The following is a 44,516-nucleotide window of genomic DNA, read 5'->3' as shown; positions in this document are numbered from 1 at the left end:
GTGGTATGTGGCGTCGGTGGTGGAGCGGTGTGGGGTGTCGGTGTGTCATTTTGTGCCGTCGATGTTGTCGGTGTTTGTTGATGCCCTGAAGGATTCGGTACTGGGGGATTCGGGTGTGGCGGGGTTGGGGTCGTTGCGTCAGGTGTTTTGTTCGGGTGAGGCGTTGGGTGTGGGTTCGGTGGTGGGGTTGCGGGGTTTGGTGCCGTCGGTGCGGGTGGTGAATTTGTATGGGCCGACTGAGGCTGCGGTGGATGTGACGTCGTATGTGGTGGGTGGTGGTGAGGTGGTGGTGCCGATTGGTCGTGCGGTGCCGAATGTGTCGGTGTGGGTGTTGGATTCGCGGTTGCGGCCGGTGCCGGTGGGTGTGGTGGGTGAGTTGTATGTGGGTGGTGTGCAGGTGGCGCGGGGGTATGCGTCGCGGTCGGGGTTGTCGGCGGAGCGGTTTGTGGCTGATCCGTTTGGTGTGGTGGGTGGGCGGTTGTATCGGACGGGTGATCGGGTGCGGTGGTCGGGTGTGGGTGAGTTGGAGTATGTGGGGCGTGTTGATTTTCAGGTGAAGTTGCGGGGGCAGCGGATCGAGTTGGGCGAAATCGAAACCGTGCTGGCCACAACGCCCGGGGTCGCCCAGGTCGTCGTGTCGGTGATGGCGCTCCCGGCGGGGGACCAGCTCGTCGCACATGTCACCGGCGCCGAGGTCGACGTCGACGAGCTGCGTGCCACGGCTGAACAACTGCCGGCCTACATGCGCCCGACGTCGTGGATGGTCCTGGATGCGTTGCCGCTGAACACGGCAGGCAAGGTCGACCGGAAGGCGCTGCCCGCACCGGATTTCGCCTCCTCGGGCCGGGTCGAGCCACAGACCGCCGTCGAATCCGCGCTGGTCGAGGTGTTCGCGGAGGTGCTGGGTCTCACTTCAGACGAACCTGCGCCGGTGTCGACGACCGACAGCTTCTTCGACCTCGGCGGCAATTCGCTCGCGGCCACCCGCCTGGCGGCGCGGGCGGGGCGGGTGCTCGGAGCCGATGTCGGCGTGCGCGACGTGTTCGATGCCCCGACCGTCCGAGACCTGGCCTCGCGCATCGAGACGATGCCGGGATACGCGGATGCCGCGTTCCATGCCCCGGCCGTCCCGACACGTCCGCCGGTGTTGCCGCTGTCGAGCGCGCAACGCCGTATGTGGTTCATCAACCAGTACGAGCCGACGGTGGCGTCGTACATCATCCCGTTCGCGTTCCGCATCCGCGGTGACGTCGACGCCGAGCATCTGCGCTTGTCGCTCGGCGATGTCGTTGCGCGGCATGAGGTCCTTCGCACCATGTATCCCCTCGACTCGCAGGGGCGGCCGCACCAGCTCATCATAGACGGGGGCGAGGTATTCGACTGGCGGGTGGCCGAGTCGGTCGGAGAGGCGCTCGCGGTCGCCGCCGCGCCGTACGACCTCACCCGAGACCTGCCGTTGCGGGCGCGGTTGCACACCGAGGCCCTGCCCTCCACCGGGACGACGGGCGCCCTGCTCGTGATCGCCATCCACCACATCGCCGCAGACGGCGAATCAGGGGCCGTCCTGGCCCGAGACCTGTTGACCGCCTACATGGCACGCCGGGAGGGTGTCGCACCGGATTGGCCACCGCTGGGCATCCAGTACGCCGATCACGTGCTGATGACGGGTGACCGAGCAGACCTGATCGAGAGCCATCGTCGCTGGTGGGCCGATCGACTCGCGGGTGCCCCCGTGCTGCTCGACCTGCCCACCACCCACATCCGTCCGGCGAGTCCCACCGGCCGGGGGGCGACGGTCGACTTCGTCATTCCGGGCCGAACCGCGCAGGCGATCCGCGCCGTCGCCCGTGGCGCGGACGCCACCGACTTCATGGTCCTCCACGCCGCGCTGGCCACGCTTCTCGGCAGACTGTCGGGCACCGGTGACGTGGTCATCGGCACCGCGACGGCCGGGCGGGACGGCAACACCGACGATCTGATCGGCATGTTCGTCAACACCGTGGCCCTCCGCACGCCACTCGCCCCCGCCCGGCCGTTCTCCGAGTTGGTGGCGGACGTGCGCGAGTTGGACCTCGATGCGCTGAGCCACGCCGACGTGCCGTTCGACGATGTCGTCGATGCCGTGGGCATCGCCCGGACCGCCGCGTACGCCCCGTTGGTGCAGGTGCTGCTCACCACCCTCGAACGCGGTTCGCTCCCGGCCGACGAATCCCGAGACCTCGGTCTCGAGATCGAACCCGTGGCCGTCGACGACCACTCGGCAAAACTGGATCTCACCTTCGCCATCGCGACCGACCCGGTGGAGGGTGCCGCATGGCAGGGCACGCTCACCTACGCGACAGACCTCTACGACGATGCCGACGCCCGGCGCCTGACCGATCGCTTCACCGGGTTGCTCGCGGAGGCGGTCGCCGATCCCGCCCACGCGATCGGGGACCTGCGGCTGCTCGCGGCCGACGAGGACATGCTGCCGCTGGTCTCCGGAGACCCGGACCCCCGGCCGGCACTGCTGGGGGACCTGCTTCGGAACGCCGCCCGGGCGAGGCCCGAACATGTCGCGGTCGTCGACGCCGACCGGACGTGGACCTACGCCCAACTCGACAACGCCAGTTCGCATCTCGCCGCAGAACTGATCGAGCGGGGCGTCGGACCCGAGGACGTCGTCCTGTGCGTCTTCCCGCGCTCGGCGTCGGCCCAGCTCGCTCTGTGGGCCGTCGCGAAGGCCGGTGCCGTCTACTGCCCCGTCGACCCCCGATACCCGGCCGAGCGGATCGCGCGCGTGGTCGAGGCGAGCGGCGCACGGATCGGCATCACCGACGGGAGTGTCGCCGCACTGGGGTCCGGCACGACGACCGACGGCCCGGAATGGTTGCTCGTCGACGCCGGGCGCGCCGATGACCTGGCTGCTCGCGAACCGGGCGACTCGCCGGAGCCGACCCGGCCCTCGCACGTCGACCAGGGCGCCTACATGATCTTCACGTCGGGATCGACCGGAACCCCCAAGGGAGTGCTCGTTCCACATCGTGGCCTGGCCGGTGTCGCCGCCGTACTGCGGGATCGGCACGGTTCGGGGCCCCATGCTCGCTGGCTGGGGATCAGCTCGCCTGCCTTCGATGCCGCCATGCTGGAAGTCCTCGGCGTCTACGGTAATGCGGCGACACTCGCCATCGTCCCGCCGGACATCTTCGGGGGGCGCGACCTCGCCGAGTTCATCGCCGAGCATCGCACCACCCACGCCTTCCTGGTGACCTCGGTGGCTGCGTCGCTGCCGGAACCGGCACGGCTGCCGCTGACCGACGTGCTCCTGGGCGGCGAGGCGGTGCCCGACGCCGAGAAGGACCGGTGGGCGCGGCATCTCGCCGTGTACAACGGCTACGGACCGACCGAGACGACGATCATCAGCGTCACGTCACCCGCGATCAGTGTCGGTAGTCCGGTCCGGCTGGGACATCCGGTGCCCGGCGTCGTCGCGCATGTGCTCGACGATCGGCTGCACCCGGTACCACCCGGAGTGGTCGGCGAGCTGCACCTCGTCGGCCCGGCACTGGCGCGGGGTTATCACGGCCGGGCCGCGCTCACCGCGGGACGGTTCGTCGCGTCGCCGATGGGCATTCCGGGCACGCGGATGTATCGCACCGGCGACCTCGTCGTGCGTTCGGCCACCGGGGATCTCACGTACGTCGGCCGTTCCGACTTCCAGGTGAAGCTGCGGGGACAACGTCTCGAACTCGGGGAGATCGAGGCGGTGCTGACCACACACGAGGGTGTGCGGACGGCGGCGGTCATCGGTGTCGGCGATCCCGTCACGGCACTCGCCGGGTATGTCGAACCGGTGAGCCCGGATCGCCCCGTGACCGTGGGTGAGCTGCGCGAACACCTCGCGACCGTCCTTCCCCCGCACATGATCCCGGGCGCGCTGGCGGTCCTGGACTCATTGCCCCGCAGCCCGATCGGCAAGATCGACCGGAGCGCCCTCCCGGACATCGGCGCCGACCAGGTCGACGATCACGTGCCGGCGTCCACGCTCACCGAGCGGACACTGGCCGCGATCGTGGCGGACGTGCTCGACATCGACGACGTGTCGGTGACCGCGGACTTCTTCGCGATCGGGGGGAACTCGCTCTCGGCGACGCGCCTCAGCGCCCGCGCCGGTGACGCGTTCGGGTTACGTGTGGGCGTCCGCGACGTGTTCGAGGCACCCACCGTCCGCGGGCTCGGGCGTCGCATCGACTCCGCGCACCAGACCGGCATCGTGCCACCGCCGTTGCGCCGAGCAGACCCCAGGCCGGAACGGGTCCCGCTGTCGTATGCGCAGCAACGGATCTGGTTCCTGAACCGGCTGGAGCCCGAGTCCGCGACCTACACCATCCCGGTGGCGGTCCGCCTCCGTGGGGCACTGGACATCGCGCACCTGCGCGAGGCGGTGGTCGACGTCATCGGTCGTCACGAGATCCTCCGGACCGTTTTTCCCGCGGACGCCGGTGAGCCACACCAGCACATTCTCTCCGTGGAGGAGGCCCGTACCCGGCTGATCTGGGAGACCATCACCGCGACGCCGGACGACGGAACCGGAATGGGCCTCGACCCCGCGACGATGATCGGCACCGCGACCTTCGATGTGACCGTAGAGATCCCGATCCGGGTCCGACTCGTGACGGTGGGTGATCGGGACCACGTGGTCGTCGTGCTGCTGCACCACATCGCGGCCGACGGAGAGTCGATGCGGCCGCTCGTCGCCGACCTGTGGTCGGCATACCTGGCGCGCACCGCCGGGCACCCGCCGCACCGGGACGAGCTGCCGATCCAGTTCGCCGACCACGCCGTGTGGCAACGGAACACGCTGGGCGACATCGATTCCCCGGATTCGATCCTGGGCGGACAGGTCGCGTACTGGCTGACCCGGTTGTCAGGCGTGGGTGAACTGCTCGCAGTGCCCACCGACCGGCCCCGGCCCCCGGTCGCTTCGCAGCGCGGGTCGCGCGTGATCGCCGCGATCCCCGCCGAACTGACCGACCGGATCGGCTCGGCGGCAAGAAGATACGGCGCAACCGAGTTCATGGTGGTCCACGCCGCATTGTCACTGCTCCTGGCACGGTTGTCGGCGAGCCGGGACATCGTCATCAGCACACCGGTGGCCGGGCGCGGTCACGCACACCTCGACGACCTCGTCGGGATGTTCGTGAACACCGTCGTGCTGCGCACCGAGGTCGATCCGTCGATCCCGATCGGGGACTTCCTCGAGCGCGTGCGCATCGACGATGTCAACGCGCTGTCCCGGGCGGACGTCCCCTTCGAATATCTCGTGGATCGGCTGGCTCCGGTACGTTCGGAGGCCTTCGCGCCCATCAGCCAGGTGATGTTGTCCGTGCTCCACGCCGATTCCGCCGGTTCTGACCCGACCGGTGGATCCGACGAAGTCGACGGCACCGGCCTCATTCTGGAGCCGATCGCGGCGTCGACCGGCACCACCCAACTCGACATGACCTTCGCGGTCGAGATCGCGTCCGACGGCCCGTGGACCGTCGAGATCACCTACGCCACCGACCTGTTCGACGAGGACACGGTCGCCGGCGTGGCAACCAGGCTGACCCGGGTGCTCGAAGCACTCACCGGGCCCCCGGAGCGGGCCATCGGTGCGATCGAGCTGACGGACGCTGCCGAGCGCGCCCGCATCGCCGACCTGGTCTGCGGACCGGATCTGGACGTACCGTGGTCGACGGTCACCGACGCCGTCGAGCGGGCCGCGCGTCGATCACCGGAGGCCGTCGCACTCGTCGCGGGAGACCGGGTCGTGACATACCGGGAGTTCACCGCGCGCACCGGTCGGATCGCCGCCCGGCTGGCGGCACTGGGTGTGGGCCCCGATGTGGCTGTGGGCGTCTGCATTCCGCGCTCCATCGAATTGGTTCTCGCGATTCACGGCGTGGTCGCCGCAGGCGGCAGCTACGTCGCCATCGACCCGGCGACCCCGCCCGAGCGCGCCGCCGCGATGATCGACACAGCGGGCATCGTGGCGATCCTCGTCGACGGTGCGCGCCCGCCTGCCGTGTCGGGTCTGACGACACCGGTCGTCCTGGTGGACGGTCGCGCCCCGCTGGGCGCGTCGCAGGCGTCGGACGCGGTGCCTCGCAGACCCCGCCCGGGCAACGCGCTCTACACCCTGTTCACCTCCGGCTCGACCGGTACTCCCAAGGGGGTCACGGTCAGTCACGGCGCGGTGTTGAACCGGCTCGCGTGGATGGCGGTGCGCTCGCCGCTGCGGCGCGACGACGTGGTGATGCTCAAGACGCCGGTGACGTTCGACGTCTCGGTGCCCGAACTGTTCGAACCGTTGATGGCCGGTGCCCGACTCGTCATCGCCGAGGACGGACGGCACGTCGACCCGGCCTACATCCTCGCCGAGATCGGGCAGCGCAGAGTCACGTCGATCCACTTCGTGCCGTCGATGATGGCCGCCTTCGTGGAGTACGTCGGAGGGCACGCCGAGCGGCGCCGTGCGCTCGGGTCGCTGCGTCGTGTCAACGCCTCCGGGGAGGCGCTCCCGGCCGCGACGGCCGCCGCCATGGCGGATCTCGTACCGACCGCGGAGATCGACAACCTCTACGGTCCGACGGAGGCGGCCGTCGAGGTGACCGCGCACCGCGTCCGCCCGGACGACGAGGTCGTCCCCATCGGGCGCCCGGACGCCAACACGAGCACCTGGGTCCTCGACGACCGGTTGCAACCGTCGCCGATCGGGGTGGTCGGCGAACTGTACGTGGGCGGCGACCAACTGGCCCGCGGCTATTCGGCCCGACCGGATCTGACCGCCGAGCGGTTCATCGCCGATCCCACGGGCCGGCGTGGTGCCCGCCTGTACCGGACGGGTGACCTGGTCCGCTGGAATGCGGCCGGTGAACTGGAATATCTCGGCCGCGCGGACTTCCAGGTCAAGCTGCGCGGTCAGCGCATCGAACTGGGGGAGATCGAGACGGTCCTGGCCCGGGTGGACGGGGTGACGCACGCGGCCGTCGCAGTGCGCACCGGTCCCGCGGGCGACGTGCTCGTGGGGTACCTCGCCGGCGACATCGACCTCGATGCGGTGCGCGACCATCTGGAAACAGCTCTGCCGCAGTACATGCGACCCACTCGATGGGTTGTCCTCGACGCGGTGCCGATCACCGCGACGGGCAAACTCGACCGTCGGGCGCTTCCCGAACCGGCAGCAGTCGCGAACGAGGTGGTGCGGCCCGCCGACCCGGTCGAACGCGCGGTGGCCGCGGTGTTCGCCGACGTCCTCGGCCTCGACGAGGTGTCGGTCACCGTGCCGTTCTTCGACCTCGGCGGCAACTCGCTGGCGGCCATGAGGGTGGTGGCCCGGATCGGCGACCGGCTCGGCACCGACGTGGATGTCCGTGACCTGTTCCGGACCCCGACGGTCCGCGGACTCGCGCAGGCGCTCGGCATTCGTCGGATCAGCGCTCATCCGCTGGTGCCGCGACCCCGCCCGGCCCGAATCCCGTTGTCGTATGCGCAACAACGGATGTGGTTCCTCAATCAGTTCGACGTCACCTCGCCGGTCTACAACATGCCCGTCGCCTTCGACATCGTCGGGGATCTGGACGCGAGCGCCCTGCGGACGGCGATCGTCGCGGTCATGACACGGCACGAGCCGTTGCGGACGATCTACCCGGTCGGCGCCGACGGGATCCCCGAACAGCGCATCCTCGATGCGCAGGCGGCCGCCGCCCAGCTGCGCTGGGATGCGATGACCTCGGTCGACGATGCCATGGCAGTCGGCGCCGAGGGCTTCGACGTCACCGCCGAGTTGCCGATCAGGGGCGCCGTCGCCGAGATCGATCCCGGGCGCCACCGGGTGGTCGTGGTCCTGCACCACATCGCCGCCGACGCGGTGTCGCTGCAGATCCTGTTCGCAGAGATCCTCGCCGCTTACCGGAGGGGCGACGCGCTCGAGGCGCCTGCGGTCGCCTACGCCGACCACACCCTGTGGCAGCGGGAAGTGCTCGGAGACGTCGACGATCCCACGTCCCTCATGGCGACGCAGTTCTCGTTCTGGGCGTCGACGCTGGCCGGTGTTCCCGCGGCGCTCGAGGTCCCCGGTGATCGGCCGCGGCCCGCCGTCACCGATCACAGCGGTGGACGTCTCGGCGTCGAACTCGGAGAGCGGCGTAGCGCCGCGGTGATGGCGACGGCCCGCCGGCGGGGCATCACGCCCTTCATGGTCTGCCACGCAGCTCTGGCCGCCACACTGGCGCGTGTCGCCGACGTCGCGGACGTCAGCGTCGGAGCGGCGGTCTCCGGCCGGGGACAGCAGGCCACCGCCGCGCTCATCGGTATGTTCATCAACACCGTGGTGCTGCGCACCCGTCTGCACGAACACGACACCGTCGCCGATCTTCTCGACCTCGTCCGCGACGTCGACCTCGCGGCCTTCGCACACGCCGACATCCCGTTCGAGACGCTCGTCGAGCACCTGACGCCGGTCCGATCCACCGCGCACGCGCCGCTCGTCCAGGTGATGATCAACTACCTCGGCGAGCCGTCGGCGGACTCGCTCGTCGACGCCGCCGACGGTCCGGTCGACATGGACGGGCTCGCCGTCACGCCCGTCGAGGCCGGAGCGCCACCGGCCAAGGTCGACCTCACGCTCGGCCTCGCCGAACACCCCGGCGTCGACGGCACCGCGATCGTCGGCGAGATCGACTACGCCGCAGCGATCTTCGACGACGAAACGATCGCGGCCATCCGCGACGTCTTCCTCCGGATGGTCGACGCCGTCACCGGCGACCCCGACCGCGTCCTGGACGACATCGACCTGGCACCGGTCCAGAACTCGCCGTCGACCATCGTGGACACCGCCGGACGGCCCGTGCCGCTCCGCATCCCCGGTGAACTGCACGACATCGGTGACGACGGTTCGAGGTCGCCGACGGGGACACTCGCACGGTGGGTCCACACCCCCGACGTCGGGCTCGAGATCCTCGGTCCGATCGAGCGTCATCCACGAATCGACGGCCGTCGCGTCGATCTCGACGTTCTGGAACAGATCGTGGCGGCGATGGACGGCGTCGCCGAGGCCGTCGCCCTCCCGCTCGACGGCGACGACGGAACGCGCATCGGGGTCTGGGCGGCCGCAGATGGTGACGAACTCACCGGCGGTGTAAATCGGCCCGCTCGCTCCGCTCCCGGCGCCGGTGTAAATCGGCCCGCTCGCTCCGCTCCCGGCGCCGGTGCCGATCGGCCCGCTCGCTCCGCTCCCGGCGCCGGTGCCGATCGGCCCGCTCGCTCCGCTCCCGGCGCCGGTGACCTGCGCCGCGCCCTCGGGGAAATGGTGCCCCTCCACTGGGTTCCGGACGTCATCGAGGTGTCGGACACGATCCCGGGGACCGCGGACGGTCGGCCGGATCGCCATCGGATCGCCGCGCTGCTGAGCGCCGGCGGGGCGGTACCCGGGGAAGTCGCGTCCCGACCACCCGCGGATGGTTGGGAATCGGTTGTCGCCGAAGCGATGTCGGAGGTCACCGGGTCGGTGGTCGCCACCGCCGGACAGAGTTTCTTCGATCTCGGCGGTACCTCGCTGTCGGCGGTCCGCCTCGTGTCGATCCTCCGCCGCCACACCGGGATGCCCGTCGACGTCGCTTGGGTGTTCGCCGGACCGACGCCACGAGACCTCGGTGCGAGACTGGCCGAGCACGCCGACACAGAGAAGCGACAGAGCGAGTCTCATACGACCCGCCCGGCATCGTCGGTGAATGCGGTCGTCGTACCGCTGCGGCCCGACGGTTCACGCCCCCCGGTCTTCTGCATCCATCCCGCCGACGGGCTGGCGTGGCTGTTCGCCGGGTTGACGCCGTACCTCGACGACCGGCCGGTCTACGGCCTCCAGGACCCGTTCGTGGTGGCGGGCGAACTCGCGGACGCATCGATCCGGGACCTGGCGGCGCGATACGTCGACGAGGTCCGGCGCATCGTCCCGCAAGGGCCGATACACCTCGTCGGATGGTCCATCGGTGGACTCATCGCCCAGGACATGGCAGCCGAACTGCGCGAGCAGGGCGTGGAAGTTGGGTTCCTCGGATTGCTGGACAGCTATCCGGTCGATCAGGACGAGTCCACGGCCGACCGGGCGGGGCCCGTCACGGATCCTCCCGACGGCGACGGTGACGCTCGCGACGTGCTCGCCGAACTCCTCGGTGGGTGGCGGGCAGTCATCGACGTCGACGACGTCACCGCGTCATCGGAGCCGGACGCGATCGCCGGTGCGGTGCGCGACAAGGTCACCGAGCTCGGCCTCCTGGTCGGCGACGCATTCGACCGGATGCTCCAGCGGATGGCGAGTTCGGAGAGTCGCACCGTCGATCACCGCCCGCGTCCCTTCGACGGCGACACCACCCTCGTCCTCGCGGCGGGCGGGGACGCCGATCCGGATAAGACAGCAGCACGGTGGACGCCGTACCTGAGCGGCACGGTGACCAGGATCGACGTCGACGCCGACCACCTCGGAGTAGTCGGCAGCGAGGCGCTGGAACAGATCGGACCGAGGATCGACGCCGGGATCGCTGCCGCCGAACGCACGGCCCCGCCGGCGTGAACCCGGCCGAATCGGCTCAGATCTGCGGGAGGTCGGCCAGCGCCGCGGGCAGTGCGTCCCGGTGGACCACGACGAGCCGCTGGGTGGCGCGGGTCAACGCGACATACAGATCGCTGAGACCCCGGGGGGACTGATCGACGATCGCGGTCGGTTCCACGACGATCGTGGTGTCGAACTCGAGCCCCTTGCAGCTCCGCACCGTGTACACCTTCGGTGGTTCCGCGGACCCGGCCTCCTCCTGGAGCCGGTCTGGATTGAATCGATCTGACTCCACCGCGCCACGCACGGCGTCGAGGAGGTCGTCGGGCACGATGACCGCCGTCAGACCCTGCGGCTCGGCCAGCGCGACGGCCCGCAACACCCCGTCGACGACGCCGCTATCGTTCGGACTCGGGTGTACGGCGATCGCCACCGGCTCGATCCCGTTGCTACGCAAGGATGTCGGTGCCTTCTCGCCGTTGCCGATCTCCTCGAGTACACGTGCCGCGTACTCCATGATCTCGCTCGGGGTCCGGTAGTTGACCGAGAGTTCCTTGAACTGCCAGCGCTTGGCGACATAGGGCTCGAGAACATCGGCCCACGACCGGGTTCCCGCCTCGTCGGACGTCTGGGCGGTGTCGCCGATGATGGTCATCCATCGATTCGGGATGCGCCGCATCACCATTCGCCACGCCATCGCCGACAGCTCCTGGGCCTCGTCGACGATCACATGTCCGTACGTCCAGGTGCGATCGCCGTAGGCCCGTTCGGCTGTGGTGGCCCGACGGGTCTCGGTCTGGCGCGATGCGAGCTGTTCGGCATCGATGAGGTCGTAGGCCATCAAGATCTCGGGATCGAGCTCGTCCTCGAGATCCTGTGGGGCAGAGCCGGTCAGGATGTCGAGAGCGTCCTGCGCCTCGGCGAGCTGTCGCCGCCACCGCGCGCGTTCGGCTCGCTCGGCCTCGTCGGTGCCGTAACCGATCAGTTCGGCGAGCTCGTCGAGCAGCGGCACATCGGCGGGGGAGAAGTCTTCGCCCGTGGCCGACCGGGGTCGCGGCGATCGGAGCAGTGCATCGCGGTCGGCGTCCGACCACCCGGGTGTGGCCTTGCGGATCGCGCGTTCGTCGGACAGCAGATCGCGCAGCATGTCCTGCGGAGTCAGAGTCGGCCAGAACTGCAACAGCGCGGCCCGGATGTCCGGATCGCGACTCATGTCGTCGCGGATGTCGGAGATGTCGGCCGGACTGAGCAGCTGCGACCCGTCGAGCAGGCTCGAACCGATCGTCGAGGCGTGACGTGCCGCGAGTTCGGCCAGGCCCGCCTTCAGGAAGGTGTTCTGCGACAGGTTGTGGGCCCGGCGGGTGGCACGTGCCTTGGCGCGGGCGGTCTTGATCAACGCCGAGTCGATCTCCACCTGGTAGCTGTCGAAATCCACGGTCACCGGCCGCGACGGCAGGGACTGCTGCGCACGGACCGCCCGTTTGAGAGCGTCGACCATCCGCAGGCCACCCTTCACCGCGGTGGTCGCCCGCGGATCCTCGACGCCCGCCCGCACGCCGGGGAAGAGGTCACCGATGGTGGATAGCAAGACGCCGGACTCGCCGAGCGACGGCAGCACCTGACCGATGTAGTTCAGGAAGTCGTTGTTCGGACCGATGATGAGAATGCCGCTACGAGAAAGTATTTCGCGGTGGGTGTAGAGCAGGTAGGCGGCACGGTGCAGAGCGACGGCGGTCTTGCCGGTGCCCGGGCCACCCTGGATGACGGTCACGCCCCGATGCGTCGACCGGATGATCAGATCCTGCTCGCGCTGGATGGTCTCCACGATGTCGGTCATCTCGCCGGTACGTGCTGCGTTGAGCGCGGCGACGAGCGCGGACTCGTTGACGACGTCGCCGTGACCGAAATCGTCGAGCAGAGCCTCGCCGGACGTCAGGTACTCGTCGCTGACACCGCGCACCTTGCGACTGCGGGTGCGGACGTGACGACGCCGCGCGACGTCCTCGGGCGCGGCAGGCGTGGCGAGATAGAAGGGGCGGGCCAGGGGAGCTCGCCAGTCGAGCAGCAGGGTCGCATCGGTCGCGGCGTCGTCGAGTGCGCCATCGTCACCGAAGCCGTCGTCGAGCACGCCGATACGGCCGATGCGCCGGATCTCACCGTCGTCGAGATCGAGCCGTCCGAAGTACAGATTGTGTTCGGCGGCATCGAATTTCGCGAGGTCCTCGTTGTACATCCGTTCGTAGGACTCGCGTTCGGACCGGGCCTGAGGTGTACCGCCGCGCTCGCTCAGCGTGGACGACAGCCGACGACGCGTGGTCTGGCGCATCCGGTCGAGCCTGCCGTAGACCCGATCGAGGTGTCGTTGCTCCTCGTCGATGCGCGGATCGGCGTCGGGGGAGAGGGCGGTCACGCGCCACCCCCGGACCCCGCGCGATCGTCGGACACCGGGTGTCGAACGAGCCCGGCCGCACGGATGCGTGCCGTGACCGCCGAGGCGTCGGCGGCCAGTCGTGTGCAGACCCGTGCGGGCGGGCCGGCGAACATCGGATCGTCGAGATGGGTGCGCAGCCATTGGTGCACGCGGGTCTGCGACCCGAAGGCCAGGATCTGGCCGGTATCCGGGTCCGCGAGGACTCCGCGACGGGACACATAGATGTCGAATTCGTCCGCAAGGGCGGGGAGCAGGGGATGGTCGTGCGTGTTCACTGTCTGTCGATCGTAGTTGGGTTCGGTGGCGTCGAGCGCCTCGACGTGGTCGGGGCTCAACCACGCGGCCGCTGCGGTGAGTTGGTTCTGAGCTGCGAAGACCGGCGCGGCGGGCACGTATCCGCGGCGGGCGATGTGAGCGGAATGACCCACTGTGACGTTGGTGACGCTGACCTTGAACATACGCGGAACCGCGGCGCGGCCGAGTTCTGCGAATTTGCCACGCAACACCGAGGGGGCTGCGTTGGAGCCGACCGCGATCACGAGGCGCGATCCGACTGCCGGTGGCTCCCCGCCGTCTGTTGCGATGCCGCTGTCTGTTGCGATGCCGCCGTCTGTGTCGATGCCACCGTCTGTTGTCGAGCCCCCGTCGGTATTCACGCCGCTGACCACGACGGACGCGGGCACCCACGGATAATCCTCCGGTGGGTGCGCCGCGTCCGCGGTCGTGAGGTGGGTCGTGTTCAGCGTCGTACTCGCATCCCGCGACGGTGCGCGAGAACGTCCCGAGGGGTCAGCGGCGGGCCTTGCGCAGACGCTTGCGGCTCTCGTCGGCCGACTCCTCGGCGGCGGCCGCGAGCTGACGCGCGGTCTCGGCCAGCTCGGCCGATCGTGCGCGCGCGACGTCGGCCAGATCAGCCGAACGGTCCCGGGCGGCGTCGGCGATCTGCGGTCCGCGCTTGCGTGCGGTGTCGGCGAGGTCGGTGGCGCGGCCCACTGCGGTGTCGGCGATCTTCGGCGCCTTCTTCTTGGCCTGCTTCTGCGCCTTCTCGGCACGCTTCTGGGCCTTCTCGGCCCGCTTCTGTGCTTCCTTCACGAGCTTCGGGCCACGCTTACGCGCGGTGTCGGCGAGATCCGACGAGCGCGCGAGAGCCGTGTCGGCCAGATCCGAGGAACGGGCGAGTGCCGCGTCGGCCAGGACCGGAGCGCGATCACGGATGCGGTCGGCGACGTCGGATGCGGTGTCGGCAGCTTTCTCGGCGAACTGCAGCGAGCGCTTCTGTGCGGCTTCGGCGATCTCGGGAGCATGTTCGCGGAACTTCGCCGCAGCATCGGCGGACCGCTCGGAGACGATCTCCGCGCCGTCGTGGGTGCGCTCCACGATCGAATCCCACGTGGAGGAACCCGCTGCTGCGCCGATCGGCAGGGCAGCGGCAACCGCCGACGCCTTGTGCCGGCCGCGCCAGGCGAGTGACGGCTTGCCCTCGGTGTCGACCGCGGCCAGGAGGACGCCGCCGAGAAGACCGACGTTCTTGATGAACGCGTCCCGCTGAGCTTCCTTGCGTACCGGGTCGGCCTCGTTCCAGAAGTCGGTGCCGGCCGCGGTGGTGGGGATCAGGGTTCCGGCCAGGACCACGGAGGCGAGGCGGGGGAACTTGCCCGTCGCCAGCAGAATCCCGCCGCCGATCTGCGCGGCGGCATTGATCTGGACCAGCGTCTCGGTGTTCTCCGGGATTCGCCCGGCAACCTCGGGGGGAAGCGACGACCGGGCCTTGTCCACCACCGGTTCTGCGGACTGCGCGATCGGCTTGGGGCTTCGGATCGCCTCCACACCACTGGCGACGAACGCCGTGGCGAGAAGCGGACGGGCGATACGGCGGAGAATCATCGTTCACAACCTTCTTCAGTCGAGTTTCATTCGAGATCCGTCGGTGAAGCGCGTTTTACTGCTCGATCAACGCTACCCGCCCGCGGCGAACGTGCAGGTGAATCGACTCGTCGTGATCTGTTCGGAGACACGCGGCCCCGCTCGGACACGATTCGTCGAGGATCTGGGGAGTGAGGTATCCCCCAACCGTCCTCGTCAAACCCCGGTGTCGCTCATGCCACTGAGCGGGCTCCCTGACGCCGCAGCGGAGCGGCACTCACCACCGTCGCTCGCGCCACTCCGGGAGCGACGCACGTTCGGCGCCGAGAGTCGTGTCCTTACCATGGCCCGGGTAGACGACGGTCGAGTCGTCGAAACGGTCGAAGAGCTTCGTGGAGACGTCCTCGAGCAGGGTGTCGAAATCCTCCGGTTTCCAGGTCTTCCCGATCCCACCCGGGAAGAGACAGTCTCCGGTGAACAGGTGCACGGTGCGTTCGCCGTCATCGCTCACGTCGGTGAGGGCCAGGGCGATGGAACCGGGGGTGTGGCCGACCAGGTGGATCGCCTCGAAGGAGAGGTCGCCGACCTCGATGACGTCACCGTCGTCGACGAGCCGGTCCGGCGACACCGGCAGCTCGCCGGCGTCCAGGCGACCGGCCGCGGTCGGCACTCCGGTGTGCTCGGCGATCGCGGCGAGTGCCTGCCAGTGGTCGAAGTGCTGATGCGTCGTGAAGATCAGCTTCGGTGTCCCCTCGACGGCGGACAGGACTCCGGTGATGGTGTCGGCGTCGTTCGCGGCGTCGATGATCAGCTGGTCGCCGGTCGCGCGCGAGGTGATCACGTAGACGTTGTTGTCCATGGGGCCGACGGACAGTTTCACGATGGTCGCGGACGAGAGCGTTCGACGCTGAGGGGTCTTCGACTCGGACAGATCGCCGGTGTAGTCGTCGCTGATCGGTGTCGTTGCTGAGGTCATGCCGCCAGGCTATGACAACGACGTCGTGGAATGTGACGGTCGCGACCATCGTTACCGGTCACGGCACGCGTATCGTGGACCATTGGTTCGACGGTGTGAAGCTTGCCAACATGCCCGGACGGCGAGACCGATCGTCCGATCGTCGGGCCACGAAACTTCTGCGGGGCGACGATGCCGGACGGTTCCGGTCGGTGGTGACTTCTGTTGGTGGTGATTTCTGACGGCAGTGTTTTTGTCGGCAGCAACTTTGTCGGCACGAACTTTGTCGGGGGCCGTCGGTACTCTGCCCGTGCGCCACGTGTGCGCCCCGTGACTCGAGAATGTAAGGACTGTAGTGGTTGATCGTCTGATCGTCCGAGGTGCCCGCGAACACAATCTGCGTGGCATCGATGTCGACCTGCCCCGGGACAGCCTGATCGTGTTCACCGGGCTGTCGGGATCGGGCAAGTCGTCGCTCGCTTTCGACACGATCTTCGCGGAAGGGCAGCGTCGCTATGTCGAGTCGCTGTCCGCATACGCGCGGCAGTTCCTCGGACAGATGGACAAGCCGGACGTGGACTTCATCGAGGGGCTGTCACCCGCGGTGTCGATCGACCAGAAGTCGACCAACCGCAATCCGCGTTCGACGGTCGGCACGATCACCGAGGTCTACGACTATCTCCGCCTCCTGTACGCGCGCGCCGGCAAGGCGCACTGCCCGATCTGTGGCGAGCCCATCGCCAAGCAGACCCCGCAGCAGATCGTCGACCAGGTCCTCGCGATGGACGAGGGCACACGCTTCCAGGTCCTCGCGCCCGTGGTCCGAACCCGCAAGGGCGAGTTCGTCGACCTCTTCGCCGAGCTGCAGACACAGGGTTTCTCCCGTGCGCGGATCGACGGCGTCGTCCACTCGCTGGCCGATCCGCCGAAGCTCAAGAAGCAGGAGAAGCACGACATCGAGGTCGTCGTCGACCGCCTGGTGGTCAAGACGAGCGCCAAGCAGCGGCTGACCGACTCGGTCGAGACCGGCTTGCGCCTGGCCGACGGCATCATCGTGCTGGATTTCGTCGATCTGGAGGAAGACGATCCGGAGCGGGAGCGTCGGTTCTCCGAGCGGATGGCGTGCCCGAACGCCCACCCGATCGCGATCGACGACCTCGAGCCCCGGTCCTTCTCGTTCAACTCGCCCTACGGTGCCTGCCCAGAGTGCGACGGTCTCGGCGTTCGCAAAGAGGTCGACGAGGAGCTCGTCGTGCCCGACCCGGAGATGTCGCTGGCCGAAGGTGCCATCGCACCGTGGTCGACCGGTCACAACGCCGACTACTTCCTGCGCCTGATGTCGGGTCTGGCCGACCAGATGAAGTTCGACATCAACACGCCCTGGAAGAAGCTGCCGATCAAGGCACGCCGCGCCCTGCTCAACGGCAGTGACCACCAGGTGCACGTCAAGTTCCGCAACCGGTACGGGCGCACCCGCTCGTACTACACCGAATTCGAGGGTGTCCTCTCGTTCCTCGCTCGTCGCATGGACCAGACCGAGTCCGAGCAGATGAAGGAGCGGTACGAGGGGTACATGCGCGACGTCCCGTGCCCCGCCTGCCAGGGTGCACGCCTGCGTCCGGAGATCCTCTCGGTGACCCTGGACCATCCGGAGTACGGCCCGAAGTCGATCGCCGAGGTCTGTGCGCTGTCGGTGGCCGACTGCGCCGACTTCCTCGATCGACTGACGCTCGATGCGCGACAGGCGGCGATCGCCGGTCGCGTGCTGAAAGAGGTCCAGGCTCGGATCCGGTTCCTGCTCGACGTCGGCCTCGAATACCTGTCGCTGGAACGAGCCGCCGGCTCGCTGTCGGGCGGTGAAGCCCAGCGCATCCGTCTCGCCACCCAGATCGGGTCGGGCCTCGCGGGCGTGCTCTACGTCCTCGACGAGCCGTCGATCGGTCTGCACCAGCGGGACAACCGTCGCCTCATCGACACCCTGACCCGCCTGCGCGATCTCGGTAACACGCTGATCGTCGTCGAACACGACGAGGACACCATCCGCGCCGCCGACTGGATCGTCGACATCGGGCCCCGCGCGGGCGAACACGGCGGACACGTCGTGCACAGCGGTAGCTACAAGGACCTGCTGAAGAACCGGAAGTCGCTGACCGGCGCCTACCTCGCGGGCCGGGATACCCTGCCGGTCCCGGAGATCCGGCGGCCGATCGACCGCAAACGCCAGTTGACCGTCGTGGGCGCGCGTGAGCACAACCTGCGCGGCATCGACGTGTCGTTCCCGCTCGGCGTCATGACCGCGGTCACCGGTGTCTCGGGCTCGGGTAAGTCGACCCTGGTCAACGACATCCTGGCCACGGTGCTCGCGAACAAGCTCAACGGCGCGCGCCAGGTGCCCGGTCGACACACACGCATCAAGGGTCTGGACAACCTCGACAAGCTCGTGCAGGTCGACCAATCACCGATCGGCCGGACCCCGCGATCCAACCCGGCCACGTACACGGGCGTCTTCGACAAGATTCGCACGCTCTTCGCGGCCACCACGGAGGCCAAGGTCCGCGGTTACCAGCCGGGCCGGTTCTCGTTCAACGTCAAGGGCGGTCGTTGCGAGGCCTGCACCGGCGAAGGCACGATCAAGATCGAGATGAACTTCCTGCCGGACGTCTACGTCCCGTGCGAGGTGTGTCACGGTGCGCGCTACAACCGCGAGACCCTGGAGGTCCACTACAAGGGCAAGACCATCTCCGAGGTGTTGGACATGCCCATCGAGGAGGCCGCCGACTTCTTCGAGCCGGTCACCTCGATCCATCGGTACCTGAAGACGCTCGTCGACGTCGGTCTCGGCTACGTCCGGCTCGGACAGCCGGCGCCGACGCTGTCCGGCGGCGAGGCGCAGCGCGTGAAGCTGGCCGCCGAACTCCAGAAGCGGTCGATGGGTCGGACGATCTACATCCTCGACGAGCCGACGACGGGCCTGCACTTCGAGGACATCAAGAAACTTCTCGCGGTCATCAACGGTCTCGTCGACAAGGGCAACACGGTCATCGTGATCGAGCACAACCTCGACGTCATCAAGACGGCGGACTGGGTCATCGACATGGGACCCGAGGGTGGCGCAGGCGGCGGGACCGTGGTCGCCGAGGGCGTCCCGGAGGACATCGCCGCGACCCCGGGCAGCCACACCGGCAAGTTCCTGGCCGAGATCGTCGAGGTCGATCAGGCCGTGGCGTCGGTCGGCTGAACCAGGCCGGCATCGCCGGTGAGGCAGATTAGGAAATCGCCACTTCCGTTGCAGCAGCGCTACTCACAACCAGCGCGAGTGCTCGGAGGTGGCGATTCTGTCGGGGAGCGGGGTTCGGTCAGGAACCCATCGACTTGCGGATCTCCTCGAGGCGCTTCTTCGCGGCCTCGTCGCGTTTGCGCATCATCTCGTCGACGGACTGGCCTTCGGCGCTCGCCTCCGCCAGCTCCTGCGACCCGATGGCGGTGGTGATGCGGTTCTCTATCTTGTCGCGGACGAAGTCGAAGGTCGGGACCCCGCTGTCGGTGTAGTCCGGGTCGGGCAGTGTGCCCGGCGCGGGGCCCGTGGGCGGTGTCGGCACGATCTCGGCGTCGAGGATCTCGTCGGATCCGCCGGACTCATCGGCATTCGTCATGCGACCAGGGTAGTTGTTTCGGCACGACGCGTCGCCAGGCTCTCCGCCTGGTCAACCGAGGCAGACGCGACTCGTCGCTGCGCTCCCCGCTGCTCGACCGGCAGGCAGCGACCTACCGGCGCGGCGCGCGTACCGGACCGGTGTACTTCTCGCCGGGGCCCTCACCGGGCTCGTCCGGGTAGGCGCTCGCCTCCCGGAACGCCAACTGCAGGCCTTTCAACCCGTCGCGTATCGGGGCGGCATGGATGCCCAGATCGGCCTTCGACGCGTCGACGATGCCCGCGAGTGCGGTGATCAGCGTGCGTGCCTCGGGCAGGTCGATGTTGTCGGCCGAGGCGTCCTCGGCGAGCCCGAGCTTTTCTGCCGCGGCACTCATCAGCATCACGATGGACCGGGTGATGACCTCGATCGCCGGAATATCACCCAGGTCACGGACGTTGTCGAGATCGGTGTCCGCCGGAGCTCCCGTTCCGGCGCCGCCGTCCGTCGCACCCTCCGGGGGTAACGGTGCAGGTGACGAATAGGAGTTCTCGGCCATGGCTGTTAGACTCCCATAGCACGACCGCCCTGGTATGCGCCGGGGTCGTAAGTGGAGTTCCGCTCCCACCGTTCGACGCGAGATTCTCGCAGTTGAACGGTCCGGTTCACGCCGATCGTCGCAGATCGCATCCTACGGTGCTGAGCTGCAGAGATCGGCGACGTGCGTCATGGAGACGCCCGTGCAGAACCGGTCGGTATCGGAGCCCCGCGGACATCAGTCCCGGGGCTTCCTTGCTGAGGTGTCCCGCAGGTTCTCTTGCATACGTCCCTCGCCACGACGCGACGGTTACCACTGCAGGATTGAACAAGGAGGCCCCATCAGCACTGAGACCCGCATCAACGAGCGCATCCGCGTCCCTGAGGTCCGACTCGTCGGACCCAACTCGGAGCAGGTGGGCATCGTGCGTGTTGAAGATGCGCTTCGCTTGGCCTACGAGGCCGACCTCGACCTGGTCGAGGTGGCCCCGGATGCCCGTCCTCCGGTCTGCAAGATCATGGACTACGGCAAGTTCAAGTACGAGGCAGCCCAGAAGCAGCGCGAATCGCGTCGCAATCAGCAGATGACCGTCATCAAGGAGCAGAAGCTCCGTCCCAAGATCGACGACCACGACTACGAGACCAAGAAGGGTCACGTCGTCCGGTTCCTCGAAGCGGGATCCAAGGTGAAGGTCACCATCATGTTCCGCGGCCGCGAGCAGTCCCGTCCCGAGCTCGGTTACAGATTGCTGCAGCGGCTGGGCAACGATGTCGCCGATTACGGCTTCGTCGAGACCTCGGCCAAGCAGGACGGTCGCAACATGACCATGGTCCTCGCGCCGCACAAGGGTGCGAAGACCCGCCAGAAGGCGCAAGAGAGCCGCGAACGTTCCGGCGGCCCCAAGCCCGCCCCAGAACAGAACTGAGCGGACGAGAACTGAGTCGATCGGCCGGCCGAGAGTCCGAACCGTTCCGGCCGAGATCACGACACGCGAACCCGGGAAACCACCGGACCCTGCCAGGTCCGGTGCCCGAGTTCGCCCGAGAGAAGGAAGAACATGCCGAAGAGCAAGACCCACAAGGGCACCGCGAAGCGCTTCAAGGTGACCGGCAGCGGGAAGATCGTGCGCCAGAAGGCCAACCGTCGCCACCTGCTCGAGCACAAGTCGTCCAAGCGCACTCGCCGTCTCGACGGCACCACCGTCGTCAGCGAGAACGACGCCCCGCGCATCAAGCGACTGCTCAACCGCTGACGCCAGCGACCCCTGACATCTGACAAGCAAAAGGATCTAACACATGGCACGCGTGAAAAGGGCCGTCAACGCCCAGAAGAAGCGTCGGTCCACCCTCGAGGCCTCCAAGGGCTACCGCGGACAGCGGTCGCGCCTGTACCGCAAGGCGAAGGAGCAGCAGCTCCACTCGCTGACCTACGCCTACCGCGACCGCCGCGCGCGTAAGGGTGAGTTCCGCAAGCTGTGGATCGCGCGTATCAACGCCGCGGCCCGCGCCAACGACATCACCTACAACCGCTTCATCCAGGGCCTCAAGGCCGCTGGTGTCGAGGTCGACCGCAAGGTGCTCGCCGACATCGCCGTGACCGATCCCGAGGCCTTCACCGGTCTCGTCGAGGTCGCCCGCAAGGCGCTGCCGGCCGACGTCAACGCCCCGGCTGCCTGATTGCGTCGCACTCCACACGACCCGCGAGCCGCGAGGACGATCATCCGATGACGGAGATCCTGTCCGAGCGATCCTCGCGGGTCGTGTCGTATGCGAAGCTCCACCGCGCCGCGGAGCGCCGCGCGCAGGGACGATTCCTGGCCGAGGGGGCGAATGCCGTCGCGTCGGCGCTCGCCGTCGAACGCGTGGAATCGCTGCTGGTCGCCGAAGACGAGCAGCTGCGCCACCGCGAGCTCGCCGATTCCGCGGCGTCGCTCGGCGTGCCGGTGTACGTGATCAACGCGCGAGCGGCGTCGAAGCTCGCCGAGACCTCGACCCCCGCCGGGATCTTCGCGATCTGCCCACTCCTCGACGTCTCGCTCGAGGCAGTCCTCACCGAGGCGCCGCGGCTGCTCGCGGTCGCCGTCGAGCCACGTGAGCCCGGCAATGCGGGCACGTTGATCCGGTGCGCCGACGCGATGGGGGCCGACGCCGTGATCCTGTTGGGCGACGCCGTCGATCCGCACAACGGCAAGTGTGTCCGGGCGAGCGCGGGGAGCGTGTTCACGGTGCCCGTCGTACGCGAGCGTTCCGTCGACGACGCGCTCGCCGCCGTTCGTGGCGCAGGCATCGCGCTGTTGGCGACCGCCGCCGATGGCGAGGTGGACCTCGACCACGCCGTTGATGTGCTGTCCGGCCGGGTCGCATGGCTCTTCGGCAACGAGGCGCACGGCTTGTCGGCGGATGTGCAGCGCTCGGCCGATCACCGGGTGTCGATCCCGATCCGCGGGCGCGCGGAGAGTCTCAATGTGGCTGCCGCGGCGGCGATCTGTCTGTACGAGAGCGCGCGGGTCCACGGCGCGGCGGGTCGCGTCTGACCGCTGTCCGAGGCGGCCGGTAGGGTCGGCGATCGTGTCAGAAACCGTGTCACCCGCTTCCGCGTCCGAACCCGCACCCGCGACCCCCGGCTCACCGGCCACACCCCAGACGGTGCCGGTGCCCGACCCCGCGGTCGTGAACTCTCGCATCGCCACGGCGATAGCCACCGAGCTCGGGGTGGGTGTCGGCCAGGTGCGCGCGGCGATCGACCTGCTCGACGGCGGTTCGACGGTCCCGTTCGTCGCGCGCTATCGCAAAGAGGCGACCGGCGGCCTCGACGACGCGCAGTTGCGCACACTGGACGAGCGTCTCGGCTACCTGCGCGACCTCGAGGCCCGTCGCCAGGCGGTCCGCGAGTCGATCGCCGCACAGGGGAAGCTCGACGCGGCCCTCGATGCGCGCATCCTCGAAGCCGACACCAAAGCGCGCCTCGAGGACATCTACCTGCCGTACAAGCCGAAGCGTCGTACCAAGGCGCAGATCGCCCGGGAGGCCGGACACGAGCCGGTCGCCGATGCGTTGCTGTCGGACCCGATGACGGATCCGTCGACGTTCACCGCGGAGCAACTCGACGGTGCCCGCGCGATCGCGGTCGAACGGTTCGCCGAGGACGCCGACCTGGTCGGTGAGCTGCGCGAGCTGATGTGGCAGACCGGTGTTCTACGGACCGCGGTCCGCGAGGGCAAGGAGTCGGCGGGCGCCAAGTTCTCCGACTACTTCGAGTTCTCCGAACCCTTCACCTCGCTGCCCTCGCACCGGGTGCTCGCGGTGCTGCGCGGTGAGCGTGAGGAGATCCTGACGATCACCCTCGATGCCGATCCCGATGCGGCAGACCGCCCGGCCGGTCCCGGGCCGTACGAACAGCGGATCGCCGCCCGTTTCGGCATCTCCGATCAGGGACGCCCAGCCGATCGCTGGCTCGCGGACACCGTGCGGTGGGCATGGCGCACCAAACTGTTCGTCGGGCTGTCCCTCGACGTGCGGATGCGGCTGCGTCAGGCCGCTGAGGCCGACGCCGTCACCGTGTTCGCCACGAACCTGAAAGACCTGCTGCTCGCCGCTCCCGCCGGGTCGCGCACGACGATGGGACTCGATCCCGGCCTCCGGACCGGTGTGAAGGTCGCCGTCGTCAACTCCACCGGCAAGGTCGTGGACACAGCGACGATCTACCCGCATGAGCCCAGGCGCGACAAGGCGGGATCGCTGGCCGTCCTCGGCGCGCTCGTCCAGAAGCACGGCGTCGAACTCATCGCCATCGGTAACGGCACCGCGTCCCGTGAGACCGATGCGCTCGCCGATGAACTCCTGTCCGCGATCAAGGAGTCCGGCAAGAAGCCGCCGACGAGTGTCGTCGTCTCCGAGGCGGGTGCGTCGGTGTACTCGGCGTCGGCCTACGCCTCGAAGGAGTTGCCGGACCTCGACGTCTCCATCCGCGGCGCGGTCTCGATCGCCCGTCGTCTGCAGGATCCGCTCGCGGAGCTCGTGAAGATCGATCCGAAGTCCATCGGCGTCGGCCAGTATCAGCACGACATCTCCGAGACGCTGCTGGCGCGTTCCCTCGGGGCCGTCGTCGAGGATGCGGTGAATGCGGTCGGTGTCGACGTGAACACCGCCTCGGTCCCGCTGCTGTCACGGGTGTCGGGAATCACCGCCGGGCTCGCGGAATCACTTGTCGCGCATCGCGATGCGCACGGCGCGTTCCGGAGTCGCAAGCAGATCACCGACGTGCCGCGTCTCGGGCCGAAGGCCTTCGAGCAGTGTGCGGGCTTCCTCCGCATCACCGACGGCGACAACCCGCTCGACGCCTCTAGCGTGCACCCGGAGGCCTACCCGGTGGTCACCCGCATCCTCGACAAGGTGGGCACCGACGTCCGATCCCTCATCGGCGACACCGCGACGCTCACCAGGCTGCGCGCCGACGATTTCGTCGACGACACCTTCGGACGTCCGACGGTCGTCGACATCATCGCCGAGCTCGACAAGCCGGGGCGGGACCCGCGGCCGGAGTTCAAGACCGCGACCTTCGCCACCGGCATCGAGAAGGTCTCCGACCTCACCCCGGGCATGGTGCTCGAGGGCCAGGTCACCAATGTGGCGGCCTTCGGTGCGTTCGTCGACGTGGGGGTGCACCAGGACGGCCTCGTGCACGTCTCGGCGATGGCGCACCGCTTCGTGTCCGATCCGCACGAGGTCGTGAAGTCCGGCGACATCGTCAAGGTGAAGGTCATGGACGTCGACATCGACCGCAAGCGCATCGGACTGTCGCTGCGGCTCGACGACGAATCGGGAGCCGGGAGCAAGGGTGGTTCTCGTGCACCCCGGGGCGAGACCAACCGGGGCGAGAACAATCGGGGAGGTGGCCAGCCGCGTCGCAACGACCAGCGCGGCGGCGGTCGGGCCGGTCAGGGCACTCGGGGCGGTCAGCCCAACCGGAACGGCGGCAGCAAGGGCAACGACCGTCGGCCGGCTCCGGGCGGTGCGATGGCCGACGCCCTCAAGCGAGCGGGATTCGGCAAGTAGTGACCCAGCCGGCCGGCGACACCGCACTGCTGGTCCGCCCGTACGTGCTGCGGGATTTGCTGGGCCCGACCGAGTAGTTCTGCTCAGGTCGCGGCGCCGGGTGTTGTCGAGACTGGCCGCATGTCCATCTCCGAACCGACCGCACGGTCGTCGTCTCGTCTGCCCGGTGCGCGCGAACTCGCGGCCCTGTCGGCCGACCGGGACCGGGTCATCGACCTGATCCGCATCGTCTCGCTCGTGGTGGTGGTCGCCGGCCACTCGATCATGCTCACGGTCGATGCGACCGGCGGTTCGATCCGGCTGGGCAACACCCTCGGCGACGTGCCGAACCTGCAACCGGCGACGTGGGTGCTCCAGGTCCTGCCGCTGTTCTTCTTCGCGGGGGCCGCCGCGGCGACCCGGGGCTGGTCGTCGCGAGGGCTGGACGCGACGCCGACCGCGGGGCAGTGGCTGTTCGCCCGGACCCAACGGCTCATGCGTCCCCTGGTCTGGTACCTGGGCGCTGTGGTCGCGCTGTTGGCCGCGCTGACACTCCTGGGCGCCACGGCGCCCGCCGACGTCGTGGCGCGGCTGGGGGTGCAGCTGCTGTGGTTCCTGGGTGCCTACCTGCTCGTCCTCGCCGTCGTGCCACTGCTGCAACGCATGAGTTCGCGGCGGGACGTCGTGGTGGCGCTCGTATCGTGCTGGGGGATCACCGCGGTCGTGGACGCCGTTCGGCTCGACGACGGCCCGGCCGCGCTGGGGTATCTGAACTTCCTGACGGTGTGGACGATTCCCGCCGTTCTCGGCGTCGCCTACGCCAAGGAACTCCTGCGACCCGCTTCGGCGCTCGTCGCGGCAGCGGGTGCACTCGTCATCGACCTGGCACTCGTCGCGTGGGGCCCATACGAGATCTCACTCGTGACCGTGCCGGGTCAGCAGCTGTCCAACATGAGCCCGCCGAGCCTGCTCCTCGCCGGCCACGCCGTAGTCCTGTGTGCCGGGGCGATCACGCTGCGACGCGCGTTGGCCGCGATCGTCGACCGTCCGCGGGTCTGGTGGTGGGTCGCGATGGGCAACCGCGGGGCGATGACGCTCTACCTGTGGCACCTGCCGGTGCTCGCGGCGATCATCGGGCTCGGTGCGATCGTCGGCATCGACCGAGCCGACGTGCACTCCCCGTCGTTTCCGGTGATCGTCGCAACGCAGACCGTTCTCCTGCTCGCGTTGATGGTTCCCGTGGTCGCGACGCTCTCTCCGGGGGAGAACCGGCTCCTGCCGTGGTGGGACGACCCGGTCGCCCGGCGCGGCGGCCGGCTGCGCGACTCCGCGCTGCTCGTTCTGCTCGCCGGTCTCGGGGTGACGGTGCTGATGGTCGCACGCACCGGATTGACCGGGGGCGGCCTCGGGTGGCTGGCGGTGGGTTGCGGATGCGCTGTCGGTGCACGTTGGCTGGTGGTTCCGGCTCGAGGACGGACGACTGAGTGATGCCGTCGTGGCGAGCGCGCCTCCCTGCAGGTCAGCGCATCGGGGGAGTCGACTACCCTCGATGGGTGTCGTCGTCGCTGACAGCCGCTGCGCGCCGGATCGCCTGCGATCTCCCGAGTGACGATGCCGACCAGACCACCCATCGACTCGACGCATGAGGAGCACGCCCACCGTGGCCACTTCCGCCGACGCAACGGCATTCCCGGGACCCGACGACCTCGAGGCGTCGGCGACATCGGCGATCGAGGCCTTCGAGGCGGCGGCCGACCTCGACCAGCTCGCCGCGGCCAAGTCCGCGCACCTCGGCGACCGATCTCCGATAGCGCTCGCGCGCCGGGCGCTGGGCTCGATCCCGAAGGAGCAGCGCTCCGAGGGTGGCAAGTTGGTCAACCAGGTCCGCGGACGCGTCACGGCAGCGCTGGAAGCGCGCACCGCGGTACTCGAAGCCGAGCGTGACGCGGCGGTGCTCGTCGCGGAGTCCATCGACGTCACACTGCCCAGCGGCCGCCGCCCCGTGGGTGCCCGTCACCCCATCACCGTCATCGCCGAACAGGTCGCCGACGTGTTCGTCGGGATGGGGTGGGAGATCGCGGAAGGGCCCGAGGTCGAGACCGAGCACCACAACTTCGACGCACTCAACTTCCTTCCCGACCACCCGGCCCGGTCGATGCAGGACACCTTCTACATCGCACCCGAGGGGTCCCGGCAGGTTCTGCGGACGCACACGTCGCCGGTGCAGGTGCGCTCGATGCTGAACCGCGACCTGCCGATCTACGTCGCCTGCCCGGGCCGTACGTTCCGTACCGACGAACTCGACGCCACCCACACCCCGGTCTTCCATCAGATCGAAGGTCTGGCCGTGGACAAGGGCCTCACCCTCGCGAATCTGCGGGGCACACTCGAGACGTTCGCGCGGGCACTGTTCGGTCCCGAGACCACGACACGGATGCGCGCGAGCTACTTCCCGTTCACCGAACCCTCCGCCGAGGTCGACGTGTGGTTCCCCGCCAAGAAGGGCGGACCGGGCTGGGTGGAGTGGGGTGGTTGCGGCATGGTCAATCCGAATGTGTTGCGCGCCAGCGGTATCGATCCGGACGTCTACTCGGGATTTGCGTTCGGCATGGGTCTGGAGCGGACCCTGCAGTTCCGCAACGACATCTCCGACATGCGCGACATGGTCGAGGGCGACATCCGATTCACCCTCCCGTTCGGACCGGCCGCCTGACCTCGTCCGGCCCGGACCGACCCCGCCGACTTCTCACGACGCGACGAAAGTAGTTGATACACAGTGCGTGCACCACAGTCCTGGTACACCGAGGTCCTCCGCGCCGGCGACCCGCAGTGGTCGGCCACGACCGAGGAGATCGACGCCGCTTTCGTCCGCGTGGGTTTCGAGATCGAGGACATCGAGCAGTTCCCGGAGATCACCGGCCCGCTCGTGATCGGTCGCGTCGAGACCATCGAGGAACTCACCGAGTTCAAGAAGCCGATCCGGTTCTGCACGGTCGCGGTCGGTGAGGCCGAGCCACGCGGGATCGTCTGCGGTGCACGCAACTTCGCCGAGGGTGATCTGATCGTCGCGGCCCTTCCCGGCGTCGTGCTCCCCGGTCCGTTCGAGATCGCCTCGCGCAAGACCTACGGACGCGTCTCCGACGGCATGATCTGTTCGGTGTCCGAGTTGGGGATCGGTACCGATCACAGCGGCATCCTCGTCCTCGCGCCCGGAACCGCCGAGCCCGGTGCCGACGCCCGCGAGGTGCTCGGGCTCGACGACGCGGCCATCGACGTGAACGTGACGCCGGACCGCGGTTACGCGTTCTCGGTGCGGGGTCTGGGCCGCGAACTCGCGGGCAGCTTCGGGGTGCCCTTCGTCGATCCGGGCCTCGCGGCGGCCGACATCGCCGACGACGGCTCGGTCCCCGCCTGGCCGGTGGCCATCGACGAGGGCTCCGGCGCGACCCGCTACACCGCGCGCGTGATCTCCGGCGTCGACCCGAACGCCGTCTCGCCGTGGTGGATTCAGAAGCGACTGATGGTCGCCGGGATCCGGCCCATCTCCGCGATCGTGGACATCACCAACTACGTGATGATCGAGCTGGGTCAACCGCTGCACGCCTTCGACGCCGACCGGGTGACCGGGACCGTGACCGTTCGTTCGGCACAGCCGGGGGAGAAGCTCACCACCCTCGACGACACCGTGCGCGTCCTCGACCCCGAGGATGTCGTGATCGCCGACGAGACCGGGCCGATCGCCTTGGCCGGTGTCATGGGCGGCGCGACCACCGAGGTGGGCTCCGAGACCACCACGGTCTTGTTGGAGTCGGCGACCTTCGATCCGGTGCGGGTGTTCCGGACCGGCAAGCGCCACAAGCTGACGTCCGAGGCCAGCAAGCGGTTCGAGCGGATCGTCGACCCGGAGATCACCACGGTGGCCTCCGATCGCGCGAGTCGGCTCATCGTCGAGATCGCCGGCGGTACCGTCGCATCCCCGCTCTCGGAAACGCACGTACCCACCCCGATCCGGTCGACGATCGGCATCGCCGCGGACGAACCCGACCGTGTCGCCGGAGTCGACTACCCCGCGGGCACCACAGTCACGAGGCTCACCGAGGTCGGTTGTGTGGTGACCGGGGCCGAGCAGCTGGACGTCTTCCCGCCGTCCTGGCGCCCCGACCTGCGGCAGCGCGCGGACCTCGTCGAGGAGGTCCTCCGGCTGGAAGGCCTCGAGGACATCCCCGCGGTCGTGCCGCGTGCGCCCGGCGGGACCGGGCTGACCCCGGTTCAGCGTCGGCGACGCAGCGTCGGCCGCACCCTGGCGCTCGACGGTTATGTCGAGGTCCTGCCGTACCCGTTCATGCCGTCCGGCGTCTTCGACCTGTGGGACCTCCCGGCCGACGATGAGCGACGACGCACGGTCAAGGTCCTCAACCCTCTCGAATCCGATCGCCCCGAGCTCAACACGACGCTGCTGCCGGGACTGTTGGAGATGACCGCCCGCAACATCGCCCGCGGACAGCGTGACCTGTCGCTGTTCACGATCGGCCAGGTCGTCATCGCCGGCGACCACGTCGCCCCCGTTGCCGCCCTCGATGTGACCCGGCGGCCCTCCGCGGACGAGATCGCGGCACTCGATGCCTCACTGCCGCATCAGCCGCTGCACGTGGGCGTGGTCCTGACCGGACTCCGCGACCCCGCCGGCCCGTGGGGTCCGGGACGACCCGCCGATCATCTCGACGCGTTCGAGGCGGCGCGCACCATCGGTCGCGCAGCCGGCGTGACCGTCGAACTGAGCGCGGCAGATCACCGGCCGTGGCACCCCGGACGATGTGCGCGACTCACGGTCGACGGCCGCACGGTCGGCTACGCGGGTGAGCTGCATCCGGCTGTGCTGGAGCGTGCGCATCTGCCCAAGCGGACCTGCGCCGTGGAGATCGACATCGATGCGCTGCCGCTGCGCGAGGTTCTCCCGGCCCCGTCGGTGTCGGTGTTCCCGGCTGTCCTGCAGGACGTCAACGTCGTCGTCGGCGGTGACGTCCCCGCCGCGGACGTCCAGGCCGCGCTCCGCGACGGTGCCGGCGACCTGCTCGAGGACATCGCATTGTTCGACGTCTTCACCGGGGAGCAGGTCGGCGCGGGCAACAAGTCGCTCACGTTCTCGTTGCGGTTCCGTGCCGCCGATCGAACTCTCACCGAGGACGAGGCCAACGCGGCGAAGATGGCCGCAGTCGACGCGGCGGCCTCCCGGGTGGGTGCACGTCTGCGCTGACCCGGCCGGAGGAGACCACCACCCTGGCGTGAATTGATTTGCAGCCTGCTGCATGATGATCCCATGGCTTCGACAAGCTCAACCAGCGGTGTGAAGGTGGCGGTGGCCGGCGCGAGCGGTTACGCGGGTGGCGAGATCCTCCGGTTGTTGTGCGGGCATCCCCGTCTGCGATCGGGCGACCTCGAGATCGGTGCGCTCACCGCCGGCGGCAATGCCGGCACGCGCCTGGGGACCCATCACCCACACCTGCTGCCGCTGGCCGATCGGGTGCTGGAGGACACCACACCCGAGGTCCTCGCCGGACACGACGTGGTCTTCCTGGGCTTGCCGCACGGTGCATCCGCGGTGATCGCCGACGCACTGCCGCCGACCACGCTCATCATCGACTGCGGCGCGGATTTCCGGTTGCGGGATGCAGACGAGTGGACCGCCTTCTACGGCGGCGATCATGCCGGGACGTGGCCCTACGGTCTGCCCGAGCTGCCCGGCAACCGGGAAGTGCTCAAGGACGCGAGCCGGGTCGCGGTACCCGGTTGCTACCCGACGGTGTCGATCCTGTCGTTGTTGCCGGCCATCGCGGCCGGGATCGCCGACCCGCACGTCACGGTGGTCGCCGTGAGCGGCGCTTCGGGCGCCGGCCGGTCACCCAAGGTCGATCTGCTGGCCTCGGAGGTCATCGGATCCGCGCGGGCGTACGGTGTCGGCGGCGTCCATCGACACACACCGGAGATCTCCCAGGCCCTCTCCGCCGCGGCCGAGCAACCGGTGACGGTCTCGTTCACGCCGATCCTGGCGCCGATGGCACGGGGCATCCTCGCCACGTGCACCGCGCGGACCGGCGCCACGGCCGAGGAGGCACGCGCGGTGTACGAGAAGGCCTATGCCGACGAGGAATTCGTGCACGTGCTGCCGGAGGGCAGATTGCCCGCGACCGGATCGGTCATCGGGTCGAACGCCGTCCAGCTCGGCGTGACCGTCGACGAACGCGCGGGGACCCTCGTGGTCGTCGGTGCGGTGGACAACCTCACCAAGGGGACCGGTGGCGCCGCGGTCCAGTCGATGAATCTGGCGCTGGGGTGGACCGAGAACGAGGGACTGAGCACCGTGGGAGTGGCACCGTGACCGGAACCGGACAGACCGACAGCGCAGGAACAGAGCAGGATCGGATCGAGGGTGGTGCGCCCGGCGATCACCCGCGGCTGGTGCGGGGCCAGGGCGTCACGGCGCCCCTCGGCTTCCGAGCTGCCGGCATCGCCGCCGGGATCAAGGCCTCCGGCGCCCCAGATCTCGCTCTGGTCTTCAACGAGGGGCCCGACTACGCCGCTGCCGGCGTCTTCACCCGCAACCAGGTGAAGGCTGCGCCCGTGCTGTGGTCGCAGCAGGTCCTCACCACCGGCCGGCTGCGTACTGTGATCCTGAATTCCGGTGGCGCCAATGCCTGTACGGGTCCGGGCGGTTTCCAGGACACCCACAAGACCGCGGAGGCGGTGGCCGATGCGCTCAGCAACTGGGGGACCAGCACCGGTGCCGTCGAGGTCGCGGTCTGCTCGACCGGTCTCATCGGTGATCGGCTGCCGATGGACAAGGTCCTGGCGGGGGTCACCGAGATCGTGCATGACATGGGCGGCGGGTTGTCCGGCGGCACCGACGCCGCATACGCGATCATGACCACCGACACCGTGCCGAAACAGGCTGCGCTGCATCATCCGCAGGGGTGGAACGTCGGCGGGATGGGAAAGGGTGCGGGGATGCTCGCTCCGTCTCTCGCGACGATGCTGGTGGTACTCACCACCGATGCGGCCGCAACGCCGGAGCAACTCGACGCCGCGCTGCGACACGCGACGGCCCGGACCTTCGACCGCCTCGACATCGACGGCTCGTGTTCGACGAACGACACCGTGCTGCTGCTGAGTTCAGGGGCCAGTCAGGTCCCGGTCGACCAGGCCGACCTGGACGATGCGGTCTTCGCCGTCTGCGATGACCTCGCGGCCCAGATGATGGCCGACGCCGAGGGGGTCACCAAGCGGGTCGTCATCACGGTGACGGGCGCACACTCCGAGGACGACGCGCTGACCGTCGCCCGGGCGATCGCGCGCGACTCGCTGGTGAAGACGGCCCTGTTCGGGTCTGATCCGAACTGGGGCCGGGTCCTGGCCGCGGTCGGCGCAACGTCGGTCATCATCGACCCTGACCGCATCGCGGTGTCGTTCAACGGCAGTCCGGTGTGCGAGAACGGATTCGGCGTCGAGGGGGCACGGGACGTGGATCTGTCGGGCGCCGACATCGCCGTCGTCGTCGACCTGAAGCTGGGGGATTCCTGGGCCAGCGTCCGGACCACCGACCTCTCGCACGCGTATGTCGAAGAGAACTCGGCGTATTCGTCATGAGCGAGACGATGTCGGGAGCCCACCCGATCGATCCGGAAGCCGGTCTCGCGAAGGCGAAGGTCCTCGCCGAGGCCCTGCCCGCACTGCAGCGACTCGCGGGCGCGACCGTCGTCGTCAAGTACGGCGGCAACGCCATGGTCGACGACGAGTTGAAGAAGGCGTTCGCCGCGGACATGGTCTTCCTGCGCGCATGTGGGATGCATCCCGTGGTGGTTCACGGTGGCGGGCCGCAGATCTCGGCGATGCTGAAGCGGCTCGGTCTGCAGGGGGAGTTCAAGGGCGGATTCCGCGTGACCACCCCCGAGGTCATGGACGTGGCCCGGATGGTCCTGTTCGGCCAGGTCGGGCGCGAGCTCGTCGGGTTGATCAACTCGCACGGACCCTACGCGGTCGGCATCACGGGTGAGGATGCCCATCTGTTCACCGCCGCCCGACGGACGGTGCTCGTCGAGGGCGTGCCGACCGACATCGGCCTCGTCGGCGACATCGCGTCGGTCAACACCTCGGCCGTTCTGGATCTGGTTGCCGCCGGGCGTATCCCGGTCGTCTCCACCATCGCACCCGACCGCGACGGCGTGGTCCACAACATCAACGCCGACACCGCCGCCGGAGCGCTGGCCGAGGCGCTCGGTGCGTCCCGACTGGTGATGCTCACCGACGTCGAGGGGTTGTACACCGACTGGCCGGACCGCGGCTCCCTGGTCGCCCGGATCGACACCCGGACCCTCGCCGATCTGCTGCCGTCGCTCGACTCGGGCATGGTCCCCAAGATGGAGGCCTGTCTGCGCGCCGTGACCGGCGGCGTCGACCGTGCCCACGTGATCGACGGCCGCGTGGCACATTCCGTGCTCGCCGAACTGCTCACCGAGAGCTCGACCGGGACGACCGTCGTCGTACCGGAGGAGGAATCATGACCGCGCCACTGCAACAGCGCTGGGCACAGTCGCTGATGAACAACTACGGCACACCGGCGATCGCCCTCGTCGGCGGATCGGGCGCCCACGTGACCGACGCCGACGGCAAGCGCTACCTCGACCTTCTCGGCGGGATCGCGGTCAACGCACTCGGCCATGCGCACCCGGCGATCGTCGAGGCGGTGACCACCCAGCTCCAGACGCTGGGGCACGTGTCGAACCTCTACATCGCCCCGCCGGTCGTCGAACTCGCCGAGAAGTTGCTCGACCGTTTCGGCCACCCGGGTCGTGCGTTCTTCTGCAACTCCGGGACCGAGGCCAACGAGGCGGCCTTCAAGCTCGCCCGGCGGACCGGCCGGCCGGAGATCGTCGCCGCGGAGAAGGCCTTCCACGGCCGGACGATGGGTGCGCTGGCCATGACCGGTCAGCCGGCGAAACGGGAGCCGTTCGAGCCGATGCCCGCCGGCGTCCGCTTCGTCCCCTACGGGGACATCGACGCTCTCGACGCCGTGGTCTCCGACCGGACCGCGGCGGTCATCCTCGAACCGATCCTCGGCGAGGCCGGCGTCATCGTGCCGCCCGCGGACTATCTGGCGGCGGCTCGCCGGATCACCGAAGAGCGTGGCGCGCTGTTGATCCTGGACGAGGTCCAGACCGGGGTGGCCCGAACCGGCACCTTCTTCGCCCACCAGCAGGTGGGGATCGTCCCCGACGTGATGACCCTGGCCAAGGGGCTCGGCGGGGGACTGCCGATCGGTGCGTGTATCGCCACCGGCCGCGCGGCCGAGTTGTTCGAACCGGGCCAGCACGGCACCACCTTCGGCGGCAATCCCGTCAGCGCCGCAGCCGCGCTCGCCGTCCTGCGTGTCATCGACGATGAAGGTCTCGTCGACTCCGTTGCCGCGGTGGGCAAGTCGATCGCCGCCGGCATCGAGGACCTGCAGCACCCGCTGGTCTCTCATGTGCGGGGTTCCGGCCTGTTGCTCGGGGTGGTGCTGAACGAGCCGCTGTCGCAGCGCGTCGAGGCTGCGGCCCGGGATGCGGGGTTCCTCATCAACGCGCCCGCACCCGACGTCCTACGGTTGGCGCCGCCGCTGATCCTCACCGAAGAGGAGGGCCAGAGCTTCGTGGCCGCGTTGCCGGGACTGCTCGACACCGCCGCCACATCGACAAAGGGGGACAAGGCATGACCCGACATTTCCTGCGTGACGACGACCTGAGCCCGGCCGAACAGGCCGAGGTGCTCGCCCTCGCTGCCGAGGTCAAGGCGAAACCGTTCGACTTCCGGCCTCTGGAGGGGCCGCGCGGTGTCGGCGTCATCTTCGACAAGAACTCGACCCGCACCCGCTTCTCGTTCGAGGTCGGCATCGCGCAACTCGGCGGGCACGCCGTCGTCGTGGACGGCCGCACCACGCAGCTCGGGCGCGAGGAGACCCTGGAGGACACCGGACTCGTCCTGTCCCGGTTCGTCGACGCGATCGTGTGGCGCACCTTCGGGCAGGATCGACTCGACGCGTTGTCCTCGGCCGCCACGGTCCCGGTCGTCAACGCCCTCTCCGATGAATTCCACCCGTGCCAGGTGCTCGCGGATCTGCAGACGATCATCGAGCACAAGGGTTCTCCCGCCGGCCTCACGATGACCTACCTGGGCGACGGTGCGAACAACATGGCGCACTCGCTCGCCCTGGGCGGTGTCACCGCCGGGATGCACGTTCGGATCAGTGCACCGGACGGCTTCCAGCCGGATCCCGGCGTCATCGCCGACACCGAGCGCCGCGCGGCGCAGACGGGTGGTTCCGTAGAGCTCGTCGGCGACCCCGTCGCCGCGTCCACCGGTGCCGATGTCCTGGTGACCGACACCTGGGTCTCGATGGGGCACGAGGACGACGGCAAGGACCGCACCGCGCCGTTCCGTCCGTACCAGATCAACGACGCCCTTCTCGCGCACGCCGCCGACGATGCGATCGTGCTGCACTGCCTGCCGGCACATCGCGGCGACGAGATCACCGCATCGGTCATCGACGGGCCGCGCAGCGTCGTGTTCGACGAGGCGGAGAACCGCCTGCACGCGCAGAAGGCGCTCCTGATCTGGCTGTTGGAGCACCAGTGACTCGCGGATCGCAGTGAGCAGGAGTTCGTCATGACCGGGAATCCACGATGACCGCCGGGGCCGAACCCTCGGAGAGCAGGCTCGCCGCCACCCGGGCGGGGCGCCATGCGCGGATCATCGAGATCCTGTCGACGCATCAGGTCCGCAGCCAGTCCGAACTGCAGCGGTTGCTCGCCGAGGAGGGCGTCGAGGCCACACAGGCCACCCTGTCGCGCGACCTCGACGAGCTCGGCGCGGTGAAGCTGCGTGCCGCGGACGGCGGCGCCGGGGTCTACGTGGTGCCCGAGGACGGATCACCCGTCCGCGGGGTGTCCGGCGGCACCGACCGGCTCGGCAGGCTCGTCTCCGATCTGTTGGTGTCGACCGACAGCAGCGGCAACCTCGCGGTGCTGCGCACGCCCCCGGGCGCCGCGCACTACCTCGCGGCCGCACTCGACCGGGCACGCCTGCCCGACGTCGTCGGGACGATCGCCGGGGACGACACGATCTTCGTGGTGGCGCGCGAGCCGCTCGACGGCGCCGGCCTCGCACGGCGGATCGAGGGACTCGTGTAGCCGCGCCCTGACACCGATCCGAACCAGCCGACCAGCACAGAACAGACAGACCACAACAAACGAACAGCCGCGACATCGCCAATCGGTACCCGGACGGTGTCGCCGGAACGCCGGGGCCGATGATGGACCCGGTCAACGCGCAGAACAGGAGCTTCACCTCATGGCAGAACGTGTCGTACTCGCATACTCGGGCGGCCTGGACACCTCGGTCGCGATCAGCTGGATCCAGAAGGAGACCGGCAAAGAGGTCGTGGCCGTGGCACTCGACCTCGGCCAGGGCGGCGAGGACATGGAGGTCATCCGTCAGCGGGCACTCGACTGCGGCGCGGTCGAAGCGGTCGTCGTCGACGCCCGCGACGAGTTCGCCGATGAGTACTGCCTCGGCGCGATCACCTCGAACGCCCTCTACATGGACCGGTACCCGCTCGTCTCGGCGCTGTCGCGTCCGCTGATCGCCAAGCACCTCGTCACCGCGGCGCGCGATCACGGCGGCACCGTCGTCGCCCACGGATGCACCGGCAAGGGCAACGACCAGGTGCGCTTCGAGGTCGGTTTCGCCACTCTCGCACCGGATCTGCAGGTACTCGCCCCGGTCCGCGACTACGCGTGGACCCGCGAGAAGGCCATCGCCTTCGCCGGCGAGAACGACATCCCGATCAACGTGACCAAGAAGTCTCCCTTCTCCATCGACCAGAACGTGTGGGGTCGTGCGGTGGAGACCGGCTTCCTCGAGGACCTGTGGAACGCTCCCACCAAGGACGTCTACGACTACACCGAGGACCCGACCGTCAACTGGAATTCCCCCGATGAGGTCATCATCGGCTTCGACAAGGGCCGCCCGGTCAGCATCGACGGACGTCCGGTGAGCGTGCTCGAGGCCATCCAGGAACTCAACCGACGCGCGGGTGCGCAGGGCGTCGGACGACTCGACGTCGTCGAGGACCGGCTCGTGGGCATCAAGAGCCGTGAGGTGTACGAGGCGCCCGGTGCCATGGTCCTCATCCGCGCGCACGAGGAGCTCGAGCACGTCACCATCGAGCGCGAGCTGGGGCGCTACAAGCGCGGCACCGACCAGAAGTGGGCCGAGCTGGTGTACGACGGCCTGTGGTTCTCGCCGCTGAAGCGTTCGCTCGACGCCTTCGTCGCCTCCACGCAGGAGCACGTGACGGGCGAGATCCGGCTGACCCTGCACGGCGGCACCATCGCCGCGACCGGTCGCCGCAGCGCGGAGTCGCTCTACGACTTCAACCTCGCCACCTACGACGAGGGCGACACCTTCGACCAGTCCGCCGCACGCGGCTTCGTCGAGCTGCACGGCCTGTCGTCGAAGATCGCCGCGAAGCGGGACCTGAATCTGTGAGTGCGGGCACCGGCGGTAGCGGCCAGGAGACCGGTGGGACGACCAACCAGGGTTCGCTCTGGGGTGGTCGTTTCGCCGGGGGCCCGGCCGAGGCGATGGCCGCGCTCAGCAAGTCGACCCACTTCGACTGGGCACTGGCTCCTTTCGACATCGAGGCGTCCAGAGCGCATGCCCGGGTGCTGACCAAGGCCGGGCTGCTCACCGCTGACGACCTCACCGGCATGCTCGACGGTCTCGATCGCCTCGCCGCCGATGTCGCCGACGGGACGTTCGGTCCGGCCGAGTCCGACGAGGACGTCCACGGCGCTCTCGAACGCGGGCTCATCGAGCGGGTCGGCCCCGAACTCGGTGGCCGACTGCGTGCCGGACGGTCCCGCAACGATCAGGTCGCCACCCTGTTCCGGATGTGGCTGCGCGCTGCGATGCGTAGGGTGGCGCTCGGGGTGCTCGACGTCGTCGAGGCGCTGACCGCGCAGGCGGCCGCCCATCCGGACGCGATCATGCCGGGCAAGACCCATCTGCAAGCGGCGCAACCGGTCCTGCTGGGGCATCATCTGCTGGCACATGCACAGCCGTTGCTCCGCGACATCGACCGGCTCGCCGACGCCGATCGTCGAACCGCCGTCTCGCCGTACGGGTCCGGTGCACTTGCCGGCTCGTCGCTCGGGCTGGATCCGGCGGCGATCGCGGCCGACCTCGGCTTCGACGCGCCCGCCGAGAACTCGATCGACGCCACCTCGGCGCGCGACTTCGCCGCCGAGGCCGCGTTCGTGTTCGCGATGATCGCGGTGGACCTCTCCCGGTTGTCCGAAGAGGTGATCATCTGGAGCACACCGGAGTTCGGCTATGTGACGCTCGCCGACGCGTGGTCCACCGGCAGCTCGATCATGCCGCAGAAGAAGAACCCGGACGTCGCCGAGCTCATGCGCGGCAAGGCGGGCCGCCTCATCGGCGACCTGACCGGACTGCTGGCCACGCTCAAGGCGCAACCGCTGGCGTACAACCGGGATCTCCAGGAGGACAAGGAACCGGTCTTCGACGCGGTCGCGCAGCTCGAACTGCTGTTGCCCGCGGTCACCGGTCTCGTCGGGACGCTCGAATTCCACACCGATCGCATGGAGGAACTCGCGCCCGCCGGCTTCACCCTCGCCACCGACATCGCCGAGTGGATGGTGCGGCAGGGTGTTCCGTTCCGCGTCGCTCATGAGGTGGCCGGCGCGTGCGTCCGGGAGGCCGAGGCCCGTGGGGTCGGGCTCGACGAGCTCGACGATGCGACCCTGGCCGCCATCAATCCGGGTCTCACCCCCGCGGTGCGGGACGTGCTGACCGTACGTGGCTCAGTCGAATCGCGGAGCGCGCACGGCGGGACGGCTCCCGTCCAGCTACGCCGACAGCTCGACGTCGTGACGGCTCAGACCACCGATCTACGGACACGATGGACGGCGGGCCCGGGAGGGCGACGCTGAGCGCGCACCAGTAGGTACAGTGACCTGTGTCACCGACTCGTCGGTGGTCATGTCACCGACGACGGGAGGATCGACACGATGGCGGTGTGGGACGGGGGCCGTGATCTAGGCGGGGTGGTCGGCCGGGTGCTGGCCACTGCCCAGAACGGACTCGAGGTACTCCGCTTCGGAGGTCTGGAGACCGGAACGGAGCCGGCGCCGTTCGCGATCGTCGAGACACACCGGATGTTCCGGCTCCGCCGGTACTTCCCGAATGAGCCGTCCACGGGGCCGAACATCGTGCTGGTACCGCCGATGATGGTGTCGGCCAACGTCTATGACGTGACCGAGCACAACGGCGCCGTGTCGATCCTGCACCGCAACGGCATCACGCCCTGGGTGATCGACTTCGGCTCGCCCGACGACGAAGAGGGCGGGATGGAGCGCAATCTCGCCGATCACGTGGTCGCGATCAGCCGCGCCATCGACCTCATCATCGAGGCGACCGGACGCGACATCCATCTCGCGGGGTATTCGCAGGGCGGCATGTTCGCCTACCAGACCGCCGCGTACCGCCGGTCGAAGGGGATCGCGAGCCTCATCACCTTCGGCAGCCCCGTCGACGTTCTCGCGGCGCTGCCACTCGGACTGCCCGCCGGACTCGTGGCCCCGGCGGCGGAGTTCCTCGCGGACAAGGCTTTCTCGCGCAACCTGTGGGTGCGGGACTGGATGGCCCGCACCGGATTCCAGCTCCTCGACCCGGTCAAGACCGTTCGGAGCCGCATCGACTTCCTCCGCCGGCTGCACGACCGCGAAGCGCTCCTGCCGCGTGAGGACCAACGCCGGTTCCTCGAGGCCGACGGGTGGGTCGCCTGGTCGGGACCGGCCATCGCGGAACTCCTCCGCCAGTTCGTCGCCCACAACCGGATGGTCTCGGGCGGGTTCGTCATCAACGGCGACCTGGTGTCGCTGGCCGAGATCACCTGTCCGGTCCTGGCCTTCGTGGGCGACGCCGACGACATCGGCCAGCCCGCCGCGGTGCGGGGCATCGTGCGGGCGGCCCCCGATGCCGAGGTCTACGAATCCACCCTGCCGGCCGGACATTTCGGACTCGTGGTCGGCAGCACGGCCGGTCAGCACACCTGGCCGACGACCTCGGACTGGGTGAACTGGCTGTCCGACAACGGGCCTCGGCCCGAACTCATCACCGAGATGTCGCTGGTCGAACCGGGCCACGGTGGGGGAGTCAGTCTCTCGTCGCGGCTCACCCACGGGGTGGGGTCGGTCGCCGACGCCGGTACCGCGGCATCCCGCGAGCTCCTCGGTCTGGCCAATTCGCTGCAGCGGACGTCGAGGGCGGTGGCCTCGGAGTCGGTGCGAACCGTGCCCCGGCTCTTCCGGCTCGGTCAGATCCAGAGCGGCACCCGCATCTCGCTGTCGAAACTGATGGCGGAGAACACGAAGCGGGGCGGCGACAACGAGTTGTTCCTCTTCGAGAACCGAGTGCTCACACACGCGCAGGTGAACACCCGTATCGACAACGTGGTGGCCGGTCTCGTCGACTGCGGTATCCGTCCGGGACAGCACATCGGCGTCCTCATGGACACCCGCCCCAGCGCCCTGGTGGTCGTGGCGGCGCTGTCACGGCTGGGTGCGGTGGCGGTACTCCTGGCCGGCGACGCCGACGTCCGGGAGATGATGCGGCTGGCCGACAGCTCCGTCATCGTCACCGATCCCACCAACCTCGACCTCGCGACGGCGGCCTCGGACCGGGTACTCGTGCTCGGCGGCGGCAGCGGCGACTCGCGTGCCATCGAGGGCGCCGACGGGACGTCGATCGTCGACATGGAACGCATCGATCCCGACGAGGTCGTTCTGCCGACGTGGTACCGGCCGGACCCCGGTCTCGCCGGTGACCTCGCGTTCATCCTGTTCAGTCGCGCCTACGGCAAGCTCGTCCCATGGCCCGTGACCAACCACCGGTTCGCGATGTCGGCGTTCGGCGCTGCCTCCGCGGCCGCGCTGACCGACCGCGACACGGTCTACTGCCTTCCGCCGCTCCATCACGCGTCGGGCCTGCTCACCACGCTGGGGGCGACGGTCGTCGGGCGGTCGCGTATCGCGCTGTCCAACGGCATCGACCCGGCGAACTTCTCCGTGGAGGTGCAGCGGTACGGCATCACGGTCGTCTCCTACACCTGGTCGATGCTCAGCGGGATCGTGCGCGATCCGGGCTTCCGCATCAACCAGCACAACCCGATCCGGTTGTTCATGGGCTCGGGCATGTCGGCCGGGCTCTGGGAAGACGTGTGCTCGAGCTTCCCCCGCGCGCGCATCCTCGAGTTCTTCGCGACCGCTGACGGATCCGCGATCCTCGCGAACGTCTCCGGCGACAAGTTGTCGTCGGTCGGACGGCCGCTGCCGGAGACCAACCCCGTCGAGGTCGCGGCATACGACATCGCGCACGACCGGCTCCGAATCGATGACTCCGGATTCGTGCGTCGGGCGGAGGTCGGCGAACCCGGCCTACTGCTGGCCAAGGCCAAGCACAAGTTCGACACCAACGGCACGGTGCTCCGCGACGTCTTCAACTCGCGGGATCGGTGGGAGGTCTCCGGCCACCTGTTCGTCCGCGACGCCGACGGCGATCTCTACTTCCTGGGTGCCACCGACCGCGTGCTGCGGACGGCCGACGGCCCGGTCTTCATCCCGCCTCTGACACAGGCACTCTCACGGATGGATGCCGTCGACCAGGTCGTCGTGTACGGCGTCGGCGAACCCGGGCAGCAGGTGGTCATCGCGGCCATGACCCTGCGACCCGAGGTGAAACCCGACTCGCTCACGGTCACCCAGTTGCGCATCGCCCTGGGGGAATTCCAGGCAGAGCAGCGGCCGCACCTCATCCGGATCGTGGACGACATCCCGCAGTCCGCATCGTTCCGTCCGCTGAGCACCGGTTTCGTGTCCGAAGGCATCCCTCGGCCCGGCGGCCGGATCTGGTACCGGGACGAGGACGGCCGATACCGCCGGTACACGCGCACCGTCGTCGGCAAGCTGGACTGGGCCGGGGCCGCGGCCGGCAATGCCCTAGGCTGACTCGGGTGACGACACGCGCTGAGGCCATCGACCCGATCGTGCGCGAACGCCTGGCCTGCCCGCAGGACCACGGCCCGCTGATCGACGCGGGTGACGAGCTCTACAACCCGAGACTCCACGTCGCCTACCGGATCGACGCCGACGGCATCCCGGTCATGCTGATCGACGAGGCACGCAAGGTCGACGATGCCGAGCACGAGCGCCTGACCGCGTCGACGCAGTAGCGCCTCCACCAGAAGTCGTGGCCGGCGCGTAGGTGCCGGTTCTCACCTGGTCCTTGTCGCCGACTGGGCGGATGACAAGATCGAGGGGTGAGTGCCGAGACCACCGGAACAGCCGAGACCACCCCGACCGCAGCCGCCGGCGGACTCGTCGAGATCCTCGACGAACTGCAGTGGCGCGGACTGATCGCACAGTCCACCGACCTCGATGTGTTGCGCGAGGCGTTGGCCGACGGCCCCATCACCCTGTATGCGGGATTCGACCCGACAGCCGCGAGCCTCCACGCCGGACACCTTGTTCCGTTGCTGACACTGAAGCGATTCCAACTCGCGGGACATCGTCCCGTGGTGCTCGCCGGCGGCGCGACCGGACTCATCGGTGATCCCCGCGACGTGGGGGAGCGGACGATGAACACCCCCGACACCGTGGCCGAGTGGGCCGGAAGGATCGACGCCCAACTCCGACGTTTCGTCGACATCGACGAGTCGACCACCGGCGCGATCGTGGTCAACAACCTCGATTGGACCGGTCAGTTGTCGGCGATCGAGTTTCTCCGTGATCTCGGCAAACATTTCTCGGTGAACGTGATGCTCGCGCGCGACACAGTGAAACGTCGGCTCGAGGCCGACGGCATGAGCTATGCCGAGTTCAGCTACCTCCTGCTGCAGTCGAACGACTTCGTCGAGCTCAACCGGCGATACGGGTGCACGCTGCAGATCGGCGGGTCCGACCAGTGGGGCAACATCGTCGGCGGCGTCGACCTGGCACGACGACTCGACGGCACGGCCCTGCACGGGATGACCGTCCCCCTGGTGACCTCCTCGGATGGCAAGAAGTTCGGAAAGTCCACGGGAGGCGGGAGTCTCTGGCTCGATCCCGAGCTGACGAGCCCGTACTCCTGGTACCAGTACTTCGTGAACACCGCCGACGCCGATGTGATCCGGTACCTGCGCTGGTTCACCTTTCTCGGGCGCGAAGAGATCGAGGAACTCGAGCGTGCGACTGCCGAGGCTCCGCACCTGCGGCAGGCGCAGAAGCGGTTGGCCGCCGAGATGACCACGCTCATTCACGGCGAGGACCACACCGCGGCCGTGCAACTCGCGAGTCAGGCGTTGTTCGGTCGGGGAGACCTGGGTGACCTCGACGAGGCGACACTTGCCGCCGCACTCGGTGAGACCTCGATCGCCGAGTACTCGGATGCACGGCCGACGGTTGTCGAGCTGCTGGTCGACACCAAGCTCTCCGAGAGCAACAAGGCAGCGCGCCGAGCGGTGTCCGAGGGCGGTGCCTACGTCAACAACGCCAAGATCGACGACCCAGACTGGCAGCCGGCGGACTCGGATCTGCTCCACGGGCGGTGGTTGGTGGTCCGACGGGGCAAGAAGAGTTTTGCGGGAGCGAGACTAGGCCTCTGACCAGGCGATTTGACGCGTTGTTCGCGCCTGTGTAACTTAATCGAGGCACCGCAGAGAGCAACTTCCCCGGAGCCGCAAGCCCCGGGGAAGTAAAAGTGCCCGAGCCACTGGTTCGGGCCGCCTGTGCGGGGCACTCCCGAGAACAAGAGTGCGGGTTGACTGCGCTCTGGGAAGCTCATTCGGAGCCGGCCTCATCACGAGGACGTCCGGTGGGTGTGTGTTCTTTGAGAACTCGATAGTGTGATGATGAATTGTCTGATGCCAATGTGATGGCATCGAGCATCTTTTGTGGATGTTGATGTTTGTTTTGTGTGGCGCTCGGCCCCGTCTGGGTGTCACATTTTGCTAGGTTTATTTTGGTCAGGTTTGCTTTCCTGATTGTGTTGAAACGCTGGCTCTTTCGGGGGCTGGTTTTGTTTCGCTATTTTTTCATGGAGAGTTTGATCCTGGCTCAGGACGAACGCTGGCGGCGTGCTTAACACATGCAAGTCGAACGGAAAGGCCCAGCTTGCTGGGTACTCGAGTGGCGAACGGGTGAGTAACACGTGGGTGATCTGCCCTGCACTCTGGGATAAGCCTGGGAAACTGGGTCTAATACCGGATATGACCATGGGATGCATGTTCTGTGGTGGAAAGCTTAACACGTGGGTGATCTGCCCTGCACTCTGGGATAAGCCTGGGAAACTGGGTCTAATACCGGATATGACCATGGGATGCATGTTCTGTGGTGGAAAGCT

26 protein-coding genes, 1 rRNA gene and 1 pseudogene are annotated in these 44,516 nt (G+C 68.5%); 22 read left to right on the top strand and 6 right to left on the bottom strand.

What is annotated here, in order from left to right; all coding sequences use genetic code 11:
• Window positions 1-7: 7 nt before the first annotated feature.
• A complete protein-coding gene (locus MAY35_RS21525) occupies window positions 8-10,591 on the top strand; it encodes a non-ribosomal peptide synthetase (RefSeq protein WP_308192485.1) in 10,584 nt (3,527 codons plus the stop codon).
• A gap of 16 nt (window positions 10,592-10,607) precedes the next feature.
• Here MAY35_RS21525 and MAY35_RS21520 read toward each other — a convergent pair whose 3' ends face one another.
• From MAY35_RS21520 to MAY35_RS21505, 4 genes are all read right to left on the bottom strand, one after another.
• Window positions 10,608-12,980: an ATP-binding domain-containing protein gene (locus tag MAY35_RS21520; protein WP_238423320.1), complete on the bottom strand. Its 2,373-nt coding sequence runs from the start codon at window positions 12,978-12,980 to the stop codon at window positions 10,608-10,610.
• Entirely contained in the window at window positions 12,977-13,684 is a 708-nt protein-coding gene (locus MAY35_RS21515; protein WP_308192484.1) for a hypothetical protein, read from the bottom strand. Before MAY35_RS21515 ends, MAY35_RS21520 begins: the two co-directional genes overlap by 4 nt.
• A 106-nt stretch (window positions 13,685-13,790) precedes the next feature.
• Window positions 13,791-14,885, bottom strand: a complete 1,095-nt coding sequence (locus MAY35_RS21510; RefSeq protein WP_238423319.1) for a DoxX family protein — start codon at window positions 14,883-14,885, stop codon at window positions 13,791-13,793.
• Between the two features lie 256 nt (window positions 14,886-15,141).
• Entirely contained in the window at window positions 15,142-15,840 is a 699-nt protein-coding gene (locus tag MAY35_RS21505; protein ID WP_238423318.1) for an MBL fold metallo-hydrolase, read from the bottom strand.
• A gap of 334 nt (window positions 15,841-16,174) precedes the next feature.
• Between MAY35_RS21505 and uvrA the strand changes: the two genes are divergently transcribed.
• On the top strand, window positions 16,175-19,057 hold the full coding sequence (gene uvrA / locus MAY35_RS21500; protein WP_238423317.1) for an excinuclease ABC subunit UvrA: 2,883 nt from the start codon (window positions 16,175-16,177) through the stop codon (window positions 19,055-19,057).
• 118 nt (window positions 19,058-19,175) lie between these two features.
• Here the strand turns inward: uvrA and MAY35_RS21495 are convergent, their stop codons facing one another.
• Both MAY35_RS21495 and MAY35_RS21490 read right to left on the bottom strand, forming a co-directional pair.
• Window positions 19,176-19,472 (bottom strand): PspA domain-containing protein, encoded by a 297-nt coding sequence (locus MAY35_RS21495; RefSeq protein WP_238423316.1) that lies wholly within the window; start codon window positions 19,470-19,472, stop codon window positions 19,176-19,178.
• A gap of 112 nt (window positions 19,473-19,584) precedes the next feature.
• Entirely contained in the window at window positions 19,585-20,010 is a 426-nt protein-coding gene (locus MAY35_RS21490) for a DUF1844 domain-containing protein (protein ID WP_238423315.1), read from the bottom strand.
• Window positions 20,011-20,272: 262 nt separating this feature from the next.
• Here MAY35_RS21490 and infC point away from each other — a divergent pair, with 262 nt between their 5' ends.
• From infC to MAY35_RS21390, 20 genes and pseudogenes are all read left to right on the top strand, one after another.
• Window positions 20,273-20,914 carry a translation initiation factor IF-3 gene (gene infC / locus MAY35_RS21485; RefSeq protein ID WP_238423323.1) on the top strand — a complete coding sequence of 214 codons (642 nt, stop codon included), beginning with the start codon at window positions 20,273-20,275 and terminating at the stop codon, window positions 20,912-20,914.
• Window positions 20,915-21,046: 132 nt separating this feature from the next.
• The gene (rpmI, locus tag MAY35_RS21480) at window positions 21,047-21,241 is read left to right on the top strand and encodes a 50S ribosomal protein L35 (protein ID WP_004018754.1); all 195 of its coding nucleotides are present in this window, start codon (window positions 21,047-21,049) and stop codon (window positions 21,239-21,241) included.
• A gap of 43 nt (window positions 21,242-21,284) precedes the next feature.
• A complete protein-coding gene (rplT, locus tag MAY35_RS21475) occupies window positions 21,285-21,665 on the top strand; it encodes a 50S ribosomal protein L20 (protein WP_238423314.1) in 381 nt (126 codons plus the stop codon).
• A gap of 47 nt (window positions 21,666-21,712) precedes the next feature.
• A complete protein-coding gene (locus tag MAY35_RS21470) occupies window positions 21,713-22,522 on the top strand; it encodes an RNA methyltransferase (RefSeq protein WP_238423313.1) in 810 nt (269 codons plus the stop codon).
• Window positions 22,523-22,568: 46 nt separating this feature from the next.
• Complete coding sequence (locus tag MAY35_RS21465; protein ID WP_308192486.1) at window positions 22,569-25,043, top strand: Tex family protein; 2,475 nt, start codon at window positions 22,569-22,571, stop codon at window positions 25,041-25,043.
• 120 nt (window positions 25,044-25,163) lie between these two features.
• A pseudogene (locus MAY35_RS21460) lies at window positions 25,164-26,507 on the top strand (acyltransferase family protein); the annotation flags it as partial.
• 175 nt (window positions 26,508-26,682) lie between these two features.
• Window positions 26,683-27,735: a phenylalanine--tRNA ligase subunit alpha gene (gene pheS / locus MAY35_RS21455; RefSeq protein ID WP_238423311.1), complete on the top strand. Its 1,053-nt coding sequence runs from the start codon at window positions 26,683-26,685 to the stop codon at window positions 27,733-27,735.
• Window positions 27,736-27,798: 63 nt separating this feature from the next.
• Entirely contained in the window at window positions 27,799-30,276 is a 2,478-nt protein-coding gene (gene pheT, locus MAY35_RS21450) for a phenylalanine--tRNA ligase subunit beta (RefSeq protein WP_238423310.1), read from the top strand.
• A 63-nt stretch (window positions 30,277-30,339) separates the two neighbouring features.
• Window positions 30,340-31,398, top strand: coding sequence for an N-acetyl-gamma-glutamyl-phosphate reductase (gene argC / locus MAY35_RS21445; RefSeq protein WP_238423309.1), 1,059 nt, complete (start codon window positions 30,340-30,342; stop codon window positions 31,396-31,398).
• Window positions 31,395-32,663: a bifunctional glutamate N-acetyltransferase/amino-acid acetyltransferase ArgJ gene (argJ, locus tag MAY35_RS21440; RefSeq protein WP_238423308.1), complete on the top strand. Its 1,269-nt coding sequence runs from the start codon at window positions 31,395-31,397 to the stop codon at window positions 32,661-32,663. Before argC ends, argJ begins: the two co-directional genes overlap by 4 nt.
• Entirely contained in the window at window positions 32,660-33,577 is a 918-nt protein-coding gene (gene argB, locus MAY35_RS21435) for an acetylglutamate kinase (RefSeq protein ID WP_238423307.1), read from the top strand. The genes argJ and argB overlap by 4 nt, the downstream gene beginning before the upstream one ends.
• Window positions 33,574-34,767, top strand: a complete 1,194-nt coding sequence (locus tag MAY35_RS21430) for an acetylornithine transaminase (RefSeq protein WP_238423306.1) — start codon at window positions 33,574-33,576, stop codon at window positions 34,765-34,767. Before argB ends, MAY35_RS21430 begins: the two co-directional genes overlap by 4 nt.
• Window positions 34,764-35,687 (top strand): ornithine carbamoyltransferase, encoded by a 924-nt coding sequence (argF, locus tag MAY35_RS21425; RefSeq protein WP_004018765.1) that lies wholly within the window; start codon window positions 34,764-34,766, stop codon window positions 35,685-35,687. The genes MAY35_RS21430 and argF overlap by 4 nt, the downstream gene beginning before the upstream one ends.
• Before the next feature lie 47 nt (window positions 35,688-35,734).
• The gene (locus tag MAY35_RS21420) at window positions 35,735-36,241 is read left to right on the top strand and encodes an arginine repressor (protein WP_188327995.1); all 507 of its coding nucleotides are present in this window, start codon (window positions 35,735-35,737) and stop codon (window positions 36,239-36,241) included.
• A 160-nt stretch (window positions 36,242-36,401) separates the two neighbouring features.
• Window positions 36,402-37,601, top strand: coding sequence for an argininosuccinate synthase (locus tag MAY35_RS21415; RefSeq protein ID WP_238423305.1), 1,200 nt, complete (start codon window positions 36,402-36,404; stop codon window positions 37,599-37,601).
• Window positions 37,598-39,067 carry an argininosuccinate lyase gene (gene argH / locus MAY35_RS21410; RefSeq protein WP_238423304.1) on the top strand — a complete coding sequence of 490 codons (1,470 nt, stop codon included), beginning with the start codon at window positions 37,598-37,600 and terminating at the stop codon, window positions 39,065-39,067. The genes MAY35_RS21415 and argH overlap by 4 nt, the downstream gene beginning before the upstream one ends.
• Window positions 39,068-39,145: 78 nt before the next feature.
• A complete protein-coding gene (locus tag MAY35_RS21405; RefSeq protein ID WP_238423303.1) occupies window positions 39,146-42,142 on the top strand; it encodes an AMP-binding protein in 2,997 nt (998 codons plus the stop codon).
• 5 nt (window positions 42,143-42,147) lie between these two features.
• Window positions 42,148-42,366: a Trm112 family protein gene (locus MAY35_RS21400; protein ID WP_238423302.1), complete on the top strand. Its 219-nt coding sequence runs from the start codon at window positions 42,148-42,150 to the stop codon at window positions 42,364-42,366.
• Between the two features lie 87 nt (window positions 42,367-42,453).
• Complete coding sequence (tyrS, locus tag MAY35_RS21395; RefSeq protein ID WP_238423301.1) at window positions 42,454-43,779, top strand: tyrosine--tRNA ligase; 1,326 nt, start codon at window positions 42,454-42,456, stop codon at window positions 43,777-43,779.
• 428 nt (window positions 43,780-44,207) lie between these two features.
• Window positions 44,208-44,516: ribosomal RNA gene (locus MAY35_RS21390) — 16S ribosomal RNA — on the top strand; the annotation flags it as partial.

Source organism: Gordonia sp. 'Campus' (genome assembly GCF_022206305.1).
Classification (GTDB): Bacteria; Actinomycetota; Actinomycetes; order Mycobacteriales; family Mycobacteriaceae; genus Gordonia.
This window is presented reverse-complemented; position numbering and strand designations above follow the sequence as displayed.

Excerpts from the sequence above, each read along its gene's own strand:
- MAY35_RS21405 (WP_238423303.1), top strand. The coding sequence starts at position 39,146 with ATGGCGGTGTGGGACGGGGGCCGTGATCTAGGCGGGGTGGTCGGCCGG.
- MAY35_RS21510 (WP_238423319.1), bottom strand. The coding sequence starts at position 14,885 with ATGATTCTCCGCCGTATCGCCCGTCCGCTTCTCGCCACGGCGTTCGTC.
- MAY35_RS21420 (WP_188327995.1), top strand. The coding sequence starts at position 35,735 with ATGACCGCCGGGGCCGAACCCTCGGAGAGCAGGCTCGCCGCCACCCGG.
- rplT (WP_238423314.1), top strand. The coding sequence starts at position 21,285 with ATGGCACGCGTGAAAAGGGCCGTCAACGCCCAGAAGAAGCGTCGGTCC.
- MAY35_RS21415 (WP_238423305.1), top strand. The coding sequence starts at position 36,402 with ATGGCAGAACGTGTCGTACTCGCATACTCGGGCGGCCTGGACACCTCG.
- MAY35_RS21495 (WP_238423316.1), bottom strand. The coding sequence starts at position 19,472 with ATGACGAATGCCGATGAGTCCGGCGGATCCGACGAGATCCTCGACGCC.
- MAY35_RS21490 (WP_238423315.1), bottom strand. The coding sequence starts at position 20,010 with ATGGCCGAGAACTCCTATTCGTCACCTGCACCGTTACCCCCGGAGGGT.
- MAY35_RS21430 (WP_238423306.1), top strand. The coding sequence starts at position 33,574 with ATGACCGCGCCACTGCAACAGCGCTGGGCACAGTCGCTGATGAACAAC.
- MAY35_RS21470 (WP_238423313.1), top strand. The coding sequence starts at position 21,713 with ATGACGGAGATCCTGTCCGAGCGATCCTCGCGGGTCGTGTCGTATGCG.
- argF (WP_004018765.1), top strand. The coding sequence starts at position 34,764 with ATGACCCGACATTTCCTGCGTGACGACGACCTGAGCCCGGCCGAACAG.
- argB (WP_238423307.1), top strand. The coding sequence starts at position 32,660 with ATGAGCGAGACGATGTCGGGAGCCCACCCGATCGATCCGGAAGCCGGT.
- rpmI (WP_004018754.1), top strand. The coding sequence starts at position 21,047 with ATGCCGAAGAGCAAGACCCACAAGGGCACCGCGAAGCGCTTCAAGGTG.
- MAY35_RS21505 (WP_238423318.1), bottom strand. The coding sequence starts at position 15,840 with ATGACCTCAGCAACGACACCGATCAGCGACGACTACACCGGCGATCTG.
- argC (WP_238423309.1), top strand. The coding sequence starts at position 30,340 with ATGGCTTCGACAAGCTCAACCAGCGGTGTGAAGGTGGCGGTGGCCGGC.